The organism is Herbaspirillum sp. VT-16-41 (assembly GCF_001994935.1).
GTDB classification, from domain to species: Bacteria; Pseudomonadota; Gammaproteobacteria; order Burkholderiales; family Burkholderiaceae_D; genus Herbaspirillum; species Herbaspirillum frisingense.
The window spans coordinates 1-56,610 of the sequence record NZ_MUXB01000014.1; the positions used below are offsets into that span (position 1 = coordinate 1).

General features: G+C 62.7%; 52 protein-coding genes (1 of these 52 only partly in view). 16 read left to right on the forward strand and 36 right to left on the reverse strand.

All coding sequences use genetic code 11. The features are described from left to right. Positions 1 to 156: 156 nt before the first annotated feature. Positions 157 to 1,311: a sigma-54-dependent Fis family transcriptional regulator gene (locus tag BTM36_RS00145; RefSeq protein ID WP_077234768.1), complete on the reverse strand. Its 1,155-nt coding sequence runs from the start codon at positions 1,309 to 1,311 to the stop codon at positions 157 to 159. Positions 1,312 to 1,501: 190 nt separating this feature from the next. On the opposite strand from BTM36_RS00145, the gene BTM36_RS00150 reads away from it, so the two are divergent. Next, entirely contained in the window at positions 1,502 to 2,404 is a 903-nt protein-coding gene (locus BTM36_RS00150; RefSeq protein ID WP_077234769.1) for a LysR family transcriptional regulator, read from the forward strand. Between the two features lie 110 nt (positions 2,405 to 2,514). Here BTM36_RS00150 and BTM36_RS00155 read toward each other — a convergent pair whose 3' ends face one another. From BTM36_RS00155 to BTM36_RS00170, 4 genes are all read right to left on the reverse strand, one after another. After that, positions 2,515 to 3,315 carry an SDR family NAD(P)-dependent oxidoreductase gene (locus BTM36_RS00155; RefSeq protein WP_077234770.1) on the reverse strand — a complete coding sequence of 267 codons (801 nt, stop codon included), beginning with the start codon at positions 3,313 to 3,315 and terminating at the stop codon, positions 2,515 to 2,517. Positions 3,316 to 3,326: 11 nt separating this feature from the next. Beyond that, positions 3,327 to 4,097 carry an SDR family NAD(P)-dependent oxidoreductase gene (locus BTM36_RS00160; RefSeq protein ID WP_077234771.1) on the reverse strand — a complete coding sequence of 257 codons (771 nt, stop codon included), beginning with the start codon at positions 4,095 to 4,097 and terminating at the stop codon, positions 3,327 to 3,329. A gap of 122 nt (positions 4,098 to 4,219) precedes the next feature. After that, the gene (locus tag BTM36_RS00165; protein WP_039874340.1) at positions 4,220 to 6,103 is read right to left on the reverse strand and encodes a TRAP transporter large permease subunit; all 1,884 of its coding nucleotides are present in this window, start codon (positions 6,101 to 6,103) and stop codon (positions 4,220 to 4,222) included. Between the two features lie 84 nt (positions 6,104 to 6,187). After that, positions 6,188 to 7,222: a TRAP transporter substrate-binding protein gene (locus tag BTM36_RS00170; protein WP_006461998.1), complete on the reverse strand. Its 1,035-nt coding sequence runs from the start codon at positions 7,220 to 7,222 to the stop codon at positions 6,188 to 6,190. A 172-nt stretch (positions 7,223 to 7,394) separates the two neighbouring features. Between BTM36_RS00170 and BTM36_RS28660 the strand changes: the two genes are divergently transcribed. The 5 genes from BTM36_RS28660 (at position 7,395) to BTM36_RS00190 (ending at position 11,969) form a co-directional block, all read left to right on the forward strand. After that, complete coding sequence (locus tag BTM36_RS28660; protein WP_139347005.1) at positions 7,395 to 7,607, forward strand: hypothetical protein; 213 nt, start codon at positions 7,395 to 7,397, stop codon at positions 7,605 to 7,607. Positions 7,608 to 8,004: 397 nt separating this feature from the next. Then, positions 8,005 to 9,186: an acetyl-CoA acetyltransferase gene (locus tag BTM36_RS00175; RefSeq protein ID WP_077234772.1), complete on the forward strand. Its 1,182-nt coding sequence runs from the start codon at positions 8,005 to 8,007 to the stop codon at positions 9,184 to 9,186. A 136-nt stretch (positions 9,187 to 9,322) separates the two neighbouring features. Then, a complete protein-coding gene (locus BTM36_RS00180; RefSeq protein ID WP_256385229.1) occupies positions 9,323 to 10,939 on the forward strand; it encodes an acyl-CoA synthetase in 1,617 nt (538 codons plus the stop codon). Then, on the forward strand, positions 10,936 to 11,505 hold the full coding sequence (locus BTM36_RS00185) for a DUF296 domain-containing protein (protein WP_006461995.1): 570 nt from the start codon (positions 10,936 to 10,938) through the stop codon (positions 11,503 to 11,505). The genes BTM36_RS00180 and BTM36_RS00185 overlap by 4 nt, the downstream gene beginning before the upstream one ends. Further along, positions 11,502 to 11,969, forward strand: coding sequence for a PPC domain-containing DNA-binding protein (locus BTM36_RS00190; protein ID WP_039874333.1), 468 nt, complete (start codon positions 11,502 to 11,504; stop codon positions 11,967 to 11,969). The genes BTM36_RS00185 and BTM36_RS00190 overlap by 4 nt, the downstream gene beginning before the upstream one ends. 112 nt (positions 11,970 to 12,081) lie before the next feature. Here BTM36_RS00190 and BTM36_RS00195 read toward each other — a convergent pair whose 3' ends face one another. From BTM36_RS00195 to BTM36_RS00220, 6 genes are all read right to left on the reverse strand, one after another. Then, on the reverse strand, positions 12,082 to 13,377 hold the full coding sequence (locus BTM36_RS00195; RefSeq protein ID WP_006461993.1) for a dicarboxylate/amino acid:cation symporter: 1,296 nt from the start codon (positions 13,375 to 13,377) through the stop codon (positions 12,082 to 12,084). A 366-nt stretch (positions 13,378 to 13,743) separates the two neighbouring features. Then, a complete protein-coding gene (glcF, locus tag BTM36_RS00200) occupies positions 13,744 to 14,988 on the reverse strand; it encodes a glycolate oxidase subunit GlcF (RefSeq protein ID WP_077234774.1) in 1,245 nt (414 codons plus the stop codon). 26 nt (positions 14,989 to 15,014) lie between these two features. Then, on the reverse strand, positions 15,015 to 16,094 hold the full coding sequence (gene glcE / locus BTM36_RS00205; protein ID WP_077234775.1) for a glycolate oxidase subunit GlcE: 1,080 nt from the start codon (positions 16,092 to 16,094) through the stop codon (positions 15,015 to 15,017). A gap of 2 nt (positions 16,095 to 16,096) precedes the next feature. Continuing rightward, complete coding sequence (locus BTM36_RS00210; protein WP_077234776.1) at positions 16,097 to 17,584, reverse strand: FAD-linked oxidase C-terminal domain-containing protein; 1,488 nt, start codon at positions 17,582 to 17,584, stop codon at positions 16,097 to 16,099. Between the two features lie 248 nt (positions 17,585 to 17,832). Beyond that, positions 17,833 to 18,723: a LysR substrate-binding domain-containing protein gene (locus tag BTM36_RS00215; RefSeq protein WP_006461989.1), complete on the reverse strand. Its 891-nt coding sequence runs from the start codon at positions 18,721 to 18,723 to the stop codon at positions 17,833 to 17,835. A gap of 270 nt (positions 18,724 to 18,993) precedes the next feature. Further along, complete coding sequence (locus BTM36_RS00220; RefSeq protein ID WP_077234777.1) at positions 18,994 to 20,409, reverse strand: FAD-binding oxidoreductase; 1,416 nt, start codon at positions 20,407 to 20,409, stop codon at positions 18,994 to 18,996. Positions 20,410 to 20,721: 312 nt separating this feature from the next. Here BTM36_RS00220 and BTM36_RS00225 point away from each other — a divergent pair, with 312 nt between their 5' ends. After that, positions 20,722 to 21,276: a cob(I)yrinic acid a,c-diamide adenosyltransferase gene (locus BTM36_RS00225; RefSeq protein WP_077234778.1), complete on the forward strand. Its 555-nt coding sequence runs from the start codon at positions 20,722 to 20,724 to the stop codon at positions 21,274 to 21,276. A 93-nt stretch (positions 21,277 to 21,369) separates the two neighbouring features. Here BTM36_RS00225 and dxs read toward each other — a convergent pair whose 3' ends face one another. From dxs to BTM36_RS00240, 3 genes are all read right to left on the reverse strand, one after another. Beyond that, positions 21,370 to 23,235 (reverse strand): 1-deoxy-D-xylulose-5-phosphate synthase, encoded by a 1,866-nt coding sequence (dxs, locus tag BTM36_RS00230; protein WP_077234779.1) that lies wholly within the window; start codon positions 23,233 to 23,235, stop codon positions 21,370 to 21,372. An 81-nt stretch (positions 23,236 to 23,316) separates the two neighbouring features. Further along, positions 23,317 to 24,270, reverse strand: coding sequence for a polyprenyl synthetase family protein (locus BTM36_RS00235; protein WP_077234780.1), 954 nt, complete (start codon positions 24,268 to 24,270; stop codon positions 23,317 to 23,319). Further along, complete coding sequence (locus tag BTM36_RS00240) at positions 24,270 to 24,542, reverse strand: exodeoxyribonuclease VII small subunit (RefSeq protein WP_077234781.1); 273 nt, start codon at positions 24,540 to 24,542, stop codon at positions 24,270 to 24,272. The genes BTM36_RS00235 and BTM36_RS00240 overlap by 1 nt, the downstream gene beginning before the upstream one ends. Positions 24,543 to 24,809: 267 nt before the next feature. On the opposite strand from BTM36_RS00240, the gene BTM36_RS00245 reads away from it, so the two are divergent. From BTM36_RS00245 to BTM36_RS00255, 3 genes are all read left to right on the forward strand, one after another. Further along, positions 24,810 to 25,931, forward strand: coding sequence for an aromatic ring-hydroxylating dioxygenase subunit alpha (locus tag BTM36_RS00245; protein WP_039874324.1), 1,122 nt, complete (start codon positions 24,810 to 24,812; stop codon positions 25,929 to 25,931). Between the two features lie 269 nt (positions 25,932 to 26,200). Next, positions 26,201 to 27,118, forward strand: a complete 918-nt coding sequence (locus BTM36_RS00250) for a DMT family transporter (protein WP_077234782.1) — start codon at positions 26,201 to 26,203, stop codon at positions 27,116 to 27,118. Positions 27,119 to 27,158: 40 nt separating this feature from the next. Further along, positions 27,159 to 28,016, forward strand: coding sequence for a sulfurtransferase (locus BTM36_RS00255; RefSeq protein WP_077234783.1), 858 nt, complete (start codon positions 27,159 to 27,161; stop codon positions 28,014 to 28,016). Positions 28,017 to 28,069: 53 nt separating this feature from the next. Here BTM36_RS00255 and BTM36_RS00260 read toward each other — a convergent pair whose 3' ends face one another. The 6 genes from BTM36_RS00260 to BTM36_RS00285 form a co-directional block, all read right to left on the reverse strand. Then, positions 28,070 to 28,981 (reverse strand): LysR family transcriptional regulator, encoded by a 912-nt coding sequence (locus BTM36_RS00260; RefSeq protein WP_077234784.1) that lies wholly within the window; start codon positions 28,979 to 28,981, stop codon positions 28,070 to 28,072. 305 nt (positions 28,982 to 29,286) lie between these two features. After that, complete coding sequence (locus BTM36_RS00265) at positions 29,287 to 30,048, reverse strand: ZIP family metal transporter (protein ID WP_077234808.1); 762 nt, start codon at positions 30,046 to 30,048, stop codon at positions 29,287 to 29,289. Between the two features lie 73 nt (positions 30,049 to 30,121). Further along, positions 30,122 to 32,380 carry a chemotaxis protein CheA gene (locus BTM36_RS00270; RefSeq protein ID WP_077234785.1) on the reverse strand — a complete coding sequence of 753 codons (2,259 nt, stop codon included), beginning with the start codon at positions 32,378 to 32,380 and terminating at the stop codon, positions 30,122 to 30,124. Positions 32,381 to 32,396: 16 nt separating this feature from the next. Next, entirely contained in the window at positions 32,397 to 34,601 is a 2,205-nt protein-coding gene (locus BTM36_RS00275) for a methyl-accepting chemotaxis protein (RefSeq protein ID WP_077234786.1), read from the reverse strand. 96 nt (positions 34,602 to 34,697) lie between these two features. Continuing rightward, positions 34,698 to 35,282, reverse strand: coding sequence for a chemotaxis protein CheW (locus tag BTM36_RS00280; protein ID WP_077234809.1), 585 nt, complete (start codon positions 35,280 to 35,282; stop codon positions 34,698 to 34,700). Between the two features lie 445 nt (positions 35,283 to 35,727). Continuing rightward, positions 35,728 to 35,880 carry a rubredoxin gene (locus BTM36_RS00285; RefSeq protein ID WP_006461975.1) on the reverse strand — a complete coding sequence of 51 codons (153 nt, stop codon included), beginning with the start codon at positions 35,878 to 35,880 and terminating at the stop codon, positions 35,728 to 35,730. Positions 35,881 to 35,978: 98 nt separating this feature from the next. On the opposite strand from BTM36_RS00285, the gene BTM36_RS00290 reads away from it, so the two are divergent. Beyond that, on the forward strand, positions 35,979 to 36,818 hold the full coding sequence (locus BTM36_RS00290; protein WP_006461974.1) for a hydroxymethylpyrimidine/phosphomethylpyrimidine kinase: 840 nt from the start codon (positions 35,979 to 35,981) through the stop codon (positions 36,816 to 36,818). Between the two features lie 32 nt (positions 36,819 to 36,850). Continuing rightward, entirely contained in the window at positions 36,851 to 38,134 is a 1,284-nt protein-coding gene (gene hemL, locus BTM36_RS00295; RefSeq protein WP_077234787.1) for a glutamate-1-semialdehyde 2,1-aminomutase, read from the forward strand. Positions 38,135 to 38,262: 128 nt separating this feature from the next. Here the strand turns inward: hemL and erpA are convergent, their stop codons facing one another. From erpA to rplM, 6 genes are all read right to left on the reverse strand, one after another. Next, on the reverse strand, positions 38,263 to 38,628 hold the full coding sequence (gene erpA, locus BTM36_RS00300) for an iron-sulfur cluster insertion protein ErpA (protein ID WP_077234788.1): 366 nt from the start codon (positions 38,626 to 38,628) through the stop codon (positions 38,263 to 38,265). Between the two features lie 73 nt (positions 38,629 to 38,701). Then, positions 38,702 to 39,097 carry a polymer-forming cytoskeletal protein gene (locus BTM36_RS00305; protein WP_006461971.1) on the reverse strand — a complete coding sequence of 132 codons (396 nt, stop codon included), beginning with the start codon at positions 39,095 to 39,097 and terminating at the stop codon, positions 38,702 to 38,704. A gap of 9 nt (positions 39,098 to 39,106) precedes the next feature. Next, a complete protein-coding gene (locus tag BTM36_RS00310) occupies positions 39,107 to 39,811 on the reverse strand; it encodes a DUF6776 family protein (protein ID WP_077234789.1) in 705 nt (234 codons plus the stop codon). Between the two features lie 23 nt (positions 39,812 to 39,834). Next, positions 39,835 to 40,872: an N-acetyl-gamma-glutamyl-phosphate reductase gene (gene argC, locus BTM36_RS00315; RefSeq protein WP_077234790.1), complete on the reverse strand. Its 1,038-nt coding sequence runs from the start codon at positions 40,870 to 40,872 to the stop codon at positions 39,835 to 39,837. A 288-nt stretch (positions 40,873 to 41,160) separates the two neighbouring features. Then, positions 41,161 to 41,553: a 30S ribosomal protein S9 gene (gene rpsI / locus BTM36_RS00320; RefSeq protein WP_006461968.1), complete on the reverse strand. Its 393-nt coding sequence runs from the start codon at positions 41,551 to 41,553 to the stop codon at positions 41,161 to 41,163. 9 nt (positions 41,554 to 41,562) lie between these two features. Next, positions 41,563 to 41,991 (reverse strand): 50S ribosomal protein L13, encoded by a 429-nt coding sequence (gene rplM / locus BTM36_RS00325; RefSeq protein ID WP_006461967.1) that lies wholly within the window; start codon positions 41,989 to 41,991, stop codon positions 41,563 to 41,565. Between rplM and BTM36_RS27520 the strand changes: the two genes are divergently transcribed. Then, positions 41,990 to 42,415, forward strand: coding sequence for a hypothetical protein (locus BTM36_RS27520; protein WP_139347007.1), 426 nt, complete (start codon positions 41,990 to 41,992; stop codon positions 42,413 to 42,415). The genes rplM and BTM36_RS27520 overlap by 2 nt on opposite strands. 207 nt (positions 42,416 to 42,622) lie before the next feature. Then, entirely contained in the window at positions 42,623 to 43,081 is a 459-nt protein-coding gene (locus BTM36_RS00330) for an OsmC family protein (RefSeq protein ID WP_077234791.1), read from the forward strand. A gap of 66 nt (positions 43,082 to 43,147) precedes the next feature. Here BTM36_RS00330 and coq7 read toward each other — a convergent pair whose 3' ends face one another. The 9 genes from coq7 to BTM36_RS00375 all read right to left on the reverse strand — a co-directional run bounded on the left by coq7 (position 43,148) and on the right by BTM36_RS00375 (position 53,998). Then, on the reverse strand, positions 43,148 to 43,774 hold the full coding sequence (coq7, locus tag BTM36_RS00335; protein ID WP_077234792.1) for a 2-polyprenyl-3-methyl-6-methoxy-1,4-benzoquinone monooxygenase: 627 nt from the start codon (positions 43,772 to 43,774) through the stop codon (positions 43,148 to 43,150). Between the two features lie 105 nt (positions 43,775 to 43,879). Next, positions 43,880 to 44,914 carry a dihydroorotase gene (gene pyrC / locus BTM36_RS00340; RefSeq protein ID WP_077234793.1) on the reverse strand — a complete coding sequence of 345 codons (1,035 nt, stop codon included), beginning with the start codon at positions 44,912 to 44,914 and terminating at the stop codon, positions 43,880 to 43,882. A 214-nt stretch (positions 44,915 to 45,128) separates the two neighbouring features. Further along, entirely contained in the window at positions 45,129 to 45,857 is a 729-nt protein-coding gene (locus tag BTM36_RS00345; protein WP_006461963.1) for an amino acid ABC transporter ATP-binding protein, read from the reverse strand. A 66-nt stretch (positions 45,858 to 45,923) separates the two neighbouring features. Next, positions 45,924 to 46,619, reverse strand: coding sequence for an amino acid ABC transporter permease (locus BTM36_RS00350; protein WP_006461962.1), 696 nt, complete (start codon positions 46,617 to 46,619; stop codon positions 45,924 to 45,926). A gap of 3 nt (positions 46,620 to 46,622) precedes the next feature. Next, positions 46,623 to 47,372 (reverse strand): amino acid ABC transporter permease, encoded by a 750-nt coding sequence (locus BTM36_RS00355; RefSeq protein ID WP_006461961.1) that lies wholly within the window; start codon positions 47,370 to 47,372, stop codon positions 46,623 to 46,625. A gap of 205 nt (positions 47,373 to 47,577) precedes the next feature. Beyond that, on the reverse strand, positions 47,578 to 48,525 hold the full coding sequence (locus tag BTM36_RS00360) for an amino acid ABC transporter substrate-binding protein (protein WP_039874310.1): 948 nt from the start codon (positions 48,523 to 48,525) through the stop codon (positions 47,578 to 47,580). Positions 48,526 to 49,379: 854 nt separating this feature from the next. Further along, positions 49,380 to 50,672 (reverse strand): Glu/Leu/Phe/Val dehydrogenase, encoded by a 1,293-nt coding sequence (locus BTM36_RS00365; protein ID WP_006461959.1) that lies wholly within the window; start codon positions 50,670 to 50,672, stop codon positions 49,380 to 49,382. 327 nt (positions 50,673 to 50,999) lie between these two features. Continuing rightward, the gene (locus tag BTM36_RS00370) at positions 51,000 to 52,007 is read right to left on the reverse strand and encodes a LysR family transcriptional regulator (RefSeq protein WP_006461958.1); all 1,008 of its coding nucleotides are present in this window, start codon (positions 52,005 to 52,007) and stop codon (positions 51,000 to 51,002) included. Between the two features lie 86 nt (positions 52,008 to 52,093). Next, positions 52,094 to 53,998, reverse strand: coding sequence for an ABC transporter ATP-binding protein/permease (locus tag BTM36_RS00375; RefSeq protein WP_077234794.1), 1,905 nt, complete (start codon positions 53,996 to 53,998; stop codon positions 52,094 to 52,096). A 191-nt stretch (positions 53,999 to 54,189) separates the two neighbouring features. Between BTM36_RS00375 and BTM36_RS00380 the strand changes: the two genes are divergently transcribed. Beyond that, entirely contained in the window at positions 54,190 to 54,624 is a 435-nt protein-coding gene (locus BTM36_RS00380; protein WP_077234795.1) for an acyl-CoA thioesterase, read from the forward strand. Positions 54,625 to 54,720: 96 nt separating this feature from the next. Then, on the forward strand, positions 54,721 to 55,671 hold the full coding sequence (locus tag BTM36_RS00385; protein WP_077234796.1) for a 2-hydroxyacid dehydrogenase: 951 nt from the start codon (positions 54,721 to 54,723) through the stop codon (positions 55,669 to 55,671). Between the two features lie 80 nt (positions 55,672 to 55,751). On the opposite strand, the gene BTM36_RS00390 is transcribed toward BTM36_RS00385, so the two are convergent. After that, positions 55,752 to 56,610, reverse strand: the 3' portion of a protein-coding gene (locus BTM36_RS00390) for a long-chain-fatty-acid--CoA ligase (RefSeq protein ID WP_006461950.1). It continues 842 nt past the right edge of the window; 859 of the gene's 1,701 nt are visible here — the last part of the coding sequence; the start codon falls outside the window, past its right edge; its stop codon occupies positions 55,752 to 55,754.

Sequence of the window (56,610 nt, forward strand, 5' to 3'; positions counted from 1 at the left end):
TGACCTTGCGAACCGTAACCGATGATGGTCACGTTCTTGTTCTTGATCAGGGACAGGTCTGCGTCTTTGTCGTAGAAGACTTTCATGAATTTCCTAAAGAAGTTGGGCAGGGACCGCACTCGCGGCCCACATATCGTTTATATGATTTATATCGTTTCAGGCAACGGCATAAGCCGGCATGGCCTGGTCACGTACGTGCGGGATGTCCAGTTGCCTCAGCTTGCGGTAGAGCGAAGCACGGCACATTCCCAATTGCCGCGAAGCGGCGGAGATGTTCCAGCGACTGCCATTCAAGGCAGCAATAACGCGCGTGCGCTCATCCCGGTACGGATCGCCGGTAAGCACTACGGACGTGGCGTCCCCTTCGGCTCGTGACGCGAAGGGGCGGATCTGGGCGGTGCGGCCGATGGAATGGACCTGGGCCAGCGGCACCGCCTGGAATTGCATCAATTCTTCGGGCAGGTCGCACAACTCGATGCGACCGCCATTCATCACCGCGCAGCTGTAGCGGATCACCGCATGCATCTGACGCAGGTTGCCCGGCCATGGATAGGCCAGTAGTCGCTGCAGGGCCGCCGGGGCGATGACGTTCTCGTCGGCAGCCTCCCCCAGCTCGTCGGCAATCATCTGCATCACCAGCCTACGACGGTCGGCACGTTCGCGCAGGGCTGGCAGTCGCAGCACGCCACCCGCGACACGGTAATAAAGGTCTTCGCGGAAGCGTCCCTCGCCGATCAGCGTCTTCAAATCCTGGTGGGTCGCGCAGATCAGTTGCACATCGACCGATACCGGTCGCATTGCACCGAGCGGGATCACCTCGCGCTCGGACAGCACCCGCAGCAGCCGCGTTTGCAGGGCGAAGGGCATGTCGCCGATTTCATCAAGGAACAACGTGCCGCCATCGGCCTGCTGCACCTTGCCCTTCATGCCGCCTGGCAGTGCGCCCGAGAAGGCCCCCTTGCAATAACCGAACAGTTCACTCTCGGCCAGGCTTTCCGGGATGGAGGCGCAATTGACCGCCACCCACGCCGCCTGGCGACGCGCGCTGTAGTCATGCAGCGCGCGCGACAGGTATTCCTTGCCGGTACCGGTCTCGCCCAGGATCAACACCGGAATGCCGCGATCGATCAGGCGCTTGCCGCGCTCCACCAGATCGCGCATGGGCTCGTCACCCGCGGCCAACTGGTCGATGTCACGGTAGCGCGGCGCGGTGCGGGAAGCTGCGCAGCGGTGGCTGCGGGCAGTATGGGCAGTATCGGCGGTCTGGACGTCACTCTCAGCCATGGGCTGTTCTACCGGGGGTGTCGGCATGATGGTCTCCTGTCTTGAACTGCTTTTTTGTCGAACCGTCTTCCCTCGGAGCGGCTCTTTATGCGCGGGGTCTGGCTTGTGGCCGGCCCGGAGAAGTGTCGCAATGGCACGTCTGCGGCAAAGAATAGCCAGACAATCCCATGACTTCCAATACAATGTACAGACAGAATCAATACCTTGAAGGTATCAAATGATCGAGTTGAGACACCTCACCTATTTCCGCACCGTAGCAGAAACCCTGCATTTCGGACGCGCGGCGGAGCTGCTGCATATCTCGCAACCGCCGCTCACACGCCAGATTGCGGCCCTTGAAAGGGAGCTGGGCGCGCAATTGTTCGACCGCAGCAAACGAGCCATCCAGCTGACCTCGGCCGGCAAATATTTTTATCGCGACACCACAGAAATTTTCAAGGCACTGGAACGGGCGAAACGTAATGTCTCGTCATCGAGCACCGGCAAGAGCGGTGCGTTGAAGGTGGGATTCATGATGTCCTCGGCCTACAACATCCTGCCGTCGGTGACGCGCCACTATTCCGCCGCCTATCCCGAGGTGGACATGCGCCTGACCGAATACGTCCCCAACCTGCTGGCCACCGACATCGAGGATGAGAAGGTGGATGTGGGCATCATGTACCGCCCGGAGGACTGTAGCCGCCTGGACAGCCACACCATCTATGCCGAGCCCCTGCTGGCGGTGCTACCCCGCGAGCATCGCCTGGCCGGCAAGGAGGCCATCTCCGCCGCAGAACTGGCGGAGGACCCTTTCGTCAGCATCCCCCGTACGATCGCGCCGGTAGTATTCGACCTCATCATCAACCACTGCCAGTCGCGAGGTTTCCGTCCGCGCATCGTGCTGGAAGCCAATCTGCAGCAGACCATTGTCAACCTGGTCGGCGAAGGCCTGGGTGTAGCCCTGGTACCGACGTCGATGCAGGCCATGCACCTGGACACCACCGTCTTCAAACCCCTGATCGACGCGCCACTGGTCGAAGTCGCCGTGATCTGGAACAAGGAGAATACCAATCCCTGTATTCGTACCTTTGCCGATACGGCGGTGGAGGTGTGGCGGAAGATGCAGCCAACGGCGCCATAAAAAAACCCGGACGCTCTTGGACGCCCGGGTTCAAACCGCGGCAGGTCGGCTTCCACGCCCGCCCGCCTGCGGCCAACAAACAAACCGGCTCAACCAGGGACTGTTCACACTCATCCGGCGCAGCGCAGCGACAATCCCCCGTCCACGATCAGGTCCAGTCCCGTGATGTAGCGCGCGTTATCAGATGCCAGGAACAGCGAGGCATGCGCCACGTCCCAGGCGTCGCCCATGAAGCCCATCGGGCATTGCGCATTGCGCTTGGCGCGCATCTCTTCGATATCGCCTCCATAGGCGGCCTTGAGCGGCTCGCGGATCATGGGCGTATCCATCATGCCCGGCAGCACGCAGTTGGCGCGGATGCCCATGGGCGCGTACTGCATTGCCACGTTCTTGGTAAATGCCAGGATGGCGGCCTTGGTCGCGGTATAACCGAGGTAGGGAAAGCCGATCCAGCGCAGTGCCGCCAGCGAGGAAATGTTGACGATGGCACCCTTCTTCTGCTTTTCCATGATGGGCAGCACGTGCTTGTGGGTCAGGAACAGGCTGGTCTGGTTGACCGCTACCAGCCGGTTCCAGCTCTCTTCGCTGGTCTCCACCGGTCCGCCGGTTTCGGCGATGCCGACATTGTTGTGAAGCACATCCACCCGGCCGAAGTGATCCATCGCGGCATCGGCGATGGCCTTCACGTCGGCGCTTTTTGAGACATCGGCCGCCAGCACTTCACAGACCCCGCCCTCGCTGCGGATGATTTCGCGAGTCTGCAACGCGGCTTCGATGCTGCGATCCACCGCCAGCACCCGCCCGCCTTCACGGGCATACAGCGCGGCAGCGGCCTTGCCGTTGCCCCAGCCTTCGCCCACCGAACCGGCGCCGGTCACGATGATGACCTTGCCTTCCATCAGCTTGTTCATGGTGGCGCTCCTCAGATCTCAAGCACGCCGCCAGCGACGAAGCCGCCATCCACCGGTACCACGTGGCCGGTGATGTAGGACGACTCTTCGGAGGCCAGGTAACTCACGGCCGAGGCGATTTCGTCGGTGGTGCCGTAGCGCCGCATGGGCACCAGGCGGTAGTAGCTCTCGCGGGTCTGCTCGGAATGCATGGCCTGGGTCATGGGGGTATCGACCGGGCCGGGAGCGACGCTGTTGACGGTGATGCCGTATTGCGCCAGTTCGATCGCCATCTGGCGCGTCAGGCCGATGACGGCGGCCTTGGAGGTACCGTAAGCGGTGCGGCCGGCCCCGGCGCGGATGCCCGAGATGGACGAGATATTGACGATGCGGCCCCACTGCTGCCTGACCATCAGACGCGCCGCATGCTGGCCTGCCAGCAACACGCCGGTGACATTGACGTTCATGGTCTGCAGCCAGTTGTCGAGCGGGTAATCGAGGAAGGAATAGGTACGTGCCACGCCGGCATTGTTGACCAGCACGTCGCAGCGACCATAGTCCTTCTCGATGTGGGCGAAGGCGGCCGCGATGGACTCCGGATTGCCGAGGTCCATCTGCAGCGCGGCTGCGCGGTGACCGGCGGCTACCAGCGCGTCGGCAGTCTGCTGGGCTGCCTGCAGGTTGATGTCAGCCACCAGCACGGTGTGGCCCTTGGCCGCCAGTTGCTGGCAGATGCTGGCGCCGATGCCCATGGCTCCGCCCGTCACGAGCGCCACGCGGGCGCCGCTATCATTGCGATTCATATTGTCTCCGTGGATGTTGGCGGCCCCGGGAAGGGATGGGGTAAGGGGCCGCCGTGTTCTAAGTCGTCGTTGGCAAATCAATCATGGAAGTTTCCTGATCGCTCGCATGACCGGTGAGTGGATCAGAGGAAGCCGATGGAAATCCAGGGCACGAAGGCCACCACCAGCAGCGCCACCACGAGCGCGGCCAGATAGCCCCAGACCCGGTTAAAGACGCCGTCCGGCGAGACCTTGCCGATGGCGCAGGCGGCATAGAAGCCGACACCGAAGGGCGGTGCGAACAGGCCGATGCCCATGGCCAGGATCACCACCATCGCATAGTGCACGTCATGCACGCCCAGTGAACGCGCCACTGGGAACAGCAGCGGTCCGAACAGCACGATGGCGGGGATGCCTTCCAGCAGGCTGCCCAGCACGATGAAGATGACGATGGTGATGAGCAGGAAACCGGCGCCGCCACCCGGCACACCCTGCATCAACGCCACCAGCTTGGAGGAGAAGCCCGACTGCGTCAGCGCCCATGCCATCGCGGTGGCCATGCCGATGATCAGCAGGATGGCGCCGGAGAGTGCAGCGGCTTCGATCAGCATCGGATAGAGGCGCTTGAAGTTCAGGTGCTTCATGAACAGGTGCATGATCAGGCCGACCACGACCGTATAAGCCACGCCGATGGTGGCGACCTCGGTGGCCGTGGCCACGCCCTCGATGACGGCCACGCGGATCAGCATGGGCAGCGCCAGGGCGGGAATGGCGGCGATCAGGGTCTTCATGATCAGCGACATGGGTGCGCGCGGCACGTCCGGCATCGGCTCGCGGCGGGCGCGCATCCAGCACACCACGGCGATGGCGATGGTGGCGATGGCCGCCGGCATCAGGCCACCGATGAACAGCGCCGTGATCGAGACGCTGCAGACCGCGCCGATGGTGATCAGCACCAGGCTGGGCGGGATGGTCTCGGTCATGGCGCCGGACGATGACAGCAGGGCCACTAGTTCTTCCGGCTTGGAGCCGCGCTTCTTCATTTCGGGGAACAGCGCCGGCGCGATGGCTGCCATGTCGGCCGCCTTGGAACCGGAGATGCCGGAGACCAGGAACATCGCGCCCAACAGCACGTATTGCAGGCCGCCGCGCACGTGACCCAGCAGGGCCGCCATGAAATCGATCAGGGTCTTGGCCAGGCCCGACATTTCCAGCAGCGAGCCCAGCAGCACGAACAGCGGTACCGACAGCAGGATCAGGCTGGACATGCCTTCGTCCATGCGGCTGACCACGATCATCAGCGGCGCATTGGTCGCCAGGGCGAGATAGGCCATGGTGGCGGTACCGAAGGCGAAGGCGATGGGGATGCCACCAGCCACGCACACGCCAATCAGCAGCACGAAGAACACGATCAGGTTGTAGTTGCCCATGGCCATCAGGGCCGGCTGCGCCAGCCACAGCGCACCCGCAATCACGGCCACCACCGCCAGCGCCGAAAGCAGCAGGCGCATGGTGGTCAGGGCGGCCATGCGCGAGACGGCCGCCAGCAGCATCAGGATGGCGCCCACCGGCAAGGCGGCAGCGCGCAGGCCGTCGGGAATTTCCAGGGCCGGGGTGGTGATGGGCATCTGCTCGACCGCATGGTCCAGTGCCGGGTGGATCACCATCAATACGAAGATGCAGACCACCAGCGCCGCCACCGTTTCCAGCCAGATGCGGCCTTTCTCGGAACACTTGTTGATGATGGCGGTGAGCCGCATGTGCTCGCCGCGGTCCAGGGCCAGCACGGCACCCAGCATGGACAGCCAGATGAAGAGGATCGAGGCCAGTTCATCGGACCAGACCAGGGGGTCATGCAGTGCGTAACGGTAGATCACGCCGGTCAGCAGCACGATCGTCTCGGCCAGTACCAGGCAGGCGGCCAGCGCGCCCACCACATGCATGACCATGCGATTCAAGCCCACCAGTGCGCGCGCAAACGGATTCATGTTGACCGGGGCGCGGTAAGTCATTGCAGCTTCCATCATCAAGCTCCAGCGAAAAAAGTCGGGGCGGACGGCGCCACGGCCCGGAATGGGCGGTGGCGTCGTCCATTCAGGCCGGACGGTGCGTCAGGCCAGCTTGCCGGTGTACTTCTCCAGCAGCGCCCAGGGCTCGTCACCGAACTTCTTCTTCCATTCGGCGTAGAAGCCGGCGCTGCGCAGCTTGGCGCGGAAGGAGTCGGCGTCGGCATTGTTGAAGGCCAGGCCCTTGCCCTTCATTTCCTCGACCAGCGAGTCGTTGAGCTTGCGCACGTCGGCGCGCTGGTTCATGCCGGCTTCGTTGATGGCGCGGGTGACGATGTCCTGCAGGTCCTTGGGCAGGCGTTCGAAGGACTTCTTGTTGCCCAGGAACCAGAAACCGTCCCACATGTGGTTGGTGATGGAGCAGTACTTCTGCACTTCGTACAGCTTGGCCGTGGAGATGATGGCCATGGGGTTTTCCTGGCCTTCGACGATCTTGGTCTGCAGGGCCGAATACACTTCGGCGAAGTTGATCGAGGTCGGTGCCGCATCGAAGGCCTTGAACATCGAGGTCCACAGCGGGCTCGGCGGCACGCGCAGCTTCATGCCCTTGAGGTCGTCGGCGACCTTGATGGGACGGGTGCTGTTGGTGATCTGGCGATAGCCGTTGTCCCAGATCTTCTCGAAGGCGAACAGGGTGGACTTGGCTTCGATCTGCTTGCGCACATGGGCGCCGAGCTCACCGTCCATGGCCGGCCAGACCTGGCTGTAATCCTTGAAGGCGAAGCCGATGCCGGAAATCTGCGCGGCCGGCACCAGGGTGCCCAGGATCAGCGGCGAGAGGGTGAAGAAATCGATGGCGCCGGCACGTACCTGCGAGAGCATGTCGGTATCGGTACCCAGCTGGTTGTTGGGGTAGAGCTGCAGCTCGATGCGGCCCTTGGACTGCTCGGCGATGGCAGCGGCCATTTCCTTGGCGCGTGCATTCATCGGGTGGGTCACCGGCAGGTTGTTGGCGTACTTGAAGGTGAACTCGGCCGCATGGGCAGAGGTGCTCACCATGCCGGTCGCGGCAGCAGCCGAGGCCACCGAGGCGGTCTTCAGAAAATGACGGCGCGTGAATTTACCAGTGGATTGATCCATCTGTCTTGTCTCCTGTTTGTCTGTTTGTATTTATGAATCTGCTGATTCCGGTGCCACTCAGCTGCCGCGAAATCCTGGCGTGCAGCCCCCTGTATCCGGGTTGTCAACACTGCCCATGCATCGATAGAGCAATTAGGATGCCAAGCCGTCGGAGCGGGCCGACGCGATGGCGATGTCCCTCATGGTCATCTGCATTGCGCCTGTATTCTCTGCGATAAAGGCTGCGCAGGACAAGGGCAGGGGCGGCACCGCCTGCAATTTATTTGATGCCGCCCTGCTGCGACACCTGTCGCATGCACTGTCGCCAACCTGTCGCAGGGATGTCGCAGGTGTCGACACCTCAGGCGCTGCTGCCGGGCAATTGTTTTGTGTTGCAGCGCAATGATTTACGTTAACGTAAAGTCCGTGCTATCTTCATCCGGTCGGCCGCTGGCGTAGCGGTTTCCTGCCCGGCAGGATTCAGCACCGCCCCATGGTCGATCTTATTGACGACGCAACACCGCATCAGAATCAACAACAAAGCGAGAGTCGGCGCGCCTTTGCGTCGAGCTTTCAGGAGACGGGCAAGATGCCGGCCCGGGCAGGGGCACACCCCGCCTGCGACCGTCGGCGACCAGTGGCGCCTCACTCTTGTGGCAATCGCATGGCGATGGCGACGAGCTTGCTGCACGTGGCAATCGCATTGGCACTGCAGTGGAAGACATTGGCACCGAATTTGCATATTGCCCCCGTGTGAACCGGAGCGACCAGGCTCCACCGACCAAGTCTTACAAGGACACACCATGACTGCTTCTGCATCCTCACCCTGCATCACCGGCTGGCACCATTCCCAATTCGGCAAGCTCGACGGCATCGATCCGGAAGTGTTGATCGGCCAGGTCGCCAAGGCCGCCATCGAACATGCCGGTCTGCAACCGGAAGACATCGATTCCATCCACGTCGGCACCTTCAATGCCGGCTTCCTGTACCAGGACTTCCCTTCGTCGCTGGTCATGAATGCATTGCCGCAGTTGCGCTTCAAGCCGGCCACGCGCCTGGAGAATGCCTGCGCCACCGGCTCGGCGGCAATCCACTCGGGCCTGCAATCGATCAAGGCGGGTGAATCGAAACACGTGCTGGTGATCGGCTTCGAGAAGATGACCGAACTGGCGACCCCACAGGTGGGCGAGGTCTTGCTCAAGGCCTGCTACGCCAAGGAAGAAGCGGGCATCCCCGGTGGTTTCGCAGGCGTGTTCGGCAAGATCGCGCAGAGTTACTTCGACCGCTTTGGCGACCAGTCCGATGCACTGGCCATGATCGCCGCCAAGAACCACAAGAACGGCCTGTCCAATCCCTATGCCCATATGCGCAAGGACTTCGGCTTCGATTTCTGCCGTACCGTTTCCGAGAAGAACCCGTTCGTGGCCGGCCCGCTCAAGCGTACCGACTGCTCGCTGATCTCGGACGGTGCCGCCGCCCTGGTGATCAGTGCCGCCGACGTGGCCAAGTCCATGCCGCGTGCCGTGCAGTTCCGCGCAGCGGTGCATGTGAACGACTACCTGCCGCTGTCGCGCCGCGACCCGACCCGCTTCGAAGCCGCCGAACTGGCGTGGAAGAATGCGCTGGGCCAGGCCCGACTGTCGCTCAATGATCTGTCGCTGGTGGAAACCCATGACTGCTTCACCGTGGCCGAGCTGCTGGAATACGAAGCCATGGGCCTGGCCCCGCACGGCCAGGGCGCGCGCGTGATTGCCGAGGGCATTACCGCCAAGGATGGCAAGCTGCCGGTCAACCCGTCGGGCGGCCTGAAGTCCAAGGGCCATCCGGTGGGCGCCACCGGTGTCTCGATGCACGTGATGGCGGCCATGCAGGCGGCCCATGATGCTGGCGACATGCAGATCGCCAATGCGCGCTATGCGGGTGTGTTCAACATGGGCGGCGCAGCGGTGGCCAACTATGTGAGCATCCTGGAGCGCGTGAACTGATTGCAATTGCAAATTGCAAATTGCAGCTTGAAGCTTGCAACAGCGCGTCGTTCGCTGCACCAGCGAACGACGTGCAGGAACACGAAGTATCAACAAAAACAAGAACGAAGAGCCACGCCAATTTCCATTAGAACGAATCGGGACGAGTGAGACGATGTTAACGAAAGTGATGAACCTGGGCCGCCTGCTGTCGGACGTGGCGCGCCGTTTTCCGGATGAGCCGGGTCTGATACTGTCGCAGGGCAATGCCGATGGCAGCGACAGGCTCATCTCGTGGAAGCAGATCAACGACCGCGTCGACGCGCTGGCCCACGCCCTCACCCGCCGGGGTGTGAAGAAGGGCGACAAGATGCTGGTCCATTCGCGCAACAACCAGCAGATTTTCGAGAGCGCCTGGGCCGCCTTCAAGATGGGTATGGTCTGGGTACCAACCAACTTCCGCATCACACCGCCTGAAGCGGCCTACCTGGGCCAGTCCAGCGGCGCTTGCGTGATGCTCTACGACCGTGGCTTCGCCAATTACGTGGATGCCGTCAAGGCGGCCTCGCCGGCGCTGGAGCATGTCATCGCCCTGGCCGATGCGCGCCCCGGCGAGCTGGATTTCGAGGCACTGGTGGCCGAGGGTGGCCAGGAGAGCTTCCGCGAAGTGGAAGTCGATTACGAAGACCCGATGTGGTTCTTCTATACCTCCGGCACCACCGGTCATCCCAAGGCAGGCGTGCTCTCGCACGGCCAGATGGCCTTCGTCGTGACCAACCACCTGGCCGACCTGATGCCGGGCCTGAACCATCAATCGCGTTCGCTGGTGGTGGCACCGCTGTCGCACGGTGCCGGTATCCACGCCGTCATCAACACCGCGCGTGGCGCGGCCAGCATCCTGCTGTCGTCCGAACGGCTGGTGGTCGAGGAAGCCTGGCAGCTGGTGGAAAAATACAAGGTGGACAATCTCTTCACGGTCCCCACCATCGTCAAGATCCTGGTCGAGGATGAATCGGTGGATCGCTACGACCACTCATCCTTGAAGCACGTCATCTACGCCGGCGCACCCATGTACCGCGCCGACCAGGTGTATGCGCTGAAAAAACTGGGCAAGGTGCTGGTGCAGTATTACGGCCTGGGCGAAGTCACCGGCAACATCACCTTCCTGCCGCCCTACCTGCACTTCGACGACGACGCCCATCCGCAGGCGCGGGTCGGCACCTGCGGCATGCCGCGTACCGGCATGCAGATCGCCATCCTCAACGACGACGGCCAGGAACTGGCGCCCTTCGAGACCGGTGAAATCTGCGTGCGCGGACCGGCCGTCTTCATGGGATACCACAACAATCCGGACGCCAATGCCAAGGCCTTCAAGCATGACTGGTTCCATACCGGCGACCTCGGTCATGTGGACAAGGATGGTTTCCTCTACATCACCGGGCGTTCTTCGGACATGTACATCTCGGGCGGTTCCAATGTCTATCCACGCGAGATCGAGGAAGCCCTGCTCACGCACGCGGCCGTGTCGGAGGTGGCCGTGCTGGGCGTGCCCGACCCCAAGTGGGGCGAGAGCGGCCTGGCGGTGATCGTCTGCAAGGCCGGCCAGCAGGTCGATAGCGCCGCCTTGCTGGCGCACCTGGAAGAGCGCATCGGCAAGTACAAGTGGCCGCGCCGCTTCGTCTACTGGGACAACATGCCCAAGTCCGGCTACGGCAAGATCGTCAAGAAACAGATCAAGGCACTGCTGGAAGAACAGGGGGAATACCGCCTATGAAGCTGACGAACAAGACCGCCCAGGCCGCGGCCGGCACCGGTTTCGTCGAGGTACGCAAGTTCCTGCACGCAGGCCAGCAAAGCTATCCGCGCACGCTGGACCTGGAGGCCGACCCGGCCGAGGAACTGCGCATCACGCTGCAACCGGGCAGCTCCGTGGGCGAGTCGCTGCGAAGCGTGCTGGCGCGCTATGGCCAGCGCGGCGGCGTGGGCCGCATGTGCGGTGGCACGGCACGGCGGCTGCACTATCACCGCATCGAACATACCGGGGACGCCAGCCGTCCCTATGACTACGGCCCGCCGCATGTGCTCGAAGGGGTGATCACCTTCATCACCGGCGCCATCACGGTGGGCCAGAACCAGGACGGAAAGGTTTTACTGCATTGCCATTCAGGATTCATCGACGGTGACGGCGCCCTCCACGGCGGCCATCTCCTGCTCGATACGGTGGAAGTGGGCGACGATCCGCTCATCATCCGCCTTTGCTTGTTCTCCCGGGGCGCCTTCGTCGTCAACAGCGATGAAGAGACGCACTTCAGTCTATTGCATCCGACACCCATGGAATGATGATGACTCTCCACGCCAACGACACTACGACACGCGACGACCATACCCCCCCTATTCACGTAGAAGAAGGCCGCCTCGGCAAGCTCGTGATGGCCCGCCTCAAACCCAACCAGGACCTGACCGAAAGCGTGGAAGCGCTGTGCCGCCAGCACGGCATGAAGACCGCCATCGTGCGCGGCGCCATCGGCAGCCTGATCGATGCCCACCTGCAATACGCCACCCCGAACGGCCCACGCGAGATGGAGATCAACGGACCGGGTGTGGAAATCCTCAATGTCTTCGGCGAGATCGGCTTTTCCGATGGCCAGGGCAATCCCCATCCACTACAGGGCGTGGTGGCCGACACTGACGGCAAGATCTTCGCCGGCCGCTTCGTGCGCGGTGCCAACCTGTCCTTCATCACCATCGAGATCACCCTGCAGGAGTGGGTCGCGGTCAAGCAGCAGGAAGCCGTGCCGGCCTGAAACGAACAATGCCGTCCAGCGACAGACTGGACGGCATTGCATTCACATCACTAGGGCCTGTTCACATTTGATCTGCGAGATTAGATGTGAACAGGCCCTAAACCGCGGGTGATCAGGCTTCGTTGTGCAGCGTGGCTTCGGCTTCCTGTTCGATCTCGGCTTCGGCACGCGCCGCTTCTTCTTCGCTCAGCAGACCACCTTCCCACTTGGCGACCACGGCCGAGGCAATCGAGTTGCCCACGGCGTTGGTGGCCGAGCGCCCCATATCGAGGAAGGTATCGATACCCAGGATCACCAGCAGGCCCGCTTCGGGGATGTTGAACTGGTGCAGGGTCGCGGCGATCACCACCAGCGAGGCACGCGGCACGCCGGCGATGCCCTTGGAGGTCAGCATCAGCACCAGCATCATGGTGATCTGGGTCGAGATCGGCAGGTGGATGCCGTAGGCCTGCGCGATGAAGAGCGTGGCGAAGGTGCAGTAGATCATCGAGCCGTCGAGGTTGAAGGAATACCCCATCGGCATGACGAAGCTGGAAATCTTGCGCTTGACGCCAAAGCGGTCCAGCGCATCGAGCAGCTTGGGATAGGCAGCTTCCGAGCTGGCCGTGGCGAAAGCCAGCAGGAAGGCTTCCTTGATCAGCGCCAGCAGGCGGAAGATGCGCTTCTTCAGGAACACGAAGCCCACCGCGATCAGGATGGCCCATAGCAGCACCAGCGAGAAATAGAAGTCACGCATGAAGACCGCGAAGCTGACCAGGATCTCCAGGCCATTGACCGCCACAGTCGCCGCCATCGCCGCAAACACCGCCACCGGGGCAAACTTCATGACGTAGACGGTGATCTTGAGCATGGTGTGCGACAGATCGTCGATCACCGCCAGCAGGTGCTTGCCGCGCTCGCCCAGGGACGCCAGGGCGATACCGAAGAACATCGAGAACACCACCACCTGCAGCACTTCGTTCTGGGCCATGGCCTCGACAATGGACTTGGGGACCAGGTGGTTGAAGAATTCCTTGACCGTGAACTTGCCCGTGGCCAGGCCGGCACCAGCCGCGTCAGGCGGTGGCAGCGCCACGCCCGCGCCCGGTTGCAGCAGGTTGGCCATGATCATGCCCAGTGCCAGCGAGACCAGCGAGGCGATGAAGAACCAGGCCAGAGACTTGCCGAAGATGCGGCCGACCGACTTGGCGTCACCCATGTGGGCGATACCCACCACCAGGGTGGAAAACACCAGGGGTGCGATGACCATCTTGATCAGGCGCAGGAACAGGTCGGAAGCAATCGAGATGTAGCCGGCTAGTTCCTTGGCCTGGGCCTTGTCCAGATGACTGAAGATCAGGTAGCCGACCAGGATGCCCAGCAGCATCGCAATGAAGATGAAGATGGCCGGCGGAATGCGTTTTTTCATGGGTTCTCCTGCCCCTCGATCGCAAGTGGCATGGCGCCGGTGCGAGGACGATGATGGTGAGGGCTGATTGTCTGGGCGCGGGGCCGTGGCGGGACGCTGCGCCGATCGTCGGGATTGTCGGAAATCACCTGTTTCCGATGAGAAACGGGGACCGGTTTTTTCCCGCTGCGCGGAAAAAAGGACGAAGCTTATTGACTTATGCCCCCTGCCGTCAAGCCGGTTTGGATAAATGGGGTCAAATTGCCCAGGTCATGATCAAAATGGCCACAAAAAAGCCCCGCAGAGCGGGGCTTGGGTTGTTCTCAGAGCAACTTGCAGGGCATCCGGGGGCGGCCGGCGATGCCTCAGCAAGCCGTCAGCAAATCGTCAGGAAACCGCCACCAGCGCGGCGTCCAGCAATTCGATCCAGTGCCGTACCGGGGTCTCGGTGCCGGATTGCAGATGGGTGACGCAGCCGATATTGCCTGTGACGATCATGTCGGGATCGGTGGCCTGGAGCTTGCCGATCTTGTCATCGCGCAGGCGGTAGGAGAGCTCCGGTTGCAGGATCGAATAGGTGCCGGCCGACCCGCAGCAGAGATGACTGTCGGCGCACAACTGCACATCCACCCCGGCCGCGCGCAGGATGGTCTCGACCTTGCCGCGTATCTTCTGGCCATGCTGCAGGGTGCAGGGCGGGTGGTAGGCCACGCGCTTGCCGTTGAAGTCCTTGAGCCGGTGTTTCAACTGGTCTTCGAACTCGGGCAGGATTTCGCTGATGTCGCGGGTCATGTGCGAGATGCGGCGCGCCTTTTCGGCATAGACAGGATCGTGCTGCAGCAGATGGCCGTATTCCTTGACGGTGACGCCGCAACCGGAGGCATTCATGACGATGGTATCGGCCCGGATGCCATCCCGGCCTTCGATGTAGGGCCACCAGGCGTCGATGTTGCGACGCATGTCGTCCAGGCCGCCGTCCTGGTCATTCATGTGATAGCGGATGGCGCCGCAGCAGCCGGCCTTGGGGGGCGCGAACAACTGCACGCCGAGGGCATCGAGCACGCGGGCGGTGGCGCTGTTGATGTTGGGCGCCATCGAGGGCTGCACGCAGCCTTCGAGGTAGAGCATCTGGCGCGCATGGGTGCGCGTGGGCCAGGTGCCGGCATCCTGCGGCAGCGGCACCTTGTTCTGCAGCAGCTTGGGCAACAGCGGGCGCACCAGTTGGCCAGCTTTCATGGCGGGACGGAAAATCCACTTGCGCGGCACCAGCTCCTTCAAGGCGGTGCGCATCACGCGCTGTGACAGGGGGCGTGGTACCTGCTGCTCCACCACCCTGCGACCGATATCGACCAGGCGACCATACTGCACGCCGGACGGACAGGTGGATTCGCAGTTGCGGCAGGTCAGGCAGCGGTCCAGGTGCGACTGCGTGGCGGCAGTGGCGGGCTTGCCTTCCAGCACCCGCTTGATGAGATAGATGCGACCACGCGGGCCGTCCAGTTCATCGCCCAGCAACTGGTAGGTGGGACAGGTGGCGGTACAGAAACCGCAATGCACGCAGGAACGCAGGATGCTGTCGGCTTCCTCGCCGGCCTGGGTGTTGCGGATGAAATCGGCTAAGTTGGTCTGCATGGAGGGTCGCTGGCTAAGTAGTTCGCTTACAGGCTGGCGTACAGGCGGCCGGGATTGAAGATGCCGCGTGGGTCGAATTGCTGCTTGAGCTTGCGATGGATCTTTTCCACCGCCGGTTGCAGCGGATGGAATACACCGATGGCCTTGTCGCCCCCGCGATGCAGGCTGGCATGCCCGCCCACCGCCAGGGCGGCGGCGCGAATGGCGACCGCATCCACATTGCCTTGCGGGCGCAACCAGCGCTGCGCCCCGCCCCACTCGATCAGCTGGTTACCCGGCAGGTCGATCGGTGGCGCCACCGACGGCACCGACAGGCGCCACAGCGGCGCTTCGGGCTGGGCGAAGAAGGGATGGGTCTGCTCGCGCAGGTCGGTCCAGTAATCGTCCGGATTGCTCAATTCGGTGCCACCCAGCTTCTTGATCGCTGAATCCACCGCAGCCTGCGCACCCGCCAGACGCAGGGTCAGCACATTGCCGACCCAGGCGCTGGCCACCAGCGGCAGCGGCTGGCCGGCGCTCTGGTTCAACAGGCGCAGAGCGCCTTCCTGGTTGATCTCGAACACCCGGGTGCTGCTGGCGAAGGGGCGCGGCAAGACCTTCAGCGAGACCTGCAGGATCAGGCCCAGCGTGCCCAGCGAGCCCGCCAGCAGGCGCGAGATGTCATAGCCGGCGACGTTCTTCATGACCTGGCCACCGAAATGCAGTTGCTCACCCTGGGCGTCCATCAATACCGCGCCCAGCACAAAGTCGCGTACCGCACCGGCTGCCGCGCGCGAGGGACCGGAAAGTCCGGCTGCCACCATGCCGCCGACGGTGGCCGCGCCGCCGAATCGCGGTGGCTCCCAGGCCAGCATCTGGTTGTGCTCGGCCAGGGCGGCGTCGATCTCGGAGAGCGGCGTGCCGCAGCGTGCGGTGATGACCAGTTCGGTCGGTTCGTAATCGATGATGCCGCTGTAGGGCCGGGTATCGAGCAGGTCGCCGCTTGGCACCTGCCCATACCATTCCTTGGTGCCGCCGCCGCGAATCTGCAAGGCGCGGCCGGAGAGGATGCGTTCACGGAAGGATGCCAGCACGGCATCGAAGTCGGGTTGGGCGTGCTCTTGCATGATCAGAATCTCGGCAGGTCGGGGAAGCGCAGCTGGCCGCGCTGCACGTGCATCTTGCCGTACTCGGCACAGCGATGCAGGGTGGGAATGGCCTTGTCCGGATTGAGCAGGAAGGCAGTGTCGAAGGCGCGCTTCAACTTGAAGAAGGCCTCGCGCTCGGCGGGCGAGAACTGCACGCACATGGAGTTGATCTTCTCGATGCCCACGCCGTGTTCGCCGGTGATGGTGCCACCGACTTCCACGCACAGCTCCAGGATCTCGGCACCGAACAGTTCGGCGCGGTCGAATTCATCGGCCAGGTTGGCATCGAACAGGATCAGCGGATGCAGGTTGCCGTCGCCCGCGTGGAACACGTTGGCACAGCGCAGGCCGTACTTCTTTTCCATCTCGGCGATGCCCAGCAGCACCTGCGCCAGTTTCTTGCGCGGGATGGTGCCATCCATGCAGTAGTAGTCGGGCGAGATGCGGCCGGCGGCCGGGAAAGCGTTCTTGCGACCGGACCAGAAGCGCAGGCGCTCCGCTTCCGAGGCCGAGCAGGCGATGGCGGTAGCACCGCTGGCATTGAGCACGGCAGTCATGCGGCCGATCTCTTCTTCCACCTCTTCCACGGTGCCATCGGACTCGCACAGGAGGATGGCTTCGGCGTCGATGTCGTAACCGGCCTTGACGAAGGGTTCCACCATGCGAGAGCTGGTCTTGTCCATCATCTCCAGGCCGGCCGGGATGATGCCGGCGGCGATCACGTTGGCGACTGCATTGCCGCCCTTCACCACGTCATCGAAGGACGCCATGATCACCCGCGCGGCCTGCGGCTTGGGCACGAGCTTGACGGTCACCTCCGTGACCACGCCCAGCATGCCTTCGGAACCGATGAACACCGCCAGCAGGTCAAGGCCCGGGGCGTCCAGCGCGCCACTGCCCAGTTCCACGACGTCGCCCTCGATGGTGACCATGCGCACGCGCAGGACGTTGTGTACCGTGAGGCCATATTTGAGGCAGTGCACGCCGCCGGAATTCTCGGCCACGTTGCCGCCAATGGTGCAAGCAATCTGCGAAGACGGGTCCGGCGCGTAATAGAGACCATGCGGCGCGGCCGCTTCCGAGATGGCCAGGTTGCGCACGCCCGGTTGAACCACGGCGGTGCGCGAATACTTGTCCAGCTTGATGATCTTGTTGAACTTGGCGGTGGAGACCACGACCCCGTCGGCAATCGGCATGGCCCCGCCCGACAGGCCGGTGCCGGCGCCACGCGGGACGATCTGCACCTGCAGCGCGTGGCAGGTCTGCATGATGGCTACCACCTGGGCCTCGGTCTCGGGCAATACCACTACCATCGGCAGCTGGCGGTAAGCGGCCAGGCCGTCGCATTCGTAGGGGCGGGTGTCTTCCTCGTCGAACAGCACGCAGTGGCCAGGCAGGACCCGGCGCAGGGCATCGACGACTTCGCGCTGGCGCGCCGGCGCGAAGGACGGTTGGACGGGAGCATTCATGCTGGACCTCGGCGTTGGGCTAGGCAGGCGTGTGGGTGTGGACGTCCCTCTTTGCGTCCGGCGGCACGGCGCACGCTGTCTCGTTTGTTGTCAGCCCGCATGGGTCGGGCTTTTTCAGTCCGACAAGTGTAACGAATTTTGCCGCGCCGCACGGGGCGATGTTGCCCACTGGGCCACTGAAAAGAATTTCCGGCCGCCGTGAATTATTTTCAGGGCGGCCGGTGCTGACGCAGGCATCTGGTGCGGGCTCAGATGTTGCGGAAGGCGTTCTGCATCCAGCTGATGAAGGTATCGACTTCGGGCCGTTCGCGCACGGCGCGCTCATAGACCACGTAGTAGGCATGCGGCGGGGTGCGCAGGCGTACGTCGAACAATTCGACGATCTCGCCCCGCGCCAGCAGTTCTTCGGCGAAATGCTGGCGGGTCAGGCCGACGCCGTAGCCATGGCGCACCGCTTCGAGCAGCAGGCCGAGGTCGTCCACGCGCAGGCCGGCGGAAGGTTCCACCCAGTCCTTGAGACCGGCGGCCTCGAACCACGGCTGCCAGGGCTCCAGCGCCGAGCGCAGCAGGGTCGCATGCTGCAGGTCGGCGGGCGACTTCATCGGCGGCAGGGTCTTCAGGTAGCCAGGGCTGGCCACGGCGAAGGCCGGTTCCTCGAACAGCTTTTCGGTGATGATGTTGGGATAGTTGCCGGCGCCAAAGCGGATCTCGACATCGCTTTCCGACAGCGACAGGTCGTACAGCGGCACCGAGAGATACAGCTCCACCACGATCTCCGGATGGCGCTGGGTGAAGTCGGCGATGCGCGGCATGAGCAGGTGGCGCGCGAAGGTCGGCGGCAGCATCACCTTGATCTTGGGTTGCACGGCGGCATTGCGGTGCGGCATGGGGAAATCGGTCAGCGTGCGCAGCGCCGAGCGCACCACGTCGAGATAGCGGCGACCGAATTCGGAGAGCCCGATGGAGCGGCCATCGCGATAGAACAGGCGCTCGCCGACAAATTCTTCCAGCAGGCGGATACGGTGCGACAGTGCCGATGGCGTGATGCAAAGCTCCTCGGCCGCGATGGCGAAGGAGTTATGACGGGCTGCCGCTTCGAAGGCGGACAAGGCATGGACGGGCGGTAGGCGGGTGGCCATGGGTGATGGATTCCTGCTGCTTTAGCGAAGGGCATGCAAAAACGCCCTGCTCTTTGTTCAACTAACAAACTGCTGAAAACCAACAAATCAGCGCTGACAAAACTGCGCTACTGTCGTCAACATCAAAAAACTACCGTTCGGACTGAGTAGGCCCTCTGGGCCGTATCGAAGACGTACTGACGGCGCCCCTTCGATACGCGGCAATGCCGCTACTCAGTCCGAACGGCCGGCCGATGAAGTCAACGGCAAGCAAGATACTTGATCCAAGGTTTACTGTTCCCAGCGCAGGATCTTGCCCGGGTTCATGATGTTCTTCGGGTCCAGCGCGTGCTTGATGGCGCGCATGACGGCGATGGCGCCGTCGCCGTGCTCCTGGATCAGGAAGTCCATCTTGTGCAGGCCCACCCCATGCTCGCCGGTGCAGGTGCCGTCCATGGACAGGGCGCGCGCGACCATGCGTTCATTGACGCCTTCGGCGCGGGCGATGTCGGCCGGATCATTGGGGTCCACCATCATCTGCACGTGGAAATTGCCGTCGCCGACGTGACCGATGATGGCGTGGATCAGCCCCTGCTCTTCGCAGTCGGCCTTGGTGGCCAGCACGCATTCGGCCAGGCGCGAGATCGGTACGCAGCAGTCGGTGGAGATGGCGCGCGCACCCGGGCGCAGTTGCAGCAGCGCGAAATAGGCGTTGTGACGGGCGGTCCACAGGCGGGTGCGATCTTCCGGGCGGGTGGCCCATTCGAAGCCCAGGGCGTGATTTTCGTTGGCGAGGTCCTGTACCAGCTCGGCCTGTTCCTTGACGCCATTCTCGCTGCCGTGGAATTCGAACAGCAGCAGCGGGTTGACCGGCAGGGTCAGCTTGTCGTGGGCATTGATGGCGCGCACGCCGTTTTCATCGAGCAACTCCACGCGCGCCAGCGGCACGCCCATCTGGATGGTCTGGATCACCGTATTGACCGCATCGGCCACGCTGGGGAAGGAGCAGATGGCGGCAGAAATGGCCTCGGGCTGCGGATAGAGGCGCACGGTGACTTCGGTGATGATGCCCAGCGTGCCTTCGCTGCCGACATAGACGCGGGTCAGATCGTAGCCGGCCGAGGATTTCTTGGCACGGGTGCCGGTCTTGATGATCTCGCCCTGGGCCGTGACCACGGTCAGGGTCAGGGTGTTTTCCTTCATGGTGCCGTAGCGCACGGCATTGGTGCCGGACGCACGGGTCGAGGCCATCCCGCCCAGCGAGGCGTCGGCTCCCGGGTCGATGGGGAAGAACAGGCCCGTGTCCTTGATCTCCAGGTTCAGTTGCTTGCGGGTGACGCCGGCCTGGACGGTGGCGGTCAGGTCTTCGCCGTTGACTGCGAGCACCCGGTTCATCTGCGACAGGTCCACCGTCACACCGCCCTGCAGGGCCAGCACGTGGCCTTCCAGCGAGGTACCGGCACCGTAGGGGATGATGGGGGTGTCGTACTGGCTGCAGAGCTTGACGAAGGCGGCGACTTCCTCGGTGCTGTGGGCGAACACGACGGCGTCGGGCAGCATGGGATCGTAGGAGGATTCGTCACGGCCGTGATGCTCGCGCATGGCCAGGGTGGTGGAGCAACGCTCACCGAAGAGGGTCTTGAGCTCGTCGAGCAAGGCCTGCGGTACGGGGCGTTTCAGTTTGCGGGCGTCAACTAGATGGTTCATGCGATTTCTCGGTTTCTCTCTGGAGTCTTGTGTCTCGGTCGTTGTTCTAGGTCTTGTTGGGGGAGGATGCAGGGCCGTTGCAGTAGCCACCCCGGCCGCTGCAGTGGACTGACCACTGATCCAATCGATGAATTTTACTCTCTTGCGGGCGGGAGATCGGGCAAATCTCCCATGCCGTCGCGGCAAGGCGGGCAAATCAAGTGAATTATTTACGTGATTCTTGCGTCGCTGGCGCGTCCTCTCGCATCCGGCGGGACGCTTGCCTTGCATCGGGCTTGCGCTTAAGCTGGCGCGCATTATCAAGGAGCAACGATGGGCAACCGACTTAGCAAGATCGCCACCCGCACCGGAGATGACGGCAGCACCGGCCTGGGCGATGGCAGCCGCGTGGGCAAGGACAGCCTGCGCATCCAGGCGCTGGGCGATGTGGATGAACTCAATTCGCAGCTGGGCCTGCTGTTGTGCGAGACCCTGCCGGACGCCTTGCGGGAGGAACTGGTCTCGATACAGCACGACCTGTTCGACCTAGGCGGCGAACTCTGCATCCCCGGTTACACGGTGCTGGCCGAGGCCCACCTGGCGCGGCTGGACGCCCTGCTGGAGAAATACAACGCCACACTGCCGCCGCTGAAGGAATTCATCCTGCCGGGTGGCTCGCGTACCGCCGCGCTGGCGCATGTCTGCCGCACGGTATGCCGGCGCGCCGAGCGCAGCGTGGTCTTGCTGGAGAAGGCCGAGTCGGGCGTGAATGCGCCGGCCCGGCAATATCTGAACCGGCTGTCCGACCTGTGTTTCGTGCTGGCCCGGGTGCTCAACCGCGAGGCCGGCGGACAGGATGTGTTGTGGCAGAAGGGGCGGGAGCGTTAGTTTGCCCCACTAACAGAAGCAGGAAACGAAACGCCTCGCTGGAGAATTCCAGCGAGGCGTTTTATCTGCCCCCCCGGTTTCGGGAAGGTGAAATCAGCCGTTGTTGACTACCAGCTTAGGCTGGTCCTTGCCGAAACGTTGCACGATGGACTGGGCGACGCCGTCCGCATCCAGCCCGCATTGCGCCAGCAATTGGCCCGCATCGCCGTGGTCGATGAAGCGGTCCGGCAGGCCCAGGTGCAGGATGGGCTTGCTGATGCCGGCTGCGGCCAACGCTTCCGAGACGGCGGCACCAGCGCCACCCATGATGCAGCCCTCTTCCACCGTGACCAGGGCGTCATGGCTCTCGGCCAGTTGCCGGACCAGTTCCACGTCCAGCGGCTTGATGAAGCGCATGTTGGCGACCGTGGCATTGAGCTTGTCGCCGGCACCGAGGGCCGGGGCCAGCAGGCTGCCGAAGGCGAGGATGGCGATGTCCTTGCCGTGGCGGCGGATTTCGCCCTTGCCCAGCGGCAGGGTGTCCAGTGTCTTCTGTACGCTGGCGCCGACGCCGGCACCACGCGGGTAACGCACCGCGGCCGGGCCGGGGTACTGGTAGGCGGTGGAGAGCATCTTGCGGCATTCGTCTTCGTCTGCCGCGGCCATGACCACCATGTTCGGAATACAGCGCAGGAACGCCAGGTCGTAGTTGCCTGCATGCGTGGCGCCGTCGGCACCGACCAGGCCGGCACGGTCCAGGGCGAAGGTGACGTCCAGGTTCTGCAGCGCGACGTCGTGGATCAACTGGTCGTAGGCACGCTGCAGGAAGGTCGAGTAGATCGCCACCACCGGCTTCATCCCCTCGCAAGCCATGCCAGCGGCGAAGGTGACGGCGTGCTGCTCGGCGATGCCGACGTCGTAGTAGCGTTCCGGGAATTTCTTTTCGAAAGCGACCATGCCCGAGCCTTCACGCATGGCCGGGGTGATGCCGACCAGCTTGTCGTCGGCCGCACCCATGTCGCACAGCCATTCGCCGAACACCTGGGTATAGGTCAGCTTGCCGCCGGCGCTGGGCTTGATGCCTTCGCTGGGGTTGAACTTGCCGGGACCGTGGTAGAGCACCGGGTCGGCCTCGGCCAGCTTGTAGCCCTGGCCCTTCTTGGTCACTACGTGCAGGAACTGTGGCCCCTTGAGGTGCTTCAGGTTCTGCAGGGTGGGGACCAGCGAATCGAGGTCGTGACCATCGATGGGGCCGATGTAGTTGAAACCGAATTCCTCGAACATGGTCGCCGGCACCACCATGCCCTTGGCATGCTCTTCCAGGCGCTTGGCCAGTTCCAGCACCGGGCCGGGCAGCACCGACTTGCCCACGTCGCGGGCCTTGGCGTAGAACTTGCCGGACATCAGGCGCGCCAGGTAGCGGTTCAGCGCGCCCACCGGGGGCGAGATCGACATGTCGTTGTCGTTGAGGATCACCAGCAGGTTGATGTCTTCATGCACGCCAGCATTGTTGAGCGCTTCGAAGGCCATGCCGGCAGTCATGGCGCCGTCGCCGATGACGGCAATGGCGTGCCGGTCCGAGCCCTGGGTCTTGGCCGCCAGGGCCATGCCCAGTGCGGCCGAAATGGAGGTCGAGGAGTGCGCGGTGCCGAAGGTGTCGTATTCGCTCTCGATGCGGCGCGGGAAGCCGGAGATGCCTTCCTGCTGGCGCAGGCTGCCCATGCGTTCGCGACGACCGGTGAGGATCTTGTGCGGATAGGTCTGGTGGCCGACGTCCCAGACGATGCGGTCCTGCGGGGTGTTGAAGACGTAATGCAGCGCGATGGTCAGCTCGACCGTGCCCAGGTTGGAGGACAGGTGGCCGCCGGTCTTGGACACCGAATCCAGCAGGAAGCCGCGCAACTCTTCAGCCAGCGGCTTCAATTGGTGACGGGACAGGCGGCGCAGGTCGGCCGGGTCATTGATGGTGTTCAGGAGCATCTGTTGTTACCGTGTTGGGGTCTGAAGGCCGCGCCTGGCAGGTTGCCGCGTGGTCCGTCTTCATGCCTTGGATTACGTCTCTCAGGTCTTTCTGTGTACGATCAGGTCCGCCAGCTCGCGCAGGCGGCGCGCCTTGTCGCCGAACGGGGCGAGCGCCCGGTGGGCATCGCCGCGCAGTCGCTCGGCCAGCGCCTGCGACTCGGCCAGGCCCAGGATGGACACATAGGTCGGCTTGTTGTCGGCGGCGTCCTTGCCGGCGGTCTTGCCCAGCGTGGCCGAATCGGCGGTGGCGTCGAGGATGTCGTCCACCACCTGGAAGGCCAGGCCGATGGCGCGCGCATAGTCATCCAGCGCCGCGCTCTCGTCCCGGGTGAGCGCCTTGCCACCCAGCGCGCCCAGCATCACCGCTGCGCGCAAGAGGGCACCGGTCTTGAGGCGATGCATCTGCTCCAGCTCGGCCAGCGACAGGGTCATGCCCACGCTGGCCAGGTCGATGGCCTGGCCGCCGCACATGCCTACCGAGCCCGAGGCCTGGGCCAGCAGGTTGAGCATGCGCAACTGGCGTGCCGGCAGGTCGGCGTCGGTCTTCAGCTCAGCTTCCAGCGGCGCCGACAAGGTCTCGAAGGCCTGTGCCTGCAACGCGTCGCCCACCAGCAGCGCGGTGGCTTCGTCGTATTTCACATGCACGGTAGGCTTGCCACGGCGCAGCGCATCGTCATCCATGCAGGGCATGTCGTCATGCACCAGCGAATAGACGTGAATCATCTCTACTGCTGCCGCAGCCCGGTCCAGCAGGGCTGGCGGCGTATCGAACACATCACCGGCGGCATAGACCAGCAGTGGCCGCACGCGCTTGCCGCCATCCATGGCGGTGTAGCGCATGGCCTCGTGCAGACGCGCCGGCACCACCGTGGTCGGTGCCAGGAAACGGTCCAGCACGTGTTCCATGCCGACCTGGACCTGGTTCATCCAGTCCGCGAATGCCATCGAGGCCAGCGACATCTGCGCGCCAGCGGCGGTGATAGGTGCATTCATCAATCGTCCTCGTTGCCCGCGTCGGTCGCCTGGAAGGGCTTGAGCATGTCGCCTTCGAGCAGCTTGACCTGGCTGTCCACCTTCTCCAGTTGGGCCGCGCAGAACTTGACCAGTTCCGAGCCACGCTTGTAGGCGGCCACCGAGGCTTCCAGCGGCAGTTCGCCAGCTTCCATCCGCGCCACCAGCTGCTCCAGCTCTTCCATGGCTTGTTCGAAGGAGGCCGGCAAGGCGGCGGTCGCGGCAGCGCCGGAGGCGGCAGAGGTTCTAGGCATATCGACCCATTCAGAAAACTAACCCGGTATTTTAGAACAAACCGGCGATGACCAAGTCAATCGAGGGCGTGGATTTGTCGAAGGTTTTGGAGGCCGTCGCGTAAGTTCGTCCAAAATGCTGGCATTTTGGACACAAAACCCGGCCCCTTATGGGGGTTTTGTGGCATAATCCTCGGTTCTGTCCAAAATTTCCTCTTCATATTATTTGAACATAGGTTTTTGCGGATTTTCTTCCTTAGGTTGGTGCAAATTAATTTGGGGGCGGAAATGTCCGATCTTGCTACTTTTGCCAAATTGGCGCGTTCAAACGCGCAACTTCCAGTCCACGTCTACTTCGACGAACCGCTCTATCAGCGGGAACTGAAACAACTCTTCCAGCAGGGACCCCGTTACGTCGGCCATGAGCTGATGGTGCCCAATGCCGGTGACTATTCCACGCTGCCCTGGGAAAACGAAGGCCGCATGCTGGTGCGCAATGCGCAAGGCATCGAACTGGTATCCAATGTCTGCCGCCATCGCCAGGCCAAGATGCTTGATGGCCGTGGCCATGCCAACAACATCGTCTGCCCCCTGCATCGCTGGACCTATGACCTGAAGGGTGAACTGATCGGCGCGCCGCATTTTGGCGAGACGCCTTGCATGAACCTGTCCAAGACGCCGCTGCAGAGCTGGAATGGCCTGCTGTTCGAGGCCAACGGCGTCGATATCGCCGACAAGCTGAAAAACCTGGGCGTGACCCGCGACCTCGATTTCTCCGGTTACCTGTACGACCACACCGAAGTCCACGAGTGCGACTACAACTGGAAGACCTTCATCGAGGTCTACCTGGAGGACTACCACGTCGAGCCCTTCCATCCGGGCCTGGGCAACTTCGTGAGCTGCTCGGACCTGAAGTGGGAATTCGGCCGCGACTACAGCGTCCAGACCGTGGGCGTGAACCACGGCCTGATCAAGTCCGGCTCGCCGACCTACGCCAAGTGGCAGGAAAAGCTGCTGCAGTTCTCCAACGGCAAGCCACCCAAGTTCGGCGCCATCTGGCTCACGCTCTACCCCAACATCATGGTGGAGTGGTATCCGCACGTGCTGGTGGTGTCCACGCTCTGGCCGACCGGCCCGCAGAAGACCACCAATGTGGTGGAGTTCTACTATCCGGAAGAAATCGCGCTGTTCGAGCGCGAGCTGGTGGAAGCCGAACGGGCCGCCTACATGGAGACCTGCGTCGAGGATGACGAGATCGCCCAGCGCATGGACGCCGGTCGTCGTATACTCATGGATCGCGGCACCAGCGAAGTCGGTCCGTACCAGTCGCCCATGGAGGATGGCATGCAGCACTTCCATGAGTGGTATCGCCAGCAACTGGACGTCCCGCAAGGTACCAGCACACCATAACATCGGCCACAGGCCGCGCAGGGGGAAAGCAGATGCAAGGGAAGCGGCAAGCACACGATGGACGCAGTCTGCGCCGTCATTGTCGCCAGCTCTCAGGCACCAGCATCTGCAGCAGTATCCCCCTCTCCCGCATGACGACGGTCATCGGCACCAGCACAACGGCAGCCCCGGTTCATTCCGGGGCTGCCTTTTTTATTGCTGGCCGTCGTTGTGCGCCTGTTCTTGTTTCAGTCACTCCCCTCCACTTCTCCTACTGATCCGTCACCGCCATGCAATCGCTCTGGATGCTCGTCGCTTCATTCCTCTTTGCCATCATGGGCGTGTGCGTCAAGCTCGCCAGCAACTACTACTCGACCTCCGAGATCGTGCTCTGTCGCGGACTGATCGGGGTGATCTTCATCTTCGGCCTGATCCGCCTGCACGGCGGCACCCTGCGCACGCCCTTCCCGCGCGACCACCTGATCCGTGGCGGCATCGGCGTGATCTCGCTGTGGATGTGGTTCTACTCCTTCAGCCTGTTACCGATTGCGACAGCCACCACGCTGAACTACATGTCCTCCATCTGGATCGCGGTGATGCTGTTCGTGGCCGGCTGGTGGCAGGGCAACAAGAAGTTCGAATGGGGTCTGGCCGGCACGGTTGCGCTGAGCTTCGTCGGTGTGGCGCTGCTGATGCGCCCTTCCCTCAATGCCGACCAGTTGCTGGGCGGCGTCATCTCGCTGGTCTCGGGAGTGCTCTCGGCGCTGGTCTACCTGCAGGTGCGCAAGCTGGGGCTGCTGGGGGAACCGGAGTACCGCGTGGTGTTCTACTTCTCTGCCACGGGCGTGCTGGCGGGACTGGTCGGCAGCGTCGTCACCGGTCGTGTGCCGCTATGGCACAGCCATTCCGGCACCGGCGTACTGCTGGTGGTCATGATAGGCTTGACGGCCACGCTGGCGCAGATCGCCATGACGCGGGCCTACCGGCTCGGCAATACGCTGGTGACCGCCAACCTGCAGTACACGGGCATCGTGTTTTCCAGCCTGTTCGGCGTACTGATCTGGAACGATTCGCCGGGCTGGATGGGCTGGGTCGGCATGGTCATCATTCTGGCCAGCGGCATGCTGGCGACCTATCGCAACCAGCGCAAGAGCCAGACGGCCGCCAAGAACCTGCCCAAGGTGGACCCGATCGCGACCGAGGTGTAAGCATCGCCACATCCGCCGCCTACGATTAAAGGAGAAAGCCATGACCTACCAAACCCTCATCAGCGCCAGCGACCTGAAGGCGCGTGCGCAATACCTGAACCTGGTGCTCGTCGATTGCCGCCATGACCTCGCCAATCCGGATTTCGGCCGCCAGGCCTACGCCGCCGGTCATCTCCCGGTGGCCCGTTTCGCGCATCTGGATGAGCTGCTGTCCGGCCCCAAGACCGATGCGACAGGCCGCTTCCATGGTCGCCATCCGCTGCCGGATCGCCAGCAATTCGTGCAGGCCATGCGTGATCTGGGCATCAACAACGACACACAAGTGGTGGCCTACGACGCCCACGGCGGCATGTTCGCCGCACGCCTCTGGTGGCTGCTGCGCTGGATCGGTCACAGCGACGTAGCGGTACTCGATGGCGGCATGGCCGCCTGGCAGGCGCTGGGTGAGAACCTCAGCACCGAAGTGCCGCCACCGGCTGCGGCGGGCAATATCCAGGATCTGTCGTCGCTGGTGCCGACGGTGGATGCCCAGGCGCTGCTGGAGAACCTGCGCAATCCGTCATTGCAGGTGGTGGACGCGCGCGCGCCGGACCGCTTCCGTGGCGAGAACGAAACGCTGGACGCCGTCGGCGGACACATCCCGGGCGCGAAGAACCGCTTCTTCAAGGACAACCTGCAAGCCGATGGCCACTTCAAGAGCGCGACGCAATTGCGCGAAGAATGGCTGGCGGTGATCGGCGATCCGCAGGCCGCGGTCATGCAGTGCGGCTCGGGCGTCACCGCCTGCCACAACCTGCTGGCGCTGGAGGTAGCTGGCCTTTCGGGAGCGAGCCTCTATCCCGGCTCGTGGAGCGAATGGAGCTCCGATCCTCAGCGACCGGTCGCGACCGGCAACTGATTCCCACCCGGCCGCTCAGGCCGGGTCCGGGGCTGCCAGTCCGGCCAGGCCCACTAGCCCCCCAGTCCCGTCTGCTGCAGACGGGACATGAAGGTCTCCACGAATTGCTGCACCATCACCGGCGCATCGCGTCGGCGCAGCAAGGCGACTTCCGAGTGAAAATCGGCATCCGTGAGGGCCGGGAAACTGACCCCGGCCGACAAGGAAATACTGGCCATACTCTGTGGTACCACAGCGATGCCGAAACCGGCATTGACCAGACTGAGCAGGGAATTCTTGCGCGAGGTTGCCCGTGCCACGCGGGGATAGAAGCCATGCGCGATGCAGCGCTCAGCCACCAGGTAGCTCAGTCCCCCACGGTCCCGATGCGGGACGGTGACGAAGAATTCATCCCGCAATTCTGCAATCTCTACTTCGGCGCGCTGCGCCAGCCGATGTCCGGCCGGCACCGCTGCCACCAGGCGCTCGCGGTACAGCACGGTACTCTCCAGATCGGGATTGGCGCGCAAGATGGGCAACCGTGCCAGTCCGATATCGGCACTGCCTTCGACGATCTCGCGGGCCTGGTATTCGGACGGGGTCTGGGAAATTTCCAGCGAAATCCCGGGGAAATCCTTCAGCACATCATTGAGCGTGGGCCCCAGGGGCGCGGTCAAGGGTACCGAACTGGAATGCAGCAGGCGCAGTGCGCCATGCTCGCCCTTGCCGATGGTGCGGGCTTGGGCCACGGCGCGATCCAGATCAAGCAGTATCCTGCGGCTGCGCGCATAGAAGTCCTGGCCGGCCTGGGTCAGTTCGAAGGCCTTGGCATCGCGCTTGAGCAGGACCACGTCGAGGTCGGCTTCCAGTTCCTTGATCTGCCGGCTCAGGGCCGATTGCGCGATGAACAGGCGCTCGGAAGCCCGGGTATAGCCTCGCGCCTCGACGATCTCGACGAAGTAGCGCAACTGCCGGATGGAAATCATCTGCCCTCTCCTCCCTCTACGGTCGGCCATATCAAATTGAGATGGCACGCCGGCTGATTTGATATTGGCGCTGTGCGCGTCGTCCACCTACATTGAAGCCATCCTCTGCTTCCGGCAAGGCGTCCCCAGTCAGGTGCCGCCAGCCGGGCGCACCACTGCCATGAAAGGATGGATCATGCTCCAAGACCTGCTGTTGTTCGTCGGCCTGCTGGGACTGGTCTGCAGCATCGGCCTGCGCTGGATGCTACACAGCCGGGGCGATCATGGCGAGGATCATCTCCACCACGGCCAGGCACCGGATGTGCTCAGTGACCGTGCGCGTGGCGCGTCAGTGCCAGCACGATCAGTACCCCGGCGGCAATCAGGATCACCTGCGGAATGGTCTCGCGCAACGTGGCGCGGCGCTGCATCTGCGGCATCAGGTCGGAAACGGCGATGTAGATGAAGCCCGACGAAGCGAACACCAGCACGAAGGGAATCCACTCCATCCCCCGCTCCAGCATGAAATAGCCCAGCGTGCCGCCGGCCACTGCCATGAGGCTGCAGATGAGGTTGTACACATAGGCGCGGGTACGCGAGAAACCGGCATTGAGCAGCACGATGAAGTCGCCGATCTCTTGCGGAATCTCATGAGCGATGATGGCCAGCCCGGTCACCAGGCCAAGGTGCGGATCGGCCAGGAAAGCGGCGGCGATGAGGATGCCGTCGGTGAAATTGTGCAGGCCGTCGCCCACCAGGATCATCCAGCCGGCCTTGCCGGCTTCCTTCTTGTCGTGGCCGTGGTGGTGACCGTGTCCGTCATCCTCGTGATGGTGCGAGTGGCGCAGGATGGCGGTCTTTTCCAGCAGGAAGAAGGCCAGCAGGCCGCCCAGCAGCACCGCGAAGAGGGTATGCGGTTCCGCCTGGGATTCAAAGGCTTCGGGCAGTGCGTGCAACAGCGAGGTCGAGAGCATGATGCCCACCGACAGGCTGACCAGACGCTCCACCATCTTCGACAGCAAGGCAAACGAGAACACCGCGGCAGCGGTGATGCTGACCACGCCGGCCAGGGTGGTGGCCAGGAGAATGGAAACGAGTGTGGAGTCGATGACGGGCCTCGGGCGAAGTGCAAGGGCGCGCCGGCAGGCCGCCCAAAGCCCGTTATTGTACGCCCGGCGTGACCACGCTGCTATCGGCATGGCGCGAGCCGGCCAGCAGCAACGGGTTGAGGATCAGGACGATCTGCCCATCCCCCAGCACGGTGGCGCCCACCAGGCCGGCCAGGGTCGCCAGTTGCGGGCCGACTGGTTTGACGACCACCTCACGATTGCCGTTGACGTGATCGGCCATGATCACCATCAGTTCGTCACCGCTCTTGATCAGTAGCGCAAAGGCGGAGTCGGTGTCGGCCTGATCGGCGGCCTCGGCCTCGCCTTCAAGGTCGGCATCTTGCTCCGGCTCCAGTTGTTCCCGCAGCAGGTGATGCAGCGGATACAAGGCCAGGCGCCGTCCATTGACCTCCAGCACACGCTGCTCCAGGGCCTGGCGCGCCTGTTCGCTGCGCAGTTGCAATACGCTGTCGATCAGGGTGGAGGGAATGGCGTACTGCTGCCGGCCCTGCTGCAGCAGGCAGACCTGTTGCACGGCCAGCGACAGCGGCAGATAGAGGGTAAACAGCACGCCCTGCCCGGGTCGTGAATGCACGGTCATGCGTCCGCCCAGGGCCGCTACTTCAGCCCGCGCCACATCCATGCCGATGCCACGCCCGGCCAGCGCCGACACCTGCGTCGAGGTGGTGAAACCAGGCTCGAAGATCAGCTCGGCCAGCCCGGCTTCGCTAGCGTCCTGGGCAGCCTGTAGGCCACGCTGGCGGGCCTTGCCACGAATGGCGACCAGGTCCAGGCCACGCCCGTCGTCGCTCACGCGGATGACGGCTTCGTTGCCTTCATGACCGGCCTGCACGCGCAGTTGACCGGAAGGCGGCTTGCCGGCCGCGCGGCGGGCAGCGGTGTCCTCGATGCCGTGGACGGCGCAATTGCGCAGCAGGTGCTCCAGCGGGCCCATCAGGCGCTCCAGGATGGCGCGGTCGATCTGCAACCGGCAGTCGGACAGGTCCAGCACCAGCGGCTTGCCGGTCTCGGCGGCCAGCTGGCGTGCCAGATGCTGCAGACGGGACTCCATGCTGTTGAATTTGATCATGCGCGCGTGCATCAGGTCCTGCTGCAGTTCGCGGGCATAGCGTCCCTGCTGGCGCAGACCTTCGCAGGCGCGGCCGACGCCATCGTGCAGATGCTTTTGCTGCCGCCATGCCTGCGCCAGCACGGCATCCATGGCATGGGTCGCAGCCTGCAGCTCGTGCGCTACGACCGGACCGGCGCCAGTGTGCCGCTGCAATTGCCTGACCTGATCGGCCAGGGTGCGCAATTGATCGCCCAGTATGCGCACATCGTCCTGCAGGGCTGCCACTTCATTGTCCAGCCGGGCGCGCATGATCGAGACTTCGCCGACCTGATTGAGCAAGCGGTCCAGCACAGTGGTACGGATGCGCAGCACGGGTGCTGCCCGGAAATGCGGCTGCGAGGGGGGCTGCAGGGGGGACTGCAGGCCACCAGATCGGCTTGCGGCCGGGACCGAGGCGGCGGCCTGCTCCAGGTTGCTGAAGTGCTCCATGGTCTGGTCGTAGAGCGCCAGCAGCGCGGTCAATACGTCGGCATTCTGGGCTACCTCGCCGGTCTGCAGGCGCTGCAGCGCGCTCTCCATCTCGTGCACGCACTGGCTCAACCGCATCGCGCCGACCATGCGGGCGCTGCCTTTAAGGGTATGCAGCGGACGCGCCAGTTCGGCCAGCAGGTCCGTGTCGGCAGGGGTATGCCTGTGGCCAGGGGGCAGCGCCAGCATGGTCTCACCGATGCTGGCCATGAGCTCCTGCGCCTCCTCCAGAAAGACGGGCAGCAGACCGGGATCAATCACGTCGTGCGGCGTCATGACGTTGCCCATGATCGGTCGGGGCGCTTCGCTGCCCGGAAGAGTAAGCACTGCTGGCGAACCTGGGCTTTCCAGCAGGCGCGCCAGCTGGTCCAGACCTTGTTCGATCTGAAGCAATCTGGGCGGTGCCAATGGCGAATCGGGTGTGTGCTGTTCCAGCAGCATGATGAGCTGACTGGCGATATCGGCCAGATGCACAGCGCCGACGCTGCGTGCACAGTCGCGCAAGGTCAGCAGGGTCCGGCGATACAAGGGCGGCACGGCACCGGCATGCCCTTTGCCGAGACAACTGCGCCAGACGCCATCCTGCTGTCGGACGATCGTCACCAGCGGCAGCAGGGTCTGGCGCAGCGATGCATTGATGCGGCCGGACGCCGGACCCAGGGAATCTTCGCCCGCAGAGAGCGCGGCGGCGGATGCGGAATCGAGTTGCATGAGGACCGTGCCTCGCTCAGGAGACGGTCACGCGGAAGCGCGAGACCGAGTTTTCCAGCTTGCGGGCGGCGTCCCACAATTCTTCGTACAGGGTGGAAACCTGTTCGCGGCTTTGTTCGATGACATCGTTCTCGGTCAGGATGCCCTGGATCTGCTGGGCCACGCCATTGGCCGAGACCGCCTGCTCCCGGGTGGCCGCGGCCATGCCCTGGATCAGGTCCGCCAGCTTCTTGGAAACGCTGCGGATGTCGGCCAGGGCGCTGCCGGCAGCGTCGGACAGCACCGCACCTTCGGTGACGCCGCTGGTGGATTTTTCCATGGCCACCACCACGTCGCGGGTATCGGCCTGGATCATGCGCACCAGCGAGCCGATCTCGCGCGTGGCGGCACTGGAACGTTCGGCCAGATGTTGCACCTCTTCGGCCACCACCGAGAAGCCGCGCCCGGCTTCGCCGGCCGAAGCCGCCTGGATGGCAGCATTCAGCGCCAACACATTGGTGCGCTCGGTGATGTCGGAAATCAAATCGGTGATTTCACCGATCATCTGGGAAGAGGCACCCAGGCGGGCGATGCGGTCGGAGGTCTCGCTGATCTGCTCGCGGATGCCATCCATGGCCTTGACCGCGTCTTCCACCGCGCGCGCACCGCGCTCGGCCACCACCACCGCATGCCGGGCCACATCGGCCGATTCATCGGCCGACAGCGAGATGCCGGCGATCTGCCTGGACATCTCCAGCATGGCATGGGCAATGCGCTGGATACGACGCGCCTGGGCGCGGGCGGCCTCGCCCAGTTCGGTCGTGGTACCACGCACCTGCTCGGAACTGAGCGCCACCTTGGCGGCCATCTGGGTGACCTGTTCCACCAGGCCACGCAGGGCTTCCACGGTGTAGTTGACGGAGTCGGCGATGGCGCCGGTGACGTCGTCGGAGACGGTGGTGTGTACCGTCAGGTCGCCGTCGGCGACCTTTTGCAGTTCGGTCATCAGGCGCAGGATGGCGGCCTGGGTCAGGTGGTTGGCGCGCATGGCCTTTTCTTCCTCCTGCTGGGCCAGCTGGCGCTGCAACTCGGCTTCCTGGCGCCGGGCCTCGGCGGCGGCGGCATTGTTGCGGCTGCTCTGCAGCTGTACCAGGGCGATGCCCACGGCGCTGAGCAAGGCAGCGATCATCGCCACCAGGATCGCCCAGAAGGTCCAGGACCTCGCCTTCAAGGCGTTGCGGTAGGCATCCTGCAGCTCGGTGAGGTGGCGCTTGAGGGTCTCGTTCTCGACGAAGACCAGTTGCTCGGAACGCTTGGCAGCGATGAAATTCTGCAGGTTGCCGAGGATGCCGGCGATCTCCGGCTGGTAGTCGGCAAATACCCTGGCCAGTTCCTGCAGCTTCTCGCGCAGGTCGGGGTCGGTGGCCGGCCGCAGGCGCAGCATTTCACTGCCTTCCAGCAGACTCTTCAAAAGATCGCCAAAGGCCGTGATGTCCTTGCCCAGCATGAAGGCGGTTTCAGGATTGACGCCGTCGGAGGTGAGAAATTCATTGGAACTGCGACCCAGGCGCAGCGTCAGCATGACCAGCTGGCTGGCGGCATTCATCTCGCGGGTGGTAGGCCGTCCTTCCGATTGCAGCATGGCGATCTGCTCGCTCAGGTCCAGCATCACCGGAAGCAGCTGGTTGAGGTGCTTGAGGGTGGTACCGAATCCGGTGAGCTCCTTTTCCATGCCCAGGATGGTATCGGCGGCCTGATCGGTACGTCGCCACATGCGCGCCACGTTTTCCAGTGCAGGCTTCATGCGGGCATCGGGCAGGCCGATGGTCTGGCCCTGGAAGCTGCCGCCGCTGCTCAGCAGCAGCAGATCACGATTGAACTCGGTGCGACTCTGGGCCAACTGGATGAAGGCCTGCGGATTACCCTGGATGGCGTTGGGTACGGCTTTGCCGATGCGCTGGGAATGCATCACCAGGTCGGATGCGAGGTTGGTCTGCAGGGTAGCCAGCACGTACAGTCGCGCGCCCAGCCACATGAACAGAAATAAGGCTGTCAGCGACAAGGCCAGCACGCCCAGCAACATGCGCGTCTGCGTGCGCAAGGTATAGCGGTGCAGATAAGGCAGGCGAAGGCCGACAGCTGCTGTGCCGACGGCGATGCCCGGATCGGCCCGACTTGCAGTTTCGGACGCGATCGCAACCGGCGCGGCTTTATTCGACAGATACGGCAAGGTCGGTTCCATGACCGGTGTTCCTACCCCTATTGTGTGGGTCTTGTGATGATGCGGTGGTAATTGAAGGCCGGCGTGGCCGGCCCACGGTCTTCTCGGGAGGGCGGTCTACCGCCCTACCTCCAGGAAACTGCTGTCCTGACTCATTTGCACCAGGTCCAGCTCGTCCCATTGTTGGCCGCTGCTGTCTTTATAACGTTGGTTTGCACCAAGAATACGAATTCCTTCATCGTCATTTTTCGAGATTCTCACCATTTCTGATATGTCTCTCAGCCCCAGGACGGCCGATACCAGCAAGCCGCACTGTGGCGCAACCCCCGGAGCCAGTAACAAGGCATGACTGGCTGTGCCGACCCGCTGTAACGGCGCTCCTGCCAACCCCATCAGGTCGGCCAGACCGATCAGGTTGCCGCGAATGTTGAGCAGACCGCGAAACCAGGGCCGTGTCGCCGGCACAGGGGTGATGGCATGCCCGACCAAGGGGACGATTTCACCGGCCTGGGTCAGCGGTACCAGGCAGCGCTGGCCCTCCATGGCCACCGCCAGTCGCCGCGTATGCAGACTTTCGTGGTTGGAGGCAGCCATGCGAGAGAGCAGCGAGGCCTGGAACTGCTCCAGTCCCTCGCGACCCCACCGATCCTGCGGCGGACACGCGTGTTGTGCGTCGATGACGAAATCCTTGGTGTGTGGCATACCAGCCTCTCGGAGCGATAGGAGAAATGCACCGCGCATCGGATGCGTGCCGATGCCACCGGATGGCCTGAGCTGACCGCCGTTGGCGGCTGGCCCAAGGTGCAAGCCTTTCTGGGGAGTGCCTGGTGCAAACGGCGCGGGCGTCTGGGCGCCCATCATCCGGTAAGCGGGACAGTGCTGGTACAGGGCTCGATTTTACCTAGAAAATCCCGAAGAATTTCCATGCGGCAAACTTATTCGACCAGACAGCACAACAAAGTGACGGGAAAAAGCCACGGATAGGGAATTTGACCTACATCAAATCCCGCATGGCAAGAAAAAGTGGGGGAAGGAGGCGTCCCCGCAATAGGCGGGGACGCTCTGGAGGACATACTATCCGGCTATCCGGGGCATCAAAGGCGGATGGGCGCAGCTCGGCGCCGCGGGGTGCGGCCAGGTGCTGCAATCAGATTGCGACCATCTCGAAATCTTCCTTGCGGGCGCCGCATTCCGGGCAGGTCCAGTTGATGGGCACATCGTCCCAGCGGGTGCCTGGGGCGATGCCTTCTTCCGGCAGGCCTGCTTCTTCGTCGTAGATCCAACCACAGATCAGGCACATCCAGGTTTTGAATTCGGTTTGGCTGCTATTCGTCACGGCTGACTATCCCTAAAATCAATCAAGTAAAATGCTAAGTCAGCTATCTTAATCTACTAGACGTGCAAAACCAAACTCCCCCCCTCATCCTGAGCTTCGGCGCCGCCGATCCGGTCGGCGCCACCGGCGTCCAGGCGGATCTCGCCACCTACGCCGCCATGGGTTGCCACGGTTTGTCCGTCGTGACGGCCTTGCTGATCGGCGACACCGCCCGTGTCGAAGATGTGCAGGTGGTCGATGTCGACTGGGTCGCCGACCAGGCTCGCGTGATCCTGGAAGACATGGCCGTGGCGGCCTTCAAGGTCGGCGCGCTGGGCAGCATCGAGAATATCTCGGTGATCGCCGAAATCGTCTCCGATTATCCCGACGTGCCGCTGATCCTGGACCCGTTCATCAGCGCCCTGGCCAACCAGGAAGACGAGGACGACCGCCTCATTGCCATCCGCGAACTGCTGATCCCGCAAGCTACCGTGATGGTCGCATCGGCCGGCGAACTGACCCGGCTGGCCGAGACCTGGCGCGAGCCGGTGACCGGCGATGCCCTGATGCTGGACGCCATGCGCATCATCGAGATGGGTTGCGAGTACCTGTTGGTGACCAATACCCAGACCGATCTGCAGGAGGTGGCCAACTCCCTCTTCGATGAATCCGGTCTGGTGCGCCAGGACGCCTGGCCGCGCCTGCCGGGGTCGTTCGTCGGCGCCGGCACGACCCTGTCGGCGGCACTGACGGCGATGCTGGCCAATGGCCTGGAGGTGCCACTGGCGGCCTCCGAGGCGCAGGAATTCACGCTGGCCGCACTGGCCAATGCCCAGCGCATCGGCATGGGCAAACTGATGCCGGACCGTTATTTCTGGGCGCGCGAATCTGAAGATCCGGACGCGCCTCCCTCCATCAACTGAACTGATCCCAGGATTTCATCCTTCGCACGCTCATGACCAAGACCAATGCCTCGCTCTTCGCCCGCGCCCAACAAAGCACGCCGGGCGGCGTCAATTCCCCGGTACGCGCCTTCCGCTCGGTAGGCGGCACTCCGCGCTTCATCGAACGGGCCGAAGGGCCGTGGTTCTGGGACGCCGAAGGCAAGCGCTACATCGACTACATCGGCTCCTGGGGACCGGCCATCGTCGGCCACGCCCATCCGGAAGTGGTCAAGGCAGTGCAGCAGGCGGCCGCGCGCGGACTGTCCTTCGGTGCACCCACCGAGGCCGAAATCGAGATGGCCGAGGAAATCATCAAGCTGGTCCCATCCATCGAACAGATCCGCCTGGTGTCCTCCGGAACCGAGGCGACCATGAGCGCGCTGCGCCTGGCCCGCGGTGCGACCGGGCGCGACAAGATCATCAAGTTCGAAGGCTGCTACCACGGCCATGCGGATTCGCTGCTGGTAAAGGCTGGCAGCGGCCTGCTGACCTTCGGCAATCCGACCTCGGCCGGGGTGCCGGAAGATTTCGCCAAGCACACGCTGGTGCTGGACTACAACAACGCGGCCCAGTTGGAAGAGGCCTTCAAGGCGTCCGGCAACGACATCGCCTGCGTGATCGTGGAGCCGGTGGCCGGCAACATGAATCTGGTGCGTGCCAGCGATGAATTCCTCCAGACCATGCGCCGCCTGTGCACGCAGTACGGTGCCATCCTGATCTTCGACGAGGTGATGTCGGGCTTCCGCGTGGCGCGCGGTGGCGCCCAGGAGTTGAACGGTATCGTTCCCGACCTGACCGCACTGGGCAAGGTCATTGGCGGTGGTCTGCCGGTTGCGGCCTTCGGCGGTCGCGCTGAGGTGATGAAACACCTGGCCCCGCTGGGTGGCGTCTACCAGGCTGGTACCCTGTCAGGCAATCCGGTGACCGTGGCTGCAGGGATGGCGACGCTGAAGATCATCCAGCAGCCGGACTTCTACAAGCACCTGACCATCCAGACCCGCAAGCTCGCTGACGGCCTGGTGGCAGCAGCCGGCGCGGCCGGGGTGACGTTCTCTGCGGACGCGGTGGGCGGCATGTTCGGCCTGTACTTCGATGCGAAGGTGCCGGCCAGCTATGCCGAGGTGATGCAGGGTGACAAGGAGCGCTTCAACCGCTTCTTCCACAAGATGCTGGACGCCGGTATCTACTTTGCGCCCTCGGCATTTGAAGCCGGCTTCGTCTCGGCACAACACAGCGATGCCATTATCGAGGAAACCATTGCTGCGGCCGCCAAGGCGTTTGCAGAGCTGGGTTGAGCCGGGATGCTGGAGCAATGACAGACAGATCGCCCGTCGCGCGATTGGCGAAAGAGGCAATGAAAAAAGGACGCCGCGGCGTCCTTTTTTTGAGCCCCTCGACCTGAGGTCGGGGGAACTTGCGGCGCTTAGACCGAGAACGACGAGCCGCAACCGCAAGTGGTCGTGGCATTCGGGTTCTTGATGACAAATTGCGCGCCTTCCAGGTCGTCCTTGTAGTCGATCTCAGCGCCGACCAGATACTGGTAGCTCATCGAATCGATCAACAGCTGGACGCCGTTCTTGCTCATCGTGGTGTCGTCTTCGTTGACGATTTCATCGAAGGTGAAACCGTACTGGAAACCCGAGCAACCGCCACCCTGCACGAAAACGCGCAGCTTCAGGTCGGGATTGCCTTCTTCTTCGATCAGCTGTGCCACCTTGGCGGCGGCGCTGTCGCTGAAGTTGATCGGGGCGGGGATATCGGTTTGTTGCAGTTCGGCTACGGCATTCATTTCGGGCTCCTGCTGGGCTTGAGGCGGATCAATACACTAGATCGATAAAGCCATTATAAGCGCTTGCGGATTTTCATGCTTCCGACGATGCAGCCAGCTTGAGCACCGGAGTATCCACTGCCTGGTCATGGCTGAGCTTGCCGGAAACCAGCGCGCCGCCATGCATCTCCAGCGCCTTGTAGAAGACGTTGCCGGTAATGCGAGCCTTGGGTTGCAGCTCCAGCAATTCGGAGGAATGCACGTCGCCCACGATTTCGCCATTGACGATGAGATGCGCCGCGCGTACCTCGCCGACTACCTTGGCATGCTCGGAGATCACCAGCACGCTGGGCTCGCCACTCTCGGCATTGATGTTGCCGTTGATATTGCCATCGATGCGCAGGCCGCCCCTGAAACCCACATCGCCCTTGATGGTGGTGGACATGCCGATCAGGCTGTCGATCGTGCTTTTGGTTTTGCGTGTAAACATGGAATCACCTCACAGATCTACCGACTGCTGGGCACGAACCTGGCCGCGGTCGAGAACACGAACGGCAACCGATTTGACGGTGGCCCCCTCGGGGATAGTCAGCAAGCCTTCGACCCGCTGGTAATACTTGAATGCGAGTCGGTAGCGCGCCTGGTCGGCGGCATTGCCTTCAGGAAAATTGAGTGTAGCATTTTTGCCGCCCTGCACAATATTGACACTAAGCTGTAGGTTTCCTGCAAACTGTTGCGTTCCCCCACCACCTTGCATCACCAGTACGCGGTAGCGCAGCTGGGTCGGCGCCGCCTGCTCGGCCTTGAAGCGCTGGATCGTGATGCCAGGTGCGCCCAGATTGGTCGGCAGCAGACTGTCGAAGAAGGCCAGGTCTTCCTTCTGGCGGTTGTTTTCAGCTTCCAGGTTCTTCACCTGGGTCGCCAGCGTGGCCTGCGCGGTCTGCGCAATCTTCAGTTCATTCTGCGACGCATTGGAGGCAGATTGCAAGCGCTCGTTCTCCGCAGTCAGTTTCCTGACCTGCTCGCTGAGCTGCTCGATCTGCTCGCCGGTATCACCATGCAGGCCCGGCAGGTTGTTGCGGCCGAGCTGGTAGGTCCAGACCGCCGCCAACGAACCCACGGCCAGCACCGCTGCCCACAGCAGGACCATCAGGGGCCAAGGCAGGTGCCGCTTGATGGTCATCTTCGGCGCAGAAATCGTCATGCGCTGACGCCATAGGCGGTACTTCACGGCAGGACCGGGACCTGCTGCAGGCCAGTGGCTTCGTCCAGACCGAACATCAGGTTCATGCACTGGACCGCCTGGCCCGACGCGCCCTTGACCAGGTTGTCCTGGACCACCAGCACCACCACGGTGTCACCACCGTCCGGACGGTGCACGGCCAGGCGCAGCATGTTGGAAGCGCGCGTGGTGCGGGTTTCGGGATGCGAACCGAAGGGCAGCACGTCGACGAAAGGCTCATCCTTGTAGGCAGCCTCGAACAGCGCCTGCAGGGCGGCGTTGTCGATTTCCTTGGTCAGGCGCGCATACAGGGTGGAATGCATGCCGCGGATCATCGGTACCAGATGCGGCGTGAACAGCAGGCCGACCTTGTCGCTGGTCAGGTGCGACAGGCGCTCGATGGTTTCCGGGGAGTGACGATGACCGGACACGCCGTAGGCCTTGAAGTTGTCGGAGGCTTCCGAGAACAGCAGGCTCAGCTCGGCCTTGCGACCGGCGCCGGAGACGCCCGACTTGCAGTCGGCGATCAGGTGCGAGGCATCGATCACACCGGCCTTCAGCAACGGCGCGAAGCCCAGTTGCATGGTGGTCGGATAGCAGCCAGGATTACCCACCACGCGGGCCTTGCGAATGGCTTCGCGGTTCAGTTCAGGCAGGCCGTAGGCGGCTTCCTTCAGCAACTCGGTGCAGCTGTGCGGCAGCTTGTACCATTTCTCGAAGGCAGCCACGTCCTGCATGCGGAAGTCAGCGGCCAGGTCGATCACCTTGACACCAGCAGCCACCAGTTCAGGCGCCTGGGCCATGGCCACGCCGTGCGGGGTGGCGAAGAAGACGACGTCGCAGTCGGTCAGCTTGGCCTTGTCAGGTGAAGAAAACGCCACATCCACACGGCCACGCAGGGACGGATACATCTCGGCCACGGGCATCCCGTCTTCCTTGCGCGACGTCACTGCCTGCACCTTTGCCTGCGGGTGAGTGGCGAAAATACGCAGCAATTCGACGCCGGTATAACCGGTTCCGCCAACGATACCTACCTTGATCATGTCTGGTCCTTGCGAAAAAAGGCGAAGAAACATCGCCGTGGCGAGCGAGCGCCGGACGCACGTGCAACACGCGCTGGAAAGCTTTTCATTTTATCAGGAGAATATTTCCCGCTGATTTCCCGTCAGGAAGTTATTTCGTGAAACAAGGACTTTTCCTGCCGGCCAGGCAGCTCAAATCGCCAACGATGGGCCACGCACTTCCACTCAAAAGCTCTGCAATGGCCGACGAACAAAAAGCAAAAAGCCGTCGGCACGCATGCCGACGGCTTTCTGTGATACAAGAAACGATTAACGCTTCGAGAATTGCTTTGCGCGACGTGCCTTGCGCAGACCAACCTTCTTACGTTCGACTTCACGCGCGTCACGAGTGACGAAGCCTGCGTTCGACAGAGCCGACTTCAGGCCGGCGTCGTAGTCGATCAGGGCGCGGGTGATGCCGTGACGCACAGCGCCGGCCTGGCCGGATTCGCCGCCACCGTGGACGTTCACCTTGATGTCGAAACGTTCGACGTTGCCGGTCAGTTCCAGCGGCTGACGGATCACCATCAGGCCGGTTTCACGGGAGAAGTACTCGGCGGCGGGCTTGCCGTTGACGATGATGTTGCCCGAACCTGCCTTGATGAAAACACGCGCCACTGCACTCTTGCGACGGCCGGTTCCGTAATTGTAGTTACCGATCATGTCTGTTCCTTAGAGGGCGAGGGGTTTCGGTTGCTGCGCGGAGTGCGGATGGTTGCCATCTGCATAAACCTTCAGCTTCTTGATCATGGCGTAGCCCAGCGGACCCTTGGGCAGCATGCCCTTGACGGCCTTCTCCAGCGCACGGCCGGGGAAACGCTGTTGCATCTTCAGGAAGTTGGTTTCGTAGATGCCGCCCGGATAACCGCTGTGGCGGAAATAGGTCTTTTCAGTGGCCTTGGTGCCGGTCACGCGCAGCTTGCCTGCGTTGACGACGACAATGAAGTCACCGGTATCGACGTGCGGAGTGAATTCGGGTTTGTGCTTGCCGCGCAGTCGGAGTGCCACTTCGCTGGCAACACGTCCGAGGACCAAGTCCGTCGCGTCAATCACGAACCACTCGCGCTGAACCTCATGGGCTTTAGCGGAAAAGGTCTTCATGTTTGACTTTCTCTATCAATGTATAAACGCTCAAAGTGGCGGTTCCGGTCATGCGGGTCAGCCAATGTTGCCGGCTGTCCTTGGTGTTTCGCTTCGCGGACTCATCCTTTTATCTTCCCGAGCGCATGGGAAAGCCGGCAAGTATAGCCTTTTCAAGGACTTAGCGTCAAAAGGTTTCGGGGATTTGTGGCGCGAAGATCAGGCAGCGGCGCGATCCAGCAGGATTTCATTGCCCGGCGGACAACTTCGGCCGCGGCCCGCAGGAAAAATGGACAAAAAAAACCCGGACACTGTGGTTCCGGGTTTAATCCACACCAATGAGGAGGGTGGAGGAGACATCGTTACGTGCTGCAAAACTTCCGTTGAATTCAATATAGCAAACCGGTTTGTGCATTGCAATAACGACTGCGAAATTTATTTGTAACCGTCTGAAAGCGGCATCACTGCTGACTCCAATGATCATCTACAAGCACCCGCCGGATGATAACTGAATAATATTTCAACAATTTTTCTGCGCCGCAATAATCATAAACCTTCACCGCAGCAAGCTCTACTCCACCCGCCCTGGCTGCGGCCGGGGCCAGCAAAAGCTACAATAGCCAGCCTCACACAACCGATTTGGACGATACAGATGGAATGCACAGTGCGCTGGACCGGCTTGTCCGGCATGACCTTTACGGCCGAGACGGGCTCGGGCCACCTGTTGACGATGGACGGCGCACCCGACGGCGGCGGCCGCAACCTGGCACCGCGTCCGATGGAAGTGGTGCTGGCCGGCACCGGTGGCTGCACCGCCTACGATGTGGTGGTGATCCTGCGCAAGAGCGGCCAGGATGTGCGCGGCTGCGACGTGACCTTGAAGTCCGAGCGCGCTGACAGCGATCCCAAGGTCTTCACCAAGATCCATTTCCACTTCACCGTGCGCGGCCGCAATCTGAAGACAAATGTTGTCGAACGAGCCATCAAGCTATCCCACGACAAGTATTGCTCCGCCTCGATCATGCTGGAAAAGACCGCAGAGATGACGCACTCCTTCGAGATCATCGACGACCTGACCGATATCTCCTCTGCCGCCACCCAGCAGCAGTAACACGGGCAGCACCAACGAAAAAAGCGGCCAAGGCCGCTTTTTTCTTTCCTGCTCATTCGGTAACGATCAGATCCGGTAGGCCACCGTGGTCATCACCTTGGCCATGGCCTTCATCAAGCCCCTGACCGGCGCCGGCATTTCGGCCGCCCCCAGGTCGCGCGCCGCCTGACCGTGTTCGATCTCATCGATGCGCATCTGGTCGACGATGGCGCGGGAACGGTTGTCCTGCACCGGCAGTTTTTCCAGGTGGCCCATCAGGTGGTGCTCCACCTGGCGCTCGGTCTCGGAAACGAAGCCCAGGTTGCGAGCGTCCCCCAGCCGGGCGGCGATGCTGCCCAGCACATAGGCACCGCCGTACCACAAGGGGTTGAGCAGGCTGGTGTGCGAACCCAGTTCGCGCAGACGCTCGGCGGTCCAGGCCAGGTGATCCTCTTCCTCGATGCCTGCGCGGACGAAGGCACTCTTGATCTCTGGCGTCTGCGCAAAGCGGCCCTGGGCGTCGTACAGCGCCTGGGCGCACACCTCACCCACATTGTTGACCCGCATCAGGCCGGCCGCGTGACGCTTCTCGGCCTCGTTCATGACCCCGTCCGGCAGGCCGCGCCCCGGGTTGGGACGGCTCTCGAACACCACGCCATTGATCACGCGCAGCGCCTTGTCGAAATCGGTAATCAGTTCATCGACGAATTGCATACAGCTCGCCTTTCTCTCGTTGTTGAGGACATCCCGGCGATGGCCTCCATCATCTGACGCGACAATGGCCGGGGACGAAGGAACAGGGCTGCCGCCCTGTGGGGGTCAGACCATCTTCCAGTTGATCTGTTCGCCGGCCGACAGCGGTACTACCGTGGCATCGCCCATCGGCAGCTCGGCCGGGATGGACCAGCTTTCGCGCTTGAGCGTGACGGTCCCGGTATTTCGCGGCAGATTGTAGAAGTCGGGGCCGTTGAAGCTGGCGAAGGCCTCGAACTTGTCCAGTGCGCCGGCGGCGTCGAAGGCTTGCGCATAGAGTTCCAGCGCGTGCAGCGCGGTGTAGCAGCCGGCACAGCCGCAGGCATGTTCCTTGGCGCCCTTGGCATGCGGGGCCGAGTCGGTACCGAGGAAGAACTTGTCATTGCCGGAGGTGGCGGCGGCCACCAGGGCCTGGCGATGGGTCTCGCGCTTCAGCACCGGCAGGCAGTAGTAATGCGGGCGAATGCCGCCCTTGAACATCTCGTTGCGGTTGAACAGCAAGTGGTGCGCAGTGATGGTGGCGGCGGTCGGCCCTTCGCCGGCCAGTACGTAGTCCGCCGCGTCCTTGGTGGTGATGTGTTCAAAGACCACCTTCAGCTCCGGCATGGCCTGGCGCAGCGGCTTCATGATGCGGTCGATGAACACTGCTTCGCGGTCGAACAGGTCGATCTCGGGATTGGTCACCTCACCGTGGACCAGGAAGGGCATGCCCACTTCCTGCAGCACTTCCAGGGTCTTGTAGCACTTGGAAAGATCGGTCACGCCGGCATCCGAATTGGTGGTGGCACCGGCAGGATAGAGCTTGACGGCCTTGACGAAGCCACTCTCCTTGGCGCGGCGGATTTCCTCCGGCGGGGTATTGTCGGTCAGGTACAGGACCATCAAGGGCTCGAAGGCCATGCCTTGCGGCAGCGCCGCCAGGATACGGTCGCGATAGGCGCCAGCCTGGGCGGTGGTGGTCACCGGCGGCTTCAGGTTGGGCATGACGATGGCGCGCGCGAACTGGCGCGCGGTGTGCGGCAGCACGTCGCGCATGGTGGCACCGTCGCGCAGGTGCAAGTGCCAGTCGTCCGGGCGGGTGATGGTCAGTACGTTGCTCATTGCAATGATCTTTCGGTCTGGAGTGGGAGTAAGGCGAGGCATCCCGGCCATGCGGGCTGTGGAGAGCCAGCCGCGATGTCTTCAAGGGCGACATTCTACCGTAGCCGTCAAGCGCTCCGGGCGCCCTGCCGCCACCCGCTTTTGATGTAGCCCAAACGACAAGGGCCGCCCCGTTGCCGGAGCGGCCCTTGACCTGATGCTGACGGGCTGAAGATCAGTGCGTGATGATCTTGGCCAGGAAGTCACGCGCGCGCTCGGAACGCGGTTGCGCGAAGAACTCGTCCTTGGCGCAATCTTCCACGACCAGGCCCTTGTCCATGAAGACCACACGGTTGGCGACCTTGCGGGCGAAGCCCATTTCGTGGGTCACGACCATCATGGTCATGCCTTCCTGGGCCAGGCCGACCATGACGTCCAGCACTTCATTGATCATTTCCGGGTCCAGCGCCGAGGTCGGTTCGTCGAACAGCATGGCGATCGGATCCATCGACAGGGCGCGGGCAATCGCCACACGCTGCTGCTGGCCACCGGAAAGCTGGCCGGGGAACTTGTCCTTGTGCGCCAGCAGGCCCACGCGGTCCAGGTACTTCAGGCCCTTCTCGGTCGCCTCTTCCTTGGAACGACCCAGCACCTTGATCTGGCCGATGGTCAGGTTCTCACGGATCGAGAGATGCGGGAACAGTTCGAAGTTCTGGAACACCATGCCGATGCGCGCACGCAGCTTGGACAGGTTGGTCTTGGGGTCACCCACCGAAACGCCATCGACGGTGATGGTGCCTTTCTGGAACGGCTCCAGGCCGTTGACGGTCTTGATCAGCGTGGATTTGCCGGAACCGGACGGGCCGCACACCACCACCACGTCGCCCTTCTTGACGGAGGTCGAGCAGTCGGTCAGGACCTGGAAGCTGCCGTACCACTTGCTGACATTGTTGAGTTCGATCATTTGATTCTCCTGGATTTCTGAATTCACTGGGCCGCCAGCCTCCCTGGGCGGCGGCCGTCATAGGCTTTAGCGGATGATGGCGATCTTCTTCTGGAAGCGCTTGACCAGGGTCGACAGACCGAAGCTGAGCACGAAGTAGACCACGGCCACGAACAGGTACATTTCCACCAGACGACCGTCACGCTGGGCGATCTTGGAAGCGCTGGTGACGAAGTCCGGCACCGAACCCAGCACGTACACCAGCGACACGTCCTGGAACAGCACGATGGTCTGGGTCAGCAGGATCGGGGTCATGTTGCGGAAGGCCTGCGGCAGCACCACGTTGCCCATCATCTGCCAGTAGTTCATGCCGATGGCGTAACCGGCGAACACCTGGCCACGCGGAATGGACTGGATGCCCGAACGCATGATCTCGCAGTAGTAGGCCGCTTCGAACAGGATGAAGGTGATCAGGGCCGACTGGAACGCCCCGACCTGGATAGGCTCGGAGGCACCAATGATCCAGGCACCGATGAAGGGCACCAGGAAGTAGAACCAGAAGATCACCAGCACCAGCGGAATGGAGCGAATCAGGTTGACGTAGGTGGTCGCGATGAACGACAGCGGCTTGTTGGACGACAGACGCATCATCGCCAGCAGCGTACCCAGGATGATGCCGCCCAGCATGGCCGAGAAGGTCAGGATCAGGGTGAACTTCAGGCCGGTCGTAAAGAGATAGACCCAGGAGCGCTGGATGACGTCGAAATCGAAATTGCTGAACATGGATCAATGCCCTCCTGCGCTGGTGCTGCCGCCGGTGATGTAACCCGGGACGGCGGTGACCTTTTCCAGCAGGCGCGCCATGAACAGGGCGATGACGGAAATGATCAGGTAGATGATGGTGGCACCGGTCAGGGCCTCGAAGGTCTGGAAGGTGAACTCACGCATCGAGTAGGTCGCGGCAGTCAGTTCGACCAGGCCGATGGTCAGCGCCACCGAGCTGTTCTTGATGATCGCGGCAAACTCGTTGGTCAGCGCCGGGATGATGATGCGGAAGGCCATCGGCAGCAGCACGTAGCGATAGGTCTGCACCGGGGTCAGGCCCAGTGCCGCACCTGCCATGCGCTGGCCGCGCGGCAATGCCTGGATACCGGTAGTGACCTGCACGGCCACACGTGAGGAAGTGAAGAAGCCCAAGGCCAGGGTCGCGGTCACGAAGGACGCGTCCGGCAGGCTCTTGATCCAGTCGCCGAGGGCGCCGGGCAGCAGTTCCGGCATCACGAAGTACCACAGGAACATCTGTACCAGCAGCGGAATGTTGCGGAACAGTTCCACATAGCCGTTGGCGATGCGCACGACCCATGGTTTGGTGGTGGTACGCAAGGTACCGAAGATGGTGCCCAGGATCAGTGCCATGATCCAGGCGCATGCGGCGGTGGCCAGTGTCCATTTCAGGCCTGCCAGCAGCGTATCGATATAGGGGATGCCATCGGGAGACATCTCCCAGAAGATTCCCCAGTTCCAGTTGTAGTGCATAAATGGCCTCGTCTGTGGTTCGAGTCTGTGTCGAGTCGTTTTATCTGTCGGGCGCGGTCACCAGGCAAATGCCGCGCCGCTTCTTGTAGGGTCAGGTCCGGTGACGTGGAAAAACGCCTTGCCCCATGGCAAACGCTTTGACACCGGCTAAACAAAACGGGGGACAGGCCCCCGTTTCGTCAGATTGCACCAGGAAATGCGCCGATTACTTCTTCTTGCCCATGTTCTTCTGGGCTTCCGGCACCACAGCGTAGGCGGCCGGATCGTAGGAATCGGTCGGCTTGGCCATCACTGCCTGCAGTTGCGGGCTCATCGGCACGTTCAGGTTGACACCCTTGGGCGGGATCGGCGACTGGAACCACTTCGCGTAGATCTTCTTGATGTCGTCACCCTTGTAGACCACGGTCAGGGCGTCGTCGACGACCTTCTTGAAGTCGTTGTCACCCTTCGGCAGGATCAGGCCGTACGGCTCGACCGACAGGGCTTCCGAAGAGACCTGGTAGTCGGCAGGCGCCTTGGAGTTGGCCGCCAGCGAGGACAGCAGGATGTCATCCATCACGAAGGCGGCGGCACGGCCGGTTTCCACCATCAGGAAGGCTTCAGCGTGATCCTTGGCAGCCAGGATGTTCATGCCCAAGTTGCGTTCGGCGTTCAGCGCGGTGATCTGCTTCAGGTTGGAGGTGCCGGAGGTCGAGACCACGGTCTTGCCCTTCAGGTCATCCAGAGTCTTCAGATTGGCCGACTTCTTGGACAGGAACTTGTTGGCGGTCACGAACTCGGTCATCGAGAAGGCCACCTGGTTCCAGCGTTCCTGGTTGTTGGTCGCGGAGTCGCAGGAGATGTCGGTGGTGCCGTTGGCGATCAGGGGGATACGGGTGGCCGAAGTCACCGGAACCATCTTGATGTTCAGCGAAGTCAGACCCAGCTTCTTCTGGATCGCAGTTGCTGCCTTCAGGCACAGGTCGATCGAGTAGCCTTGATAGGACTGCTTGTCATCCAGATACGAGAAAGGAATCGACGAATCGCGCACGCCCAGCGTCAGGGTGCCGGAGTCCTTGATCTTCTTCAGACGGCCAGTGAATTCCTCGGCATGCACCGAGCTCATCAGCACGCTTGCCCCAACCAAAACCCCTGCTAGCTTCAATAACTTCATTGTGTGACCTCCTGGAAAAATTTTTTACGTAGTGTATCAAAAGCCCCATTCCGAAACCGCTTGCGCGGCGCCCGGAACCGGGCTGGCCGGCCGTATTGACGAGCCTGTTATTGTTCTCTGCCGTGCTGCCTATTCTGTGTGCTAACAAGGATCTTTGCCAGCATTGTTTGATCCACACCTGGCGCCTTCTTTCGAAGACCACCCCCACGGTGGACCCGCTGCAGACAAATTACCCATGCGCAACAGGCGGCGGGCGCATTGTACGACATATGCCACCGGGTCAGGCAATACGCAACTTCCCTGATGATGCAGTTCTCGGCCAGCAGCCGCACTGGCACCCACTGGAGCAGGCCGGAAACTGCGATGTGGCGCGCGTGGCGTCACGGCAGCGACAGTGTTCCTGTCAGCAATATCCATGCCAGAAATAAGATCCGTGAATGCCTCTGCACGGTGCGCGGGGACGCAGCCATGGAGACCTGAAGCGCGCAGGCGCGGTTTGCCCATGACCGGCGCAACACCAGTACGGGAGCGCCTTGCAGGGCGATGAAGTAGTTCGGGGAGAGAGGGGAAAAGCGGGAGGAAGGCAGAGGCGGGAGAGCAATGCGAACGATGCGACGCAACCGCAATCAGGTTGGCATCGCTGGCGCAAACCGGGAGCGCACATGCAGCAGCGCCCGGCATGGAAATGCCGGGTTGGTCAATGATGATCCTGCGCCGCAAGGCTGGCTGGCCTGCGGTGCGTGTACGCACAGCCACCACGTCTCCTCCTAGAGCTGAGCTCATGCGGCCGACGATCTCTCATGCGTCGTCTTGGGCCGCCCAGGTCCAGTTGCCCGGACTGTTCTTTTATCGCATTACGGGTACAGACCACGCATTTCACGGGCCTGCAGAACGCGAGTACATGCCACGATGAAGGCCGCGGTACGCAGCGATACGTTCTTTTCTTCGGCCAGTTGCCAGACCGCGGCAAAGGCTTCGCGCATGATGCGGGTCAGGCGCAGGTTGATCTCGTCTTCGGTCCAGAAGAAGCTGGAGAAGTCCTGCACCCACTCGAAGTAACTCACGGTCACACCACCGGCGTTGGCAATCACGTCCGGCACGATCAGCACACCCTTGTCGCGCAGGATGTCATCGGCGGCCGGGGTAGTCGGGCCATTGGCGCCTTCCAGGATGATCTTGGCCTTGATGTGATTGGCATTGGCCTCGGTGATTTGCTGTTCCAGTGCAGCAGGCACCAGAATGTCGCAGTCGACCGACCAGAATTGGGCGCGATCGGCAATCTCGTCTGCACCTTCGAAGCCCTTCACGCTGCCGTTCTTGGCGACATACGCCTGCAGCGCCGGCACGTCCAGGCCACCGGCATTGAACACCGTGGTCACGTGATCCTGCACTGCCACCACCTTGGATCCAGCCTCGGCAAACAGACGTGCAGCGATGCCGCCGACGTTACCGAAACCTTGCACCGCGACCTTGGCATCCTTGATGTCCATGCCGCGCTTGGCAGCCGCTTCGCAACCCACCACGAACACACCGCGACCGGTCGCTTCATGGCGACCCAGGCTGCCGCCCAGCGAGATCGGCTTGCCGGTGACCACACCCGAGGAGGTGCTGCCCTGGTTCATGGAATAGGTATCCATCATCCAGGCCATGATCTGCGAATCGGTGTTGACGTCGGGCGCCGGGATGTCCTTGTTGGGGCCGATGATGATGCCGATCTCGCTGGTGTAGCGACGCGTGACGCGCTGCAGCTCACCACGGGAAAGGGTCTTGGGATCGACGCGGATACCGCCCTTGGCGCCACCATAAGGCACGTTCACGGCGGCATTCTTGACCGTCATCCAGGCCGACAGCGCCATCACTTCGGAGAGCGTCACGTCCTGGTGGAAACGCACGCCGCCCTTGCCGGGGCCGCGCGAGGTGTTGTGCTGCACGCGATAACCTTCGAAGTGAGCGATGGTGCCGTCGTCACGCTCGATGGGTACGTCCACCACCAGGATGCGCTTGGGGCGCTTCAGGGTTTCCACCCAGCGCGCCAGCGAACCCAGGTAGGGCGTGACACGATCGATCTGCTCGAGGTAGACGCCCCACGGACCGATGCCGTGCGGGACGAGATAGGAAGGCACTTCGTGATTAGGTACGTTCGACATGATGCAATCGCTCCTTTGAGTTCCGTGCAGGTCAGGACAAAAGGCTTCCGAATTCCGAAGTTCGCCAGGGCATGTTACTCCGTCGGCGCCAGCCTGCAAGCAGCGCCACAGGCGTCTGCACGGGCCGGGACGGAGCACGTCCTGCCAGCACGACGCCTCCTGCGTCTACTGGAAATTCGTGCCGGTCCGATTCAGCGCCGCCATCGTAGCCAGCCGGCCAAAACAAGGCTAATGCTTTGTGAGCATGCAATTATGCAATCCATGCATAACCTTCTGTAACCCTTGATGAAAGCGCGATTGCGGCGATCACCCCACCCTTTTTCCGGCTCAGGATTCGCGTTTTTCCGCCGCACGGGCGGATTTGCCTGCCGCCACCTTCTGGCGCTCATCACGCTCCAGCTTTCCCTGCCGCTGCGTATCCAGGTCGACCAGGTACTCCCACAGGCGCGCCACCAGTGCCTTGCCGGTGCGTTGCGGGGTGGGACGTTCGCGGTAGAGGCGGATCTCCATCTCCACCTCCCACTCGCCGGTCGGGCCATCCGTGCGTGCCAGCTGCCGATTTCGCACTTCCCGGACCACCGAGGACTCCGGCAGGAAGGCCACCCCATGGCCCTCCAGCGCCATCATCTTCAGGCTTTCCGACATGTCGGTCTCGTAGTGCTTGGCCAGGTGCAGCGGCCGCTTGGTATCGGCCATCATCAATTCCACCATGCGCCCCAGATAGGCATTGCTGGTGTAGGAAAGAAACGGCAGCGGCGCCTTGGCGCTGCCGGGGAAGAGGTAGTCGGGCCGGCCCTGCCGGTCACAACGCGAGTAGGGACGCATCGTCTCGGTTCCCATGGTCAGCATGTCGTAGCGGCTGGCATCGAGTTGCACCGGCTGGCGTGGATGGTGATAGCACAACAGCAGGTCGCAGCCGCCTTCGACGATGGTCATCACGGCATCGTGCACATTCAGGGCGATCAGGCGGGTATTGATGGAGCCGAAGCCGGACTCCAGCGAGCTGAGCCACTTCGGCATGTAGGTCAGCGAGAGCGTATGCGGGACTGCGAAGTCGATGGTGGTCTGGGCGGTAGGTCGCTTGCCGTGCAGCAGCGCCCGGGTATTGTTGATCTGGCCCAGCATGGCCACGGCCTGCTCGTAGAACACTTCACCGGCCGGCGTGAGGCGGGTGGGATAGGAAGTACGGTCGATCAGGTCGGTACCCAGCCAGGCCTCCAGCGACTGGATACGTCGCGAAAAAGCCGGTTGCGTCACGTGCCGCAACTCGGCCGAGCGACTGAAACTGCGCGTTTCCGCCAGGGAGACGAAATCCTCAAGCCATTTGCTTTCCATTGCCCGCCCACTTCCCGTTCTAGGTCGAATGGCGAATTGTGCCGCTGCGCCCGTGCCGGCGCAAGCAGCGTCGGCACGTGGCCCTGCTAGCGCTGTTCGGCCGGCCTCAATACACTGGGTTCGGCATCGGGCGCGAGCAGCACCGCTTCGCCTTCCTTGAGCGGTGCGGCGGAGGCACTGTCCTCGTCACCTCCCGCCTGCTGGCGCAGCCACATCTGCGCGTACAGACCATCGGCCATCAGCAAGCCCGCATGGGTACCGCGCTCGACGATGCGGCCATGGTCCATCACCAGGATCTGCTGCGCATTGACGATGGTGGAAAGCCGGTGTGCGATGACCAGCGTCGTGCGTTCGCGCGCGATCTCTTCGAGCTGTTGCTGGATCGCCTGTTCGGCACGCGAATCCAGGGCCGACGTCGCTTCATCGAAGATCAGGACGGCCGGATCTTTCAGAAGGGTGCGGGCGATGGCCACGCGCTGCTTCTCACCGCCGGACAGCTTCAGGCCACGCTCGCCAACCATGCTGGCATAACCGTCGGGCAGCGACTCGATGAAGTCATGGATATAGGCCGCCTTGGCCGCCGCCACGATCTGCTCGCGCGTGGCGCCGGGCTTGCCATAGGCGATGTTGTATTCGATGGTGTCGTTGAACAGCACCGTATCCTGCGGCACGATGCCGATGGCCTGGCGCAGCGAGGCTTGCGTGACATTGCGCAGGTCTTGCCCATCGATGCGGATGGCACCATGGTCGACGTCATAGAAGCGATACAGCAGCCGCGACAAGGTCGACTTGCCCGAGCCGCTGTGGCCGACCACGGCGGTGGTGGTGCCGGCCCGGACCTTGAAATCGACATCAAAAAGAATCTGGCGATTGCGCTCGTAGCTGAAATCGACGTGTTCGAAATGCAGCTCCGCGCCCTGCGTACGCAGGGGCTGTGCACCGGGGCGGTCAGCCACTTCGCGGTTTTCTTCCAGCAGCGAGAACAGGCGCTCCATGTCGGCCATGCTCTGCTTGATCTCGCGATAGAGCACACCCAGGAAGTTCAGCGGGATGTAGAGCTGGATCATGAAGGCATTGACCAGCACCATGTCGCCCAGGGTCATGCTGCCATCGATCACACCGGCGGTGGCGCGCCACAGGATCAGCGTGACCGCGATGGCGATGATGGCCGACTGTCCGGTATTGAGCAGCGAAAGAGAACTCTGCGATTTCACGGCGGCCCGCTCGTAGCGCTGCAGGCCTTCATCATAGCGGCGCGCCTCGAATTCCTCGTTGCCGAAATACTTGACCGTCTCGTAGTTGAGCAGCGAATCGATGGCACGCGTATTGGCGTTCGAATCGAGTTCGTTCATGGTACGGCGGAAGTGCGTGCGCCACTCGGTCACGGTGATGGTGAACAGGATGTAGAGCACCAGCGCACCGGCCGTGATGAGCGAGAACCAGATGTCGTAATGGGTAACCAGGTAGGCCAGCACCAGCACGATCTCGATGATGGTGGGCAGGATGGAAAAGAGCGTGTACGACACCAGCGTGGAGACGCCACGGGTACCGCGCTCGATGTCACGCGTCATGCCGCCGGTCTGGCGATTGAGGTGGAAGCGCAGCGACAGGGCATGCAGGTGACGGAAGACCTGCAATGCAATGGTGCGCACCGCCCTTTGGGTGACGCGGGCGAACATCAGCTCCCGCAGTTCGGTAAAGAGCGCCGTCGCCAGTCGCAGCGCGCCATAGGCCACCAGCAGGCCCAGCGGCAACACCAGCAGCGCCTGCGGATGGGCGGCGGTGATGGTCATGGCATCGACCAGCTTCTTGAGCACCAGCGGCACGCCGACGTTGGCCAGCTTGGCGCCGACCAGGAAGGCCAGCGCCAGCATCACCCGCCACTTGTAGGTCCACAGGTAGGGCAACAGGGTCTTGACCACATCCCAGTCGCCACGCTGGCGCTTGATCGGTGCTTGAGGTGAGGCAGAGGAATTGGGATAACGACGCATGGGGACGGACCTGGAAATAGGGAGGCGGCGGCAGACGGCGCAGAGCCGACTTCGGAGGCGGCGCAACAAAAGACCGACATCCGATACACTAGGGCCTGTCGGTTTCGATACAAACCCGCAACACCGCAAACCCCGATTATAAGAGCCATCCCGCGAGCGCGCCGGGGCTTCCCCTCTCCAAGGAGTCATGCATGTCCCATACCGTCCCCCAACTCCCGCCCGGCAAGGCGCCGCAACTGCGGGTCATGCCCATGCCGTCCGACGCCAACGTCTATGGCGACGTCTTCGGTGGCTGGATCATGGCCCAGGTGGACATCGCCGGATCGCTGCCGGCTACGCGCCGTGCCAATGGCCGGGTGGCGACCATCGCGGTCAATTCCTTCCTGTTCAAGAATCCGGTCTTCGTGGGTGACCTGCTGTCCTTCTATGCCGACATCGTCAAGGTCGGCAATACCTCCATCACGGTCAATGTCGAAGTCTATGCCGAACGCAACCGGCTGCAGACCGAGATCGTCAAGGTCACTGAGGCCACGCTGACCTATGTGGCCACCGACGAAAGCCGCAAGCCACGTCCCTTGCCGCCGCTGGACTCGGCCGGCCAGGGCAGCCTCAGCCCGGCGCTGTAGCCACAGATTCCGCTGCAGGCTTGAAAAGATTTCAGCCCGTGGCGTATCGATAGTCCGTATCGTAACGACTCCATCACCGCTTCCTCTCCTGTGACCATGACTTCCAACGACCGCCCCACCATCCTGATCGTCGCCCGCCTGCCGCAGCATCTGCTGGATCTGCTGCAACAGAATTTCACTTGCCACAACCTTGTGCTGGACCAGCTCAGCGACGACCAGCTCGCCGCCATCGCCCCGCAGGTGCGTGGCATCGCCGCCAATGGCGAGGCGAAGGTTGGGCGGGAATTCATGGCGCGCTTTCCGGCGCTGGAAATCGTCTCGGTATTCGGCGTCGGCTACGACGGCGTGGATGTGCCGGCCGCCCGCGAGCGCGGCATCCATGTCACCCACACCCCCGACGTGCTGACCGATGACGTGGCCGACATGGCCATCGCACTGATGCTGGCCGTGGCACGCAACGTGGTGCGCGCCGACCGTTTCGCCCGCAGTGGCGAGTGGAAGAACGGCCCCTTCCCCTTCACCACCAAGGTCAGCGGCGCCAGGCTGGGCATCGTCGGACTGGGTCGCATCGGCGAAGCCATCGCCCGCCGCGCCGCCGGCTTCGACATGGAGATCGCGTATCACAATCGCTCGCGCAAGGACGTTCCCTACACCTACTTCGGCGACATCAAGTCGCTCGCGGCGGCGGTCGATTTCCTGGTGATGATCACCCCCGGCGGCGCCGGTACCCGTGCACTGGTCAATGCAGACGTGCTGGATGCGCTCGGTCCCAAGGGTTTCCTGATCAACGTGGCACGCGGCTCGGTGGTGGATGAAACCGCTCTGATCGCTGCGCTCAAGGCCGGCACCATCGCCGGCGCTGGTCTGGATGTGTTCGAGAACGAGCCAAATATCCCCGCCGAACTGGCTGCCCAGGAGAATGTGGTGCTGACACCGCACATGGCCAGCGGCACACTGGTCACACGCACCGCCATGGCCGATCTGGCCTTCAACAACCTGCAGGCGCATTTCAGTGGCAAGCCGGTGATCACGCCCGTGCCGGACTGATCTTTCCCGCCCCGAAAAAAAATCGCTGCCGGAGTGATCCGGCAGCGATTTTTCATTGGAGCGCTACGATGTTTATCCGGTCAGGCAGCCCGTTTCTGCTGGGCCTTGGCCGGCTCGTCGCGCAACTCGCGACGCAGGATCTTGCCGACGTTGGTCTTGGGCAGCTCATCACGGAACTCGATGTACTTGGGCTTCTTGTAGCCGGTGAACTGCTCCTTGCAGTAGGCCATCAATTGCTCGCTGGTGAGCGACTTGTCCTTGCGCACCACGAAGAGCTTGACCGCCTCGCCGGTATGTTCGTCCGGCACGCCCACGCAGGCGCATTCCAGCACGCCCGGATGCTGCGCCACCACCCCTTCGATCTCGTTGGGATAAACGTTGAAGCCGGAGACCAGGATCATGTCCTTCTTGCGGTCGACGATACGGGTGTAGCCCAGGGCATCCATGATGCCGATATCGCCGGTCTTGAAGAAACCGTCCGGCGTCATGACCTTGGCCGTCTCGTCGGGGCGCTGCCAGTAACCCGGCATCACCTGCGGACCGCGGATGGCGATCTCGCCCGGCTGGCCGAGCGGCACCGGATTCCCATCGTCGTCGAGGATGGCGATCTCGGTCGAGGGCAACGGCAGGCCGATGGTGCCGGTGTATTCTTCGATGGTGCAGGGGTTGGCGCTGGCGATCGGCGAGGTCTCCGACAGGCCATAGCCTTCGATGATGGGGCAGCCGGTTAGCTTCTTCCACTTGTCGGCCACGCTTTGCTGCACGGCCATGCCACCGCCCACGCAGCAACGGTAGCCGGAAAAATCCAGCTTGGCGAAATCGGCATTGTTGAGCAGTGCGTTGTAGAGCGTATTGACTGCCGGGAAGGTATTGACCTTGTACTTGGCCAACTCCTTGACGAAGCCGGGGATATCACGCGGGTTGGGAATCAGCAGGTTG

What these genes read in the sequence shown, in the direction of transcription:
- BTM36_RS00175 (WP_077234772.1), top strand. Translation starts at nt 8,005, where the DNA reads ATGACTGCTTCTGCATCCTCACCCTGCATCACCGGCTGGCACCATTCC.
- BTM36_RS00310 (WP_077234789.1), bottom strand. Translation starts at nt 39,811, where the DNA reads ATGACGATTTCTGCGCCGAAGATGACCATCAAGCGGCACCTGCCTTGG.
- BTM36_RS00355 (WP_006461961.1), bottom strand. Translation starts at nt 47,372, where the DNA reads ATGCACTACAACTGGAACTGGGGAATCTTCTGGGAGATGTCTCCCGAT.
- BTM36_RS28660 (WP_139347005.1), top strand. Translation starts at nt 7,395, where the DNA reads ATGTCCCTCATGGTCATCTGCATTGCGCCTGTATTCTCTGCGATAAAG.
- BTM36_RS00245 (WP_039874324.1), top strand. Translation starts at nt 24,810, where the DNA reads ATGTCCGATCTTGCTACTTTTGCCAAATTGGCGCGTTCAAACGCGCAA.
- pyrC (WP_077234793.1), bottom strand. Translation starts at nt 44,914, where the DNA reads ATGAGCAACGTACTGACCATCACCCGCCCGGACGACTGGCACTTGCAC.
- BTM36_RS00185 (WP_006461995.1), top strand. Translation starts at nt 10,936, where the DNA reads ATGAAGCTGACGAACAAGACCGCCCAGGCCGCGGCCGGCACCGGTTTC.
- BTM36_RS00210 (WP_077234776.1), bottom strand. Translation starts at nt 17,584, where the DNA reads ATGAATGCTCCCGTCCAACCGTCCTTCGCGCCGGCGCGCCAGCGCGAA.
- hemL (WP_077234787.1), top strand. Translation starts at nt 36,851, where the DNA reads ATGACCAAGACCAATGCCTCGCTCTTCGCCCGCGCCCAACAAAGCACG.
- BTM36_RS00260 (WP_077234784.1), bottom strand. Translation starts at nt 28,981, where the DNA reads ATGATTTCCATCCGGCAGTTGCGCTACTTCGTCGAGATCGTCGAGGCG.
- BTM36_RS00360 (WP_039874310.1), bottom strand. Translation starts at nt 48,525, where the DNA reads ATGAAGTTATTGAAGCTAGCAGGGGTTTTGGTTGGGGCAAGCGTGCTG.
- BTM36_RS00285 (WP_006461975.1), bottom strand. Translation starts at nt 35,880, where the DNA reads ATGTGCCTGATCTGTGGTTGGATCTACGACGAAGAAGCAGGCCTGCCG.
- rpsI (WP_006461968.1), bottom strand. Translation starts at nt 41,553, where the DNA reads ATGATCGGTAACTACAATTACGGAACCGGCCGTCGCAAGAGTGCAGTG.
- BTM36_RS00215 (WP_006461989.1), bottom strand. Translation starts at nt 18,723, where the DNA reads ATGGCCACCCGCCTACCGCCCGTCCATGCCTTGTCCGCCTTCGAAGCG.
- BTM36_RS00235 (WP_077234780.1), bottom strand. Translation starts at nt 24,270, where the DNA reads ATGAATGCACCTATCACCGCCGCTGGCGCGCAGATGTCGCTGGCCTCG.
- BTM36_RS00225 (WP_077234778.1), top strand. Translation starts at nt 20,722, where the DNA reads ATGGGCAACCGACTTAGCAAGATCGCCACCCGCACCGGAGATGACGGC.
- BTM36_RS00280 (WP_077234809.1), bottom strand. Translation starts at nt 35,282, where the DNA reads ATGCCACACACCAAGGATTTCGTCATCGACGCACAACACGCGTGTCCG.
- BTM36_RS00220 (WP_077234777.1), bottom strand. Translation starts at nt 20,409, where the DNA reads ATGAACCATCTAGTTGACGCCCGCAAACTGAAACGCCCCGTACCGCAG.
- BTM36_RS00370 (WP_006461958.1), bottom strand. Translation starts at nt 52,007, where the DNA reads ATGGAAAGCAAATGGCTTGAGGATTTCGTCTCCCTGGCGGAAACGCGC.
- BTM36_RS00170 (WP_006461998.1), bottom strand. Translation starts at nt 7,222, where the DNA reads ATGGATCAATCCACTGGTAAATTCACGCGCCGTCATTTTCTGAAGACC.
- BTM36_RS00190 (WP_039874333.1), top strand. Translation starts at nt 11,502, where the DNA reads ATGATGATGACTCTCCACGCCAACGACACTACGACACGCGACGACCAT.
- BTM36_RS27520 (WP_139347007.1), top strand. Translation starts at nt 41,990, where the DNA reads ATGTTTGACTTTCTCTATCAATGTATAAACGCTCAAAGTGGCGGTTCC.
- BTM36_RS00195 (WP_006461993.1), bottom strand. Translation starts at nt 13,377, where the DNA reads ATGAAAAAACGCATTCCGCCGGCCATCTTCATCTTCATTGCGATGCTG.
- BTM36_RS00145 (WP_077234768.1), bottom strand. Translation starts at nt 1,311, where the DNA reads ATGCCGACACCCCCGGTAGAACAGCCCATGGCTGAGAGTGACGTCCAG.
- BTM36_RS00385 (WP_077234796.1), top strand. Translation starts at nt 54,721, where the DNA reads ATGACTTCCAACGACCGCCCCACCATCCTGATCGTCGCCCGCCTGCCG.
- BTM36_RS00365 (WP_006461959.1), bottom strand. Translation starts at nt 50,672, where the DNA reads ATGTCGAACGTACCTAATCACGAAGTGCCTTCCTATCTCGTCCCGCAC.
- BTM36_RS00155 (WP_077234770.1), bottom strand. Translation starts at nt 3,315, where the DNA reads ATGAACAAGCTGATGGAAGGCAAGGTCATCATCGTGACCGGCGCCGGT.
- rplM (WP_006461967.1), bottom strand. Translation starts at nt 41,991, where the DNA reads ATGAAGACCTTTTCCGCTAAAGCCCATGAGGTTCAGCGCGAGTGGTTC.
- BTM36_RS00350 (WP_006461962.1), bottom strand. Translation starts at nt 46,619, where the DNA reads ATGTTCAGCAATTTCGATTTCGACGTCATCCAGCGCTCCTGGGTCTAT.
- BTM36_RS00380 (WP_077234795.1), top strand. Translation starts at nt 54,190, where the DNA reads ATGTCCCATACCGTCCCCCAACTCCCGCCCGGCAAGGCGCCGCAACTG.
- BTM36_RS00330 (WP_077234791.1), top strand. Translation starts at nt 42,623, where the DNA reads ATGGAATGCACAGTGCGCTGGACCGGCTTGTCCGGCATGACCTTTACG.
- BTM36_RS00240 (WP_077234781.1), bottom strand. Translation starts at nt 24,542, where the DNA reads ATGCCTAGAACCTCTGCCGCCTCCGGCGCTGCCGCGACCGCCGCCTTG.
- coq7 (WP_077234792.1), bottom strand. Translation starts at nt 43,774, where the DNA reads ATGCAATTCGTCGATGAACTGATTACCGATTTCGACAAGGCGCTGCGC.
- BTM36_RS00270 (WP_077234785.1), bottom strand. Translation starts at nt 32,380, where the DNA reads ATGCAACTCGATTCCGCATCCGCCGCCGCGCTCTCTGCGGGCGAAGAT.
- BTM36_RS00275 (WP_077234786.1), bottom strand. Translation starts at nt 34,601, where the DNA reads ATGGAACCGACCTTGCCGTATCTGTCGAATAAAGCCGCGCCGGTTGCG.
- BTM36_RS00345 (WP_006461963.1), bottom strand. Translation starts at nt 45,857, where the DNA reads ATGATCGAACTCAACAATGTCAGCAAGTGGTACGGCAGCTTCCAGGTC.
- glcF (WP_077234774.1), bottom strand. Translation starts at nt 14,988, where the DNA reads ATGCAGACCAACTTAGCCGATTTCATCCGCAACACCCAGGCCGGCGAG.
- BTM36_RS00165 (WP_039874340.1), bottom strand. Translation starts at nt 6,103, where the DNA reads ATGATGGAAGCTGCAATGACTTACCGCGCCCCGGTCAACATGAATCCG.
- BTM36_RS00150 (WP_077234769.1), top strand. Translation starts at nt 1,502, where the DNA reads ATGATCGAGTTGAGACACCTCACCTATTTCCGCACCGTAGCAGAAACC.
- dxs (WP_077234779.1), bottom strand. Translation starts at nt 23,235, where the DNA reads ATGCTCCTGAACACCATCAATGACCCGGCCGACCTGCGCCGCCTGTCC.
- BTM36_RS00160 (WP_077234771.1), bottom strand. Translation starts at nt 4,097, where the DNA reads ATGAATCGCAATGATAGCGGCGCCCGCGTGGCGCTCGTGACGGGCGGA.
- glcE (WP_077234775.1), bottom strand. Translation starts at nt 16,094, where the DNA reads ATGCAAGAGCACGCCCAACCCGACTTCGATGCCGTGCTGGCATCCTTC.
- BTM36_RS00305 (WP_006461971.1), bottom strand. Translation starts at nt 39,097, where the DNA reads ATGTTTACACGCAAAACCAAAAGCACGATCGACAGCCTGATCGGCATG.
- BTM36_RS00255 (WP_077234783.1), top strand. Translation starts at nt 27,159, where the DNA reads ATGACCTACCAAACCCTCATCAGCGCCAGCGACCTGAAGGCGCGTGCG.
- BTM36_RS00375 (WP_077234794.1), bottom strand. Translation starts at nt 53,998, where the DNA reads ATGCGTCGTTATCCCAATTCCTCTGCCTCACCTCAAGCACCGATCAAG.
- argC (WP_077234790.1), bottom strand. Translation starts at nt 40,872, where the DNA reads ATGATCAAGGTAGGTATCGTTGGCGGAACCGGTTATACCGGCGTCGAA.
- BTM36_RS00250 (WP_077234782.1), top strand. Translation starts at nt 26,201, where the DNA reads ATGCAATCGCTCTGGATGCTCGTCGCTTCATTCCTCTTTGCCATCATG.
- erpA (WP_077234788.1), bottom strand. Translation starts at nt 38,628, where the DNA reads ATGAATGCCGTAGCCGAACTGCAACAAACCGATATCCCCGCCCCGATC.